The sequence below is a fragment of the Vibrio sp. YT-19(2023) genome (assembly GCF_033337395.1).
Map to the genome: position 1 here is coordinate 173,015 of NZ_JAWOQN010000004.1, position 40,432 is coordinate 213,446.

Below are 40,432 nucleotides of genomic sequence, written 5' to 3' on the forward strand. Positions count from 1 at the left end.
CCTATTTTACCCCACGCTTTATCCGCTTGTAGTGCTTCAAGGCGGTGCTCATCTTTCGGGTAAATAGCCAATTTCAGAGGGCGTTCAACGGTAATTCTGCGGTAGCCAAACGCTTTATAGTCAAAGATTTTACTAAACTCGTTTTCGGCAAACTGACCGTAAGTTTGAACAATGGTATCAATCGCTTCAGGTGTGAGTTCTTTACGCTTACTACCTAACGATTTACGCATTGCTGCATAGAATACGTGTTCATCATTACCTTCTACCTCAGTACCGCCACTGCGACCACGACCGCCTGTTTTAGCTCGTTCTTTTGAAGCATTGATAAGTTGAACCTTACCTTTGCGGTTAGCAGGCTTGTGAGATGATAGAACCCAAACATAAGTCGCAATACCTGTGTTGTAGAACATATCAGTAGGCAGAGCCACAATTGCTTCAAGCAGATCATTTTCAAGAATATACCGTCTAATTTCGCTTTCACCGCTACCAGCACCACCTGTAAAAAGTGGCGAACCATTCAAGATAATACCGATACGTGATCCGCCTTCACTGACAGGGCGCATTTTGCTTACTAGGTGCATCAAGAACAGTAGTGAACCGTCAGACACTCGTGGTAAACCAGCACCAAAACGACCTTCAAAGCCTTTCTCGTTGTGCTCATCATTGATGAACTTTTGGATCTTCTTCCAATCCACACCAAATGGAGGGTTTGACAGCATATAGTCAAACTTCTCGGTGCGAAGTTGGTCATTAGATAAGGTATTACCCAGTTTGATGTTATCTACCTTTTGCCCTTTAATCAGCATATCCGCTTTACAGATTGCGTATGACTCTGGGTTTAGTTCCTGACCAAAAGCAGAAAGAGAGGCTTTGTCGTTAAGGTTATGAACGTATTCCATACCTGACGATAAGAAACCACCCGTACCAGCCGTAGGATCGTAAATAGAACGAACCAAGCCAGAACTGGTTAACTCTTCTTCATTGGCGAATAGTAGTGATGTTGTTAGTTCAACAATGTCTCTTGGTGTGAAGTGCTCACCAGCCGTTTCATTAGAGCTTTCAGCGAAACGTCTGATCAGTTCTTCAAACACCAAGCCCATTCCGTAGTTGCTAATGGTGTTAGGGTGAAGATCTGTTGTTGCAAAGCGTTTCGCTACTTTGTAAAGCAGATCCGCTTCTTCTAGTTTGTCGATGGTGTTGAAGAAATCGAAGTGCTCAAAAATCTCACGAGCATTAGGACTAAACGATTGAATGTAGCTCTCTAAGTTGCTCGCCACGCCTGTTTCACCAAGGCGGTTTAAATCCATTTTTGAAGTGTTGTAAAAGCTTAACTGCGCTGCGTGCGTCAGTAGCTTATCTTGTGCCTCAATTGGCATTGCCTTTACTGCTTCGTATTTTGCGAGAACATCTGGTTTTGTCGCTTCAAGCACACACTCTAAGCGTCTTAGTAGAGTGAAAGGGAGAATGATACGTCCGTATTGAGATTGCTTGAAATCACCACGTAGAAGGTCAGCCACCGACCATAAAAACGCTGCTGTTGAAGAGAAATTGTTGTTAGTCATTATAATCAGCACATTGAATATGAAAAATTGCGCTGATTATATCACTAACTTAGTGGTTAGGCCGTTGTATCCCCGCTATTTTTGTGATTTACCGTACTGCTTTATCTGAAGTTGACTCACCCACACCAAGGTCATTGAGGTTTGTGGTAATTACGGTGTTGTAAATCATCTTGTAGAGTTGTTTGATCACTTTCATTCGACAAAACATCGGTATCTGACTTTATCGCATCTAAACACGCTTCACGTTCTTGATTCTGGCTTTGTAACACAGTCTCTTTTTCTTTTGAAGAGTCGTTTTTACGAGGGTTATCAAAGGTATTAGCTGAGTAAAATTGTCTCAATTCCTTCGGCTTTTTCTTCTCCAGTTCAGCACAAGTAAACCCAGCATCTAGGGCGTTAGCGTAGCCTTGACGAGCTAGGTTGTGCTTATCTCTTCTGAGTAGATAAGTGAGATCTTTTTGAACCGCAGCCACATCAGTTTTGCTTATGATCTGTTTGGATAAAGCCGTTTTTAGCTCATCTATGCTGAGTGGTGATTTTATCTCTTTCAGATCCGCATAACTGAGCTGATGGGGGGTATCTGATTGAATAAAAAACAATAGTTCAGGATCTTTGTCATACGCCGCTTCCATCATACGCTTCAAAAAATCGGGACTTGAATTGGTTAGTGTTGCCGCTTGCCAGCCATTTTCTAGTGCAACGTTGATTGACAGGGCTAGATCATAGCTGTTGGTTGATGAACCAAACCTGATTTTGCTTCTGTCGCTAGATAGTACGATGTTGTAGTTGTAAGGACGGGCAACGATGTTCTTTTTGCCGAAATAAATCAGAATGTCGCCATTAATGTTGTTCCTTTGCTGTTTGTAATAGCGGTTAATGTTCTCGATCTGAAAATCCAGCATTTTACGCTGCTGCTTGAATGTCGCTCGTAACGATGGTGGTTTTTCTAATGTGTGAATGAAGTTAGGAAAACGCTTTTTGATCTTGCCTAGCGTCATAGAGCTAGAGATCTTACCACCAGAAATCGTTTCCCCTTTGTGATGGAACACTATTCCCTTTTTCTTGCCTAATTTGGCGTGTTTGAGTATCTCTACGGTGATTTCTTGTTCATCTAACTGCTCAATAAAATCAGCTTCATCGTTAGCTGACTTGTAGAGATTAAAAATGCGCTTTTTCACGGCTTCGAGCTTTTGGTTTACCTGTGTCTTTTCCGCTAGGCTTTGCTGAACTTGTTTATAAGAGGTGTGCTCCGCCATTTCAGCTTCATTTTGATAAGGCTCTTCCATTAGCAGATCATACGATTTACGTTTGATCTTGGTGAGTGGTGTGTCTTGCTCTTTCGCTGCGCTGAGGTTTTTCTGGTGTTTATAATCCGCTTCTAATTGACGGTTTTTCATTACCTTAGACATTGGATTGTTAGCTGGACGTATCTCATCAGAGATATTGTTACCCGTCAGTGTTAGGTTGTATTTACGTTCAATCTTTTCGCACGCTACACGCATTTTTCTCTTTGAGTTTTTGACACGCTGATACTCGCCACTGCTGTTGTGCATTCCCCTGACAAAATGGAAGTGCAAACGGCCACTATCGACTTGCGGATAGATAAGGTATGGGGTGTTTTGCATATCGTAAAGGCTTGATAATAGCTCCACGCTGATTTGTGCCAGCTTATCTTGAGAAAATCGGGCGTTATCTTCATCTTCAAAGGAGATCACTTCGTGAGCGTAAAGCTTGGTTTGACGTTTGTTTGTCGATTGGCTTTTGTTGAGCTTTACCTCTTCAATAAACCCATCCATAAAACCTTGATAAGCCGCTGGATCTGATATGTCGATAATGCCAAGGTTAGATAAGGCTTGAAGCAATCGAGGGTTGTCAGGCGAGTTAAGGTACTCCTTGGCTACAGTGTTGTATCGAATAATGTTTTTAAGTTGCTTAACCGTTCCCCCTTCGTGTAAAAGTTTCGCAATTGCCATTATTTACCTCCTTCCACGATAAAGGATTTAAACACTTTGTTTTTCAGTGAAGAGATCTGCATTGCCAGTTTTTTGAGTTGAGCGGTTTCTTGGGGAGTGATGGTTTTGCTGCTGTTAGCGAGTTTCGTCACTTGATTGAGGTTGTTACCGCAGCGTTTTAACTCCGTCAGGATTTCCAGTAGGTAAGCACTGTCTTGAATGATGGTTTTAGGCGGTTCGATTTTCTTACGGTGTAATAGTTTTTGAAACATCTCAAGCCAAGTTCTAGCTTTTAGTTGGGATTTAGCCAATTTCAGGGCTGATTTTTCCTCTTCATTACATCGAATGACTATTTTTGTATTGCTGCTCCTTTGTGTCATAACTTCCTCCTTGAACAAATACAATGAGTGTTAAGACGGTTGATAGAACGCTGGGTAGGCTTTTTATCGAAGATCGCTGACTTAAATTAGCTGCAAAATATCGAATGAAATGAGATTTTTCAGGTGATTTTAGATAGTGATCAGCACTCCTTTTTAAAACGTTTTTTCTGTTTTAAAACAAGTGGTTTGGGGAACCCAAGCCTCAACTTGCCTCTTCTTTAATTGTCTTAAACTCTTATACTCAACAGAGCATATTTTTAGGCGATGTCAAATTGGGAGACCTGGGTCCCCAGTGGTCCCAGAGCTGGTAAGCCCTTGCCAAACCTGATTTTTGTGGTATTTCAAAGGTATGGCTAGGAGAAAAATAATGAGCAAAAAAGATCACGAAAAGAGGCTGGAATTGACAGCGAAAAACGAACTACAGAAAACACAAAAATTGGCTGAGTCTGACTTTGTAAAAGGTCAGTTGAAAGAGATGATGAATAACAAACTGCGAAAAGATATTGTTATTCGTGATGATTTGCTCAAGGCTGGCGCAGAGCTGTCCCAAAAACTGACGGATAGAATTGAGGGAAGACAAGAAGCCTTAGATGAACTGGTCGCAATCATCGACACGCATCAAACCCATCTTTTAAGCACTTATGACATTGCTAAAGCAGCGATTGCCGAGCTTCGAAAATACAACCCCAAAAAAGCCAACGAGCTTGAAAACTCATTGGCCTTGAAGGTGAAGCAAAGCGGTTCTCAAACGATTAAGAAAAAGCGCCTGTAATGTAGTTGTATCGGTACAATGTGGGAGGCTAGTTGTCGCTTTCCCATATTTTTTTCATAAATGGTTCGGTTTGAACCTTTTCTTTCAAGCCCTTCATCATTAACAATTCCTCGGTAGCCGCTGAAGCTGGCCACTCCTCTTTCCACGGTGTGCCTTGAGTACGGTATTCGTAGTTCTTTGTCTTGCGGGAGTAGCCTAGATACTCAAGGGTAGGGACTTTTTCATCAAACCCTTCTGTACTTAAACTATGTTCATCAACAACAATTCTAAAGCCAAGTTTGTGCATTTCTAAGTTGTAGTTTTCTGGTGATAACACCAACTCTCTAGCCTCACGAGATATCGAACCTTTAGATAAGGTTTCTAAAGACGCTTTAATTTCATTTTCTTTTTCTTCTAGTTCTTCAATTTTTTCATATTCATCTTCTATCATAGATAGGGTAGCAAACATCCTTTTACCAGCTTGGCGTTGTTGTTCTAAGAACTCTTTTAGTTCGATTAGATACTCTCGACTTTTAATGAGGTCGCTTTCGATTTTGTGAAGTTGTTGTTGTAGTTCTTTGTTGGAAGTATGAGTAGAGTACTTTCTTAGTGCATATTTTTTTACTACAGTACTCATATAGATATGAATGATGAAGTAGGGAAATGTGGTCTTTCGGTTGCACGAGCGATCTCTTTGCTTTGAGCTACAACGAACCACAGGGGCACTGTTTTTTGATTTTTGAATGGACATACCTCGGCCACAAACACCACATTTCATTAAACCAGATAGAGGCCACTTACGGTCAGGTTTTACATTCTCATATAGCCTATTTTTATGAATTGATTGGACTTCATAGAAAATAGCATCGTCAATCGCTGCTTCATAGACACGATTTCCTCGCCAAAATCCTCTAGTTATATCAGCCTGAATCCAGCGCATAACTGTAGATGGGTTAATTTTTTGGATTGCGGTGTCTGGGTATTTTTCTCGAAGAGCGACAACAATTCTTTGTTGGCCCATCCCGTTTCTATACCAATGGAACATATCTTTGATGGCTTGGTGTAAATGATTAAGGGTTCCGTCATCATTAATCCAAAAGGGTTTTCTGATACGGGGAACAATACCTTGCTCACGAGCCTGTTTTTCTCGGCGACTATAGCTAGCTTTTACTTTTTCAGATCGCCACTGCGATTCTGAAAATGCTTGTTGAATCTCTACAAGAAGTCGAACCTGCTTATTCATATCGTTCGCAGCTTCGGGAGGGTACTCCGCTTTGTCTCGGACAGTAACTACAGTAATACCAGCTTCCCATAAGCGATCCATAAGATTACGTGCTTGTTTGAAGTTTTGACGAGTTAATCGTGAAAAATGTTCAACTAACACTAATGTGCCAGGTTGGATTATGCCTTCTTCGGCAGCTTGCAACAGCTTACCTAAAGAGCCTTTTTCTATGTGTTTGCCACTCCACGCCGACATTGCTTGGTCAACAAAACTATCTATGACAACTACATCAGGGTTTGCCTTCAACCAATCTTTTTGTGAATTGGTTTGTCTATCAATAGAGCTATTACCTACTTGCCTATCGCTGCTAAATCTCTGATAAGTAACAGCATATCTTTTTTTAATTTCAGTCATAGTCTAGCCCCTGCTTAGAAATTAACCTAAGTATAACCAATCTGCACACCTATGCCTACAGCTCGCACAGTAGGTGGTCTAACAAAATGGTTTGAAGGTTCTCTGGTTTCTTTGCTTCCTCTACCCATTCATCAGGTGTACTGCATTGCAGAAATTGGTTAATGGGAGCAAGAAGATCTTGATAGGCGTCTAGATTCATCATTTTAGTTTTAGTACTTCACATTTTTATTGGGCATATCCGTTGTCTTGCGGATAGAAAAAAGGCTGCAATTGCAGCCTTTCTTGACCTGAAGTGAATGTTACCACTTTTTCTTCTCGCCGAAGAGTGCTTCCATGTCATTGTCACGCTCTTTGTCAGCAATCTGCTGCATTTCGGCATCGCTTTTATCTTGGCGCTTTTTATCTAAGTCACCCAACATCTCTTCAAGCTTTTGTTTCGCTTGAATAGAATAAGGATCGCTCTTAGTGCTCAAAGCATCGATACCTTTACGCAGCAGTTGAAGCGCGGTGCCTGGTTGGCCACGAGCGATAGAGTCGTTTGCTCTTTTGATGACATTTTCAATGTTGATGCGAATTTGCATCGTTTCCAAGCGCGCATTTTCGGTGACGTAAGTCTGGGTATCCAATCGGCCTTTGTTGTGCTCGTTACGGATAGTGTCGCGAAGTCGTTTAACCAGCTTAAGCATGACGATAGCTTGTTTATCACTACTCGGCATCTTGAAAGTGGTACTCTCGCCAGTAGGGCCATTCTCTTTTAGCTGCGTAATCTGCTGCTTCATATTTTCGATACGTTGAGCAAGTTGCTTGTTCTTCGGGTCCAGCTCATGCATGCTCTCTAGCGCGTCAAGAATACGATTGTTTAGACACAGCAACAGCTCTTTACTAAAAGGGATATGGTGCGCATGACCAATCAACTCTTCAGTACCATCTATCAAGGCTACATATCGCGCTGATTCCTGCCTTTTTGCGGTTTCAACTTTAACCTTATATTGCAACATAATGTTATAGCCTAGGATTAACACCAGTAGGATGGCTACCAAAGCGATTATTAAACCAATATTCATATCTTTGCGTCTGCTTTACTTTTCTGCGGCTAGCGTTAAAGAATACATGAATCTTATCTTACTCGGCACCTTATTTGTTTGATTATTTTGTCTCTCCCACGTTTTAGTTACTGATAGAAGTCACATCATAGAACTTCGGTCATTTATTGGCTCAACTTTGTGCATATTGTTTCTTGCTTGAAGATTATTAGTATGTGATTGAGGTATAAGTTAGAAATTGCTGTTCATTTCGATTTGAACGCGTTATAACTAATTATTATATCGCTCGCTTGAGTGGCCAATAAACTCTCTCATGAATAAGTAAGGGATTACGATGAAACTGCAGCAGCTGAAGTATATTGTTGAGGTTGTAAACCATAATCTGAATGTATCTGCAACGGCGGAAAGCTTATATACCTCTCAGCCAGGTATCAGTAAACAGGTTCGGTTGCTGGAAGACGAGTTAGGCATTCAGATTTTTGAACGTAGCGGTAAGCACTTAACGCAAGTGACGCCAGCTGGAGAAGAAATTGTACGTATCTCTCAAGAAATTCTCGCTCGTGTAGAAAGTATCAAAGCGGTGGCTGGAGAGCACACCCATCCAGAAATGGGGACGCTGAATATCACCACGACACATACGCAGGCTCGTTATGCACTGCCAGATGTCATCAAAGGTTTTACTTCTCGTTATCCAAAAGTGTCGTTACACATGCACCAAGGTACACCGTCACAAATGTCTGAGGCGATAGCTAAAGGCACAGCGAATTTTGCGATTGCGACAGAAGCGCTTCACTTATATCAAGATGCCATCATGTTGCCTTGTTATCACTGGAATCGTTCAATAGTTGTGCCTAAAGACCACCCACTAGCGAAGAAAGACAAAGTAACGATCAGTGATCTTGCCGCTTACGCATTAGTCACTTACGTGTTCGGTTTTACTGGCCGTTCAGAGCTGGATACAGCATTCAACCGCGAAGGTTTAACCCCGCGAGTGGTGTTCACTGCAACTGATGCAGACGTCATTAAAACTTACGTTCGTATGGGTATTGGTGTGGGTGTGATTGCAAGCATGGCTGTGGATGAAGAGCAGGACGGTGACTTGATTGCAATAGATGCGAGCCATTTGTTTGGCGCGAGCACCACGAGCATCGGCTTCCGCCGTGGTACATTCTTACGCTCTTACATGTTCGATTTTATGGAGCGTTTTGCACCGCACTTGACGCGTCCAGTGGTTGAGCAGGCGATTTCGTTGAAGTCTAATGCAGAAATCGAAGAGATGTTTAAAGACATCGATCTTCCGGTCAGATAACACTTCATTGATGTTTCGATTCCCTCTACAATGCGCTCGTTGTAGGGGGAGCTATGAAAACGCAATTTCAATTTATTAATGACTGCTTAATCGAAAACCAATCTTTGTGGCGATTCGAGCCTTTTAAAAGCAGCATTCACACATCATTACCTTGGCAGGAGCAACATCCTCGACTGTGCCAATGGCTAGCGTCTCTTACTCCCTCTCAAATCGAAGAATACAAAGCAGCACCAGAACTCGCGTTAAAAGCACTTAGTCCGTTTTTGGCTGAGCTTGAACAACTCGCAGAACTGACTCACTTAGAGCTTTTGTCGTTGAACGGCTTGGAACTCGCTCGTGGTTTAGATAACGGTATTCCGGGACGTAAGTTGGAGCAAATTAGCTCGATGGGTGAAGCTGCAATTCAACAACACTGTGGCGAAGAATGGCTAGAATGGTGCTCAGGTAAAGGTTACTTGGGGCGAATCCTGACCACGCAAACCGATCAGCCTGTAACCAGCTTTGAATACCAACAAGCACTGTGCGATTCGGGGCAACAAGCAGCCAATGAACATCATTGGAAGATGACGTTTATTCAAGGCGACGCGTTTGATAGCAAAGCGAAAGCCGTGTTTAAGCCAACGCAACACGCAGTAGCACTGCATGCATGCGGTGACCTTCACGTTCGTCTAATGCAGTACGGCAGTGAAAATGGGATTGCTGCGATGACCATATCACCTTGTTGTTACCACTTGATTCAGTCGGAACAATACCAGCCGATGTCGGAATCGGGCAGGGCTTCTTCTCTCTCATTGTCTAAGCAAGAACTGCGTATCCCATTACAACAAACGGTGACGGGAGGAGAGCGCGTGCGTCGTCATCGTCAGCAGGAAATGATGTTTCGTCTTGGGTTTGATTTGATCACGCGACAAGCTTTGGGAATGGCAGAGTATCAGCCTGTGCCGAGTATCCGTAAGTCGCAATTAAGTGATGGTTTTGAAGCCTTATGTCGCTGGGCAGCGGAGCAAAAAGGCATTGTTCTTCCTCAAGAAATCGATTTCTCTCATTTTGAAAAGTTAAGCGAACAACGCTTCTGGCAAATGGAGAGAATGAGCTTAGTGCAACTTGTTTTTCAACGTCCGTTGGAGATCTGGCTCGCATTAGACAAAGTGCTTTATCTTGAAGAACGTGGTTACCGTGTTAGATTGTCAGAGTTTTGCCCTAAATCGGTCACGCCTAGAAATATTTTAATTTGTGCATATAAGATTTAGTTATTCTTTATAGCCAAACGCTCTATATGAAAAAGCCCACTTATGAGTGGGCTTTTGTAAACAAAACGTGACAAGTTATGTTTTATTTTGTCATTAATTAAACATAGCGATAGCTTGAGTTGGTTCAACGTATTCCAAGTCAAAGCTTTCTGCTACTTCTTTACACGTTACTTTTCCGTGAATAACGTTTAGACCTTCAAGGAAGCCTTTATCTTCTAGAAGTGCTTCGCGGTAGCCTTTATTTGCTAACTTCACGATGTATGGAAGTGTAGCGTTGTTGAGTGCAAATGTTGAAGTGCGAGCAACTGCGCCAGGCATATTTGCTACACAGTAGTGAACCACTTCATCAACGATGTAAGTTGGATCTGCGTGAGTTGTCGCGTGTGAAGTTTCGAAACAACCGCCTTGGTCAATTGCCACGTCAACCACTGCTGCACCAGGCTTCATCTTAGCAATGTGCTCTTTAGTGACCAGTTTAGGTGCTGCTGCGCCAGGAATTAGAACGGCACCGATAACCAGGTCCGCTTCTAGAACATGCTTCTCGATAGCGTCTTCAGTAGAATAAACCACTTTTGCGCGACCTTGGAATTCTTCGTCAAGCTTACGAAGTGTGTCTACGTTACGGTCTAGAATAGTGACGTCAGCGCGAAGGCCAACCGCCATACGAGCAGCGTTTGCACCAACAACGCCACCACCAACGATAACGACTTTTGCAGGTTCAACACCAGGTACGCCGCCTAGGAGTAGACCACGACCGCCGTGCGATTTTTCCAACGTTTGCGCGCCAGCTTGGATAGACATCCGACCTGCCACTTCTGACATTGGTGCTAACAGTGGCAAACGACCCATATTATCTGTTACAGTCTCATAGGCTATACAGACAGCTTTGCTCTTGATTAGCTCATCAGTTTGTGGAAAATCTGGTGCTAGGTGTAAATAAGTAAATAAAATTTGCCCTTCGCGGAGCATTGCTCTCTCTACTGCTTGGGGTTCTTTTACTTTTACAATCATGTCTGCTTGCGCAAATACGTCAGCAGCATGAGGGAGAATGGATGCGCCGACAGCGATGTAATCATCGTCTGAAAAACCAATGCCGGCACCTGCATTGGTCTCAACTAAAACTTGGTGACCATGTGAGATGAGTTCTCTCACGCTAGCTGGGATCATACCAACACGATATTCGTGATTCTTGATTTCCTTAGGTACGCCAATGATCATCCTGTATCCTCTTTCTATAATGGTTGTATTAACTGTTAGTAGGGTGTTATTGTCGAATTAATAACTAGTATAGTTATAGATTTGTAAAATTTGGCACCAAATATTAAAAAGTTGTAGTATATTTTTTTGCAAGGAAGTAATAAGGTGGAATAAAAAATGGCAGACAACTATAAAAAGCCGTCCAAGGAACTAGACCGTATCGACCGCAACATTCTTAATGAGCTGCAGAAAGACGGTCGTATTTCAAACGTTGAGCTTTCAAAACGTGTGGGACTTTCTCCAACGCCATGTTTGGAGCGTGTACGTCGCTTAGAGCGTCAGGGTTATATCACAGGGTATACTGCATTATTGAATCCGCAGTTCCTGGATGCATCACTATTAGTATTCGTTGAGATTACGCTAAACCGTGGTGCGCCGGATGTGTTTGAGCAGTTTAACTCAGCTGTTCAAAAGCTAGACGACATACAAGAGTGTCATCTTGTTTCAGGTGACTTTGACTATCTTCTTAAAACCCGTGTATCAGATATGGGTGCTTACCGCCGACTATTGGGCGATACGTTACTACGTCTACCTGGCGTAAATGACACTCGCACATACGTTGTTATGGAAGAAGTGAAACAATCTAACCAGCTTGTGATCAAAACTCGTTAATTTCTTGCAAAGAAAGCGGTATATGCTTCCGCTTTCGCCAGAGAGTAATTGGGTTTTTCTCCTTGATATGGTTAAATCAATTTACCGAGCGGCTTGATGCCGCTCGGAATGTTTTGCAATTTCCTATTTCATTTCCATATTCAAGTTGATTTATGTTCAAAGAGAACGCAAAGAAAGTCGAAACCATTATCAAAACCAGTGAAGAGCCCCAGTCTTCACGCTTAAATGGCTTCCAACGCTTAAAAGAGTGCTGCTTTATCGTTGGCGTTCTTAGCTCGGTATTGCTTGCGGTTGCACTATTTACCTTCAGTCCGGCCGATCCTTCTTGGTCCCAAACCGCATGGGGAGGGGATATCGATAATGCTGGTGGCCTTTTCGGCGCTTGGCTAGCCGATACTCTATTCTTCACATTTGGCTCTCTCGCTTACCCAATCCCTTTCTTGCTAGCGGCGGCTGCATGGGTGATTTGCCGTAAACGAGGAGAAGATGAGCCAATTGATTTCATGCTATGGGGTACAAGGCTGCTCGGTCTGGTCGTCCTTATTATGACCAGTTGCGGTCTTGCCGATATTAATTTTGATGACATTTGGTATTTTTCATCCGGAGGTGTGGTCGGGGATGTGTTGTCTAGCCTCGCTTTACCTACATTGAATGTACTCGGTACCACATTGGTATTGCTGTTCTTGTGGGGAGCGGGCTTTACGCTCTTCACTGGCATCTCATGGCTTAACATCGTGGAATGGCTTGGTGATCGTGCGTTAGCACTAATTGCCGCGCTTGCAAATAAGGCAAGAGGTTCAGAGCAGGAAGTTTTAGAACCTCAGCTTGATGAGTTTGTAGAAGACAAAGTCTCTACGCCTAAACATAATGTAGACCATGAAATTGATGATGAGCCGCTTCCTCATTTAACGGCGTACGATGTCGATGAACCGAAAGAGTCGGCGCCAGCGCATGAGTATCCTATTTATATGCCGCAAGCTAAACCTGATAAGCCTGCGGAACAGGCGATGGTAGAACCGACTCCACCACAACGCAAGGCTACGGTTAATGCAGCGCCAGTTTATTCTGAACCTGAGCCTCAAATACAACCTATCCATACGGTTAACACTGATAACGTTGATCCGCTCTTGGAACGCACCAAGCAACTGAATGTTACGATAGAAGAGCTTGAAGCAGCGGCGCAACAAGCAGATGACTGGGGAACTGAAGAACAGGCTGCCCCATCATTTGCAGACACTTATTCTTCCTATGTCGAGCAACATACAGCTACAGAAGAACCGATAAGTGTTGAACCAGATTATGCGGAGTACGAACAATTTGAAGCAGAGCAAGTACAGCAGCCAAGTATTGAGCATCCTGTACATGAAGAGCCTGCAATTGATTCTGCTGTATTAGATAGCATCACGGCGCAAACGGAATCGAGCCAACATATTGAGCCTACGATCTCTGACTTTGATGTGTTAGATGATGAAGACGAAGTGGAGTCTCAGCCTGCGCAGCAAGTACAGCCAACAACGCCTCATCAGCAAGTTGCAACACCTTCAACAACATTTGAACCTGCACCTCAAAAAGTGGAGGTAGAAGAGGTCCAAGACAACGACCAAGACGTTACCGCATTCCAAGATATGGTTTCCAATGCGCAAGCCAAAGTCGCTGCAACACAGAACCCATTTTTGGTACAGAAAGAAGAAAACTTGCCAGTTCCGGAAGAGCCACTCCCAACGCTCGAGTTGCTTTATCATCCAGAAAAACGTGAAAACTTTATCGATCGTGATGCGTTAGAGCAGGTCGCTCGATTGGTAGAGAGCAAACTCGCTGACTACAAAATCAAAGCCGATGTGGTTGGTATTTATCCTGGTCCAGTGATCACTCGTTTTGAGCTTGATTTGGCGCCGGGGGTGAAAGTAAGTCGTATTTCTGGTCTTTCAACTGACTTAGCGCGTGCATTGTCTGCGATGGCGGTACGTGTCGTGGAAGTAATCCCTGGCAAGCCTTACATCGGTTTGGAACTGCCAAACATGAGTCGTCAGACGGTCTATTTATCTGATGTCATCAGTAGCCCTCAGTTTGAGCAAGCAACGTCACCAACAACGGTTGTGTTAGGTCAAGACATTGCGGGCGAAGCTGTGGTGGCCGATCTTGCGAAGATGCCTCACGTGTTAGTAGCAGGTACAACAGGTTCTGGTAAGTCGGTGGGTGTGAACGTGATGATTTTGAGCATGCTGTATAAAGCAGGTCCAGAAGATGTACGCTTCATCATGATTGACCCGAAAATGCTAGAGCTTTCTATTTATGAAGGTATCCCTCATCTTCTTTCTGAAGTTGTGACTGATATGAAAGACGCATCAAACGCTCTACGTTGGTGTGTGGGCGAGATGGAACGTCGTTACAAATTGATGTCGGCATTAGGTGTACGTAATGTGAAGGGCTTCAACGAAAAATTGAAGATGGCAGCAGAAGCGGGCCACCCAATCCATGACCCGTTCTGGCAGGAAGGCGACAGCATGGATACTGAACCGCCATTGCTAGAAAAGCTGCCTTACATCGTCGTTGTTGTTGACGAATTTGCTGACCTGATGATGGTGGTAGGTAAGAAAGTTGAAGAACTGATTGCTCGCTTGGCGCAAAAAGCGCGCGCGGCAGGTATTCACTTAATTCTTGCGACTCAGCGTCCATCGGTTGATGTTATTACCGGTCTAATTAAAGCGAACATTCCAACTCGTGTTGCGTTTACGGTATCGACTAAAACGGACTCTCGTACAATCCTAGATCAAGGCGGCGCAGAATCACTACTTGGTATGGGTGATATGTTGTATCTACCGCCGGGATCAAGTCATACAACTCGTGTTCACGGTGCATTTGCATCAGATGATGATGTTCATGCTGTTGTAAACAACTGGAAAGCGCGTGGTAAACCGAACTACATTGAAGAGATCATCAGTGGAGATCAAACTCCAGAAAGTCTATTGCCAGGTGAGCAAATGGAAGCGGATGAAGATGTAGACCCGCTCTTCGATCAAGTTGTTGAGCACGTGGTTCAATCACGTCGAGGTTCGGTTTCCGGTGTTCAGCGCCGATTTAAGATAGGTTACAACCGTGCCGCCCGTATTGTAGAGCAGCTTGAAGCGCAGGGCATCGTAAGTGCTCCGGGTCATAACGGTAACCGTGAAGTACTGGCACCTGCGCCACCAAAAGATTAATGAACTTGTGTTACTCACCTCAGTCCAACTGAGGTGAGTGGTTCTAATAATAGGTATCTGAATGAAAAAACTATTTTCAGCGAAACTTTTCTCTGCGCTTGTTTTAAGCTTTTCCCTCTTTTCTACTGCACACGCAGCATCTCCTAAAGATGAATTAAACAAACGCCTTTCTATGAATGATGGCTTTAGTGCGGATTTCTCTCAGCAGGTTATCAGCCCTGAAGGCGAAACGGTTATGGAAGGAGAAGGTACGGTTGAAATCGCTCGCCCAAGCCTGTTCCGTTGGAGTACAACATTCCCTGATGAGAACCTATTGGTCTCTGACGGTAAGACATTGTGGTACTACAGCCCATTCATCGAGCAAGTGAGCATCTACTGGCAAGAGCAAGCAACAGAGCAAACGCCATTTGTTTTGCTAACGCGTAACCGAGCAAGTGATTGGAATAACTACAAAATATCTCAAAAAGGTGACCAGTTCACTCTCATTCCTACCGCAGTAGACTCCACACAAGGTCAATTCCAGATTAATATTGATGCCAAAGGTGTCGTGAAAGGCTTCAACGTGGTTGAGCAAGACGGTCAAAAAGGTTTGTTCACCTTTAACAACGTGAAGCTGGGTAAACCAAAAGCAGACAGATTCACATTCACAATTCCAAAAGGTGTGGATGTGGATGACCAAAGGAATTAATTGGTAGTGAGTAATTACACATTAGATTTCTCGGGGGACGAAGATTTTCGTCCCCTTGCTGCTCGTATGAGACCGGAAACAATCGAGCAATACATTGGACAGCAGCACATTTTAGGCCCTGGTAAGCCACTGCGCCGTGCGCTAGAGGCGGGTCACATTCACTCTATGATCCTTTGGGGACCACCAGGCACAGGCAAAACGACATTAGCGGAAGTGGCTGCAAACTACGCCAATGCTGAAGTAGAGCGTGTGTCTGCCGTAACGTCTGGTGTGAAAGAAATCCGTGCTGCAATCGAGAAAGCACGTGAGAACAAAATGGCGGGTCGCCGCACCATCTTATTTGTGGATGAGGTGCATCGCTTCAACAAATCTCAACAAGACGCGTTTTTACCGCATATCGAAGATGGCACGGTTACCTTTATTGGTGCGACGACAGAAAACCCATCGTTTGAGTTAAACAACGCATTGCTGTCACGTGCACGTGTCTACAAGCTAACGTCTCTCGATAAAGATGAAATCTCACTGGCGCTGAATCAAGCGATCAGTGACAAAGAGCGTGGCTTGGGCAATACACCCGCACATTTCGCTGATAACGTATTAGACCGCCTAGCAGAACTGGTCAACGGTGATGCTCGCATGTCTCTCAATTATCTTGAGCTGCTCTACGACATGGCAGAAGATAATGCGCAAGGTGAAAAAGAGATCACGCTTAAGTTGCTGGCTGAAGTGGCAGGGGAGAAAGTCTCTCGCTTCGATAACAAAGGTGATATCTGGTATGACTTAATCTCTGCGGTCCACAAATCCATTCGTGGCTCTAACCCAGATGCGGCGCTTTACTGGGCTGCACGTATGATTGCTGCGGGTTGTGATCCTCTTTATATTGCCCGTCGATTACTTGCGATAGCATCGGAAGATGTCGGCAATGCGGACCCTAGAGCCATGCAAGTGGCACTCTCCGCGTGGGACTGTTTTACACGCGTTGGTCCAGCAGAAGGTGAACGTGCGATTGCTCAAGCTATTGTTTATCTCGCGTGCGCTCCAAAGAGTAATGCCGTTTACGTTGCTTGGAAACAAGCGCTAACGGACGCTCATAACTTACCTGAATATGAAGTGCCGCATCACCTTCGAAATGCGCCAACCAGTTTGATGAAAGACATGGGTTATGGGGCTGAGTATCGTTATGCTCACGATGAGCCTGGTGCTTACGCAGCAGGTGAGCAATATTTGCCGCCTGAAATGGGCGATCGTAGGTACTATCAGCCGACAAATCGTGGTCTGGAGACCAAAATCGGCGAAAAGTTAGATTACTTGGCTACTTTAGACGCAAATAGCCCACAAAAGCGCTATGAAAAGTAGGCGTTTTTGGATACATTTGTTTAGTAAATTTTTTTAACGCGTACGCTTGGAAAGTGCGCGTGATTTCACAACAAAAAGCATAGGATTAACAATGCTGGATTCTAAATTACTTCGTACAGAGCTGGATGAAACAGCTGCTAAACTGGCGCGTCGTGGCTTTAAGCTAGACGTAGATACTATTCGTAAACTTGAAGAACAACGTAAGTCCATTCAAGTAGAAGTAGAAAATTTACAATCCACGCGTAACTCCATCTCCAAGCAAATCGGCCAAAAAATGGCGGCTGGCGACAAAGAAGGCGCAGAAGAGATCAAGAAACAAATCGGTACGCTAGGTAGCGATCTTGATGCGAAGAAAGTTGAACTTGAGCAAGTAATGGCTCAACTAGACGAATTCACGCGTTCTGTACCAAACATCCCAGCAGATGAAGTGCCAGATGGCAAAGATGAAAACGACAACGTTGAAATCTCTCGTTGGGGTGAGCCAAAGTCTTACGACTTCGAACTGAAAGATCACGTTGACCTAGGCGAAATGGGCGACGGTCTAGACTTCGCAAGTGCAGTTAAGATCACTGGCGCACGTTTCATCGTGATGAAAGGCCAATTTGCTCGTCTACACCGTGCAATCGCTCAGTTCATGCTGGATCTTCACACTGAAGAGCACGGCTACACAGAAATGTACGTACCTTACCTAGTAAACTCTGACAGCCTATTCGGTACTGGTCAGCTTCCTAAGTTTGGTAAAGATCTTTTCCACACTGAGCCGCTAGTAGAAAAAGTAAACGACGAAGAGCCACGTAAACTGTCTCTAATCCCTACTGCAGAAGTACCTGTAACGAACCTAGTTCGTGACACGATTTCTGACGAAGCGGATCTACCAATTAAGATGACAGCTCACACGCCATGTTTCCGTTCAGAAGCAGGTTCTTACGGTCGTGATACTCGTGGTTTGATTCGTATGCACCAGTTCGACAAAGTTGAGCTAGTACAAATCACTAAGCCAGAAGATTCAATGAACGCACTAGAAGAGCTAACAGGTCACGCTGAGAAAGTTCTACAACTTCTTGAGCTTCCTTACCGTAAAGTGGTTCTATGTACAGGTGACATGGGCTTCGGCGCTCGTAAGACTTACGACCTAGAAGTTTGGGTTCCTGCTCAAGAAACTTACCGTGAAATCTCTTCATGTTCTAACATGTGGGACTTCCAAGCTCGTCGTATGCAAGCGCGTTTCCGTCGTAAAGGCGAGAAGAAACCTGAGCTTGTACACACGCTAAACGGTTCTGGTCTAGCTGTAGGTCGTACAATGGTTGCTATCCTAGAAAACAACCAAGAAGCAGACGGCCGTATTGCAATCCCTACAGTACTTCAGAAGTACATGGCGGGCGCAACGCACATCGGTTAATTCATTAACCACTAGAACACCAAAACCCAGCCTTAGTGCTGGGTTTTTTGTTATCTGCGTCGAGTGAAAATTGATTATTACTAAGCTGCAATAGTGTTTTCGAATTTACCCTAATTATCTTGTTATTTGTAATCGATATAATCATCCACCTTACCACGGTAAGTAGATTTTCTCATTCAAGTAACGAGGAGGGCTTATGGCCGTAGGGTGGGCCAATGACGATAGCGTCAGCCAACAAATTCAAAACACAATAGACGACGAGATTTCCCGTGTTCGTGGCAGTATCGCAAGGGGTGAAAGCGCCCATTATTGCGATGAGTGTGGTGATGAGATCCCAGAAGCACGTCGTTTTGCTATGAAAGGCGTTCGTTTGTGTATCGAATGTCAGTCAACAATCGAATTGGTGTCTCAACGCCAAGCATTGTTCAATAGACGAGCGAGTAAAGACAGTCAACTCCGATAACTTTACTGCTCTAATAAATAACGAGACGGTTTGAGTCTCATACTCAAACCGTTTTCATGTTCAATTGAACTATGAAGCGAAGCAGTCTTTACGTTGTAACGCAGCATCAATCGCATTCACTAACTTTTCAATATCTTCTGGCTTGCTGATGAACGGCGGCATCATATAAATCAGTTTGCCAAATGGACGAATCCACACTCCGTGTTCAACAAACAAGGCTTGGATGGTTTCCATATTCACAGGGCGATACGTCTCCACTACGCCAATGGCACCTAACCAACGGGTGTTTTTTACCAACTCGTGTTCTTCAAGTTTTGGCAGTAACTCAGAAAACAACGCTTCGATTTGTTGGGTTTGCTGTTGCCAGTTACCTTGTTCAATCAATTCCAAGCTTGCAGTGGCAACAGCGCAGGCAAGTGGGTTACCCATAAAGGTTGGGCCGTGCATAAAACAGCCTGCATCACCACCACAAACGGTGTCTGCTACGTGTTTGCTCGCCAGGGTCGCAGAGAGGGTCATGTAGCCGCCAGTGAGTGCTTTCCCGACACACAGAATGTCTGGTTGAATGTCTGCATGTTCGCAGGCAAACAACTTACCGGTACGACCAAATCCGGTAGCGATCTCATCTGCAATCAATAACAAGCCGTATTTGTCGCAAAGCCTACGCACGCCTTTGAGAAATTCTGGATGGTAGATGCGCATGCCGCCTGCGCCTTGAACAATAGGTTCTAGGATCACCGCAGCAAGTTCTTGATGGTGCGTATCAATCTTATGCTCGAAGTCAGTAAGAGCTTCTGGATCCCATTCATCCCAATAACCACAAGTTGGGGACTCCGCAAAGATATGTTCAGGTAAAAAGCCTTTGTAGAGAGAGTGCATTGAGTTGTCAGGATCGGTAACCGACATCGCCGCAAACGTATCGCCGTGATAACCGTGTCGCAAAGTAAGAAACTTCGGTCGGCGTTCGCCTTTTGCATGCCAATATTGCAGTGCCATTTTTAAGCTGACTTCTACGGCAACGGAGCCTGAATCGGCAAGGAATACATGTTCAAGATTACTTGGGGCTAGGGATAGCAACTTCTTACACAAACTGATTGCTGGCTGGTGGGTAATCCCGCCAAACATCACGTGAGAGACCTGATCGATTTGCTGGTGAGCGGCTTGATTTAAGTGCGGATGGTTATAGCCGTGGATCGTCGACCACCAAGAAGACATTCCATCGACCAGCTCTGTACCGTCTTCCAGTTTAATGTGAACACCATTTGCCGATGCCACTGGGTAGCAGGTCAGAGGTGTCAATGTCGAAGTGTAAGGATGCCAGATATGCTGGCGGTCGAAGGCGAGATCCATGTGCGATTCCAATAACAATTAAGATTAAAAAATAAACAGATGTAAACTTTGTTCCTTTGTGTTGTGTTGACAGTTTATCGAGACTCAGTAGACTGTCAACACAACAACAAAAGTGACTAAAGGAATACACGTGGAAGTTCGTCATAACTGGACGCATGCTGAAGTGCGCGATCTCATGGAAAAACCATTCATGGATCTCCTATTCGAAGCGCAGCTTGTACATCGTCAATATCAACAAACCAACCATGTTCAAGTAAGCACGCTTCTGTCGATTAAGACAGGTGCTTGTCCAGAAGATTGTAAGTACTGTCCTCAGAGTGCTCGTTACACCACAGACATCGAGAAAGAGCGTCTGATGGAAGTAGAACGCGTACTCGATGCTGCGCAAAAAGCCAAAAATGCTGGTTCTACTCGATTCTGTATGGGCGCAGCATGGAAAAATCCAAAAGAGCGTGACATGCCGCATTTGACCGACATGATCAAAGGCGTGAAGGGCATGGGTTTAGAAACGTGTATGACATTAGGCATGTTGACGCCAGATCAAGCAAAGCAATTGGCAACCGCAGGTCTGGATTACTACAACCACAACCTAGATACCTCACCTGAATTTTACGGCAATATCATTACCACACGTACTTACCAAGACCGTTTAGATACTTTGTCTCACGTACGTGACGCTGGCATGAAGATCTGTTCCGGTGGCATCATCGGTATGGGTGAAAGTGCTAACGACCGAGCAGGTTTGTTGGTTGAATTGGCTAACTTACCGGTACACCCTGAAAGCGTTCCAATCAATATGCTTGTGAAGGTGAAGGGCACACCACTGGAAGAAGTGGATGATGTTGAGCCATTCGATTTCATTCGCCTGATTGCGATTGCACGAATTATGATGCCTCAATCAGCCGTTCGTTTATCCGCTGGCCGTGAAAACATGAACGAACAAATGCAAACGCTGTGTTTTATGGCGGGTGCAAACTCCGTTTTCTACGGCTGCAAACTTCTGACCACGCCAAACCCTTCCGAAGACAAAGACATGATGCTGTTCAATAAGCTCGGCATTAACAGCCAAGAGGTGTCCCAAAAACCTGATGAAATCGAAGAAAACGAGCTACTCGATCGCGTGGTAGAGCGTGTTGCTGCTCGCCCGACAAAAGACGACCTTTTCTACGATGCCAGCGTTTAAATCTCGTATCGAGTCCGCCCTTGCTGAGCGTAAAACGCAAGGGTTGAATCGTTCTATGAATGTGGTGTTTGCCGGTAACCAGTCCGTTTTGGAACACGAAGGTAGACGCTACATTAATTTCTCAAGTAATGATTATTTGGGATTGGCTAATGACCAAGCGCTTGTTCGGGCTTGGCAGCAAGGTTTAAGCGTATATGGTAGTGGCAGTGGAGCATCACCGATGGTGACTGGCTTTAGTGCCGCGCACAGCAATTTAGAAGCCGCACTGACCGAATGGTTGGGTTACGACAGAGCAATTCTGTTTGGTTCTGGATTCAGTGCTAATCAAGCCTTGTTGTTCACCTTGTTGGAAAAATCAGACGTATTGATCCAAGACCGTTTGAACCATGCCTCACTGATGGAAGCGGGGGCGTTGTCACCAGCTAAGATGAAGCGCTTCAAACACAATGACATCGAGCACCTAAAGTCGCTGATTAATAGCGAAGACAACCATCTAGTTGTGACTGAAGGGGTATTCAGCATGGACGGCGACTGTGCGCCGCTTAGCGATATAGCTGAAGTCACTCGTAGTCATGATGCTTGGTTTGCTGTCGATGACGCTCATGGTATTGGCGTTCTTGGTCAATCCGGTGGTGGTTCTTGCGAGTTGGCAACGGTTAAACCCGAGATACTGATCGTTACTTTCGGCAAAGCGTTTGGTATGTCTGGCGCGGCTATTTTATGTGACCACGCAACGGGAGACTTTTTGACTCAGTTTGCTCGTCACCATGTGTATTCCACAGCGATGCCTCCGGCACAAGCCTACGCGCTCACGCATGCGGTTTCTATGGTTCAAGAGCAGTCTTGGCGACGTGAAAAGCTCTCTGAGCTTAGTGAAGTGTATCGAGATAGCCTTAGCGACCTTGAGGGGTTTGTTGAGACTCAAACTTCGATTAAGCCCTTTTTGATTGGTGAATCTGAATTGGCTTTGCGAGTAGCAGGTGCTTGTCGCCAAAACGGTATTTGGGTGACTGCTATTCGCCCTCCGACGGTGCCTAAAGGAACGTCTCGTCTTCGAATCACACTCACTGCCAATCACACTAATGAACAAGTTAAAACGCTTTCAATCGCATTGAAGCAAGCATTAGGAGCGCTGTAATGGATAATGCAACTACCGCATTAGCGCAAACGCTCGCGTTAGAGAGTTTCCATCAAGATAAAGACGCGATTGCCTCTTCGTTTGGTAAAGCAGCAGAAACATACGATAAACATGCGGCTTTTCAACGTGATGTCGGGCATCAGCTGCTTGATAAACTTCCTGAAAACTTGACGGGAAAACGTGTATTGGATTTAGGTTGTGGCACGGGTTATTTCTCCCAACTACTTCAACAACGCGGTGCGGAAGTAGTCTGCGGCGATATCTCTCAAGCCATGTTAGATAAAGCAGAGCAGCGTTGTGGTGCAGTACGAATGCACTACCAAGTTGCTGATGCTGAAAACTTACCATTTGACGATGATAGCTTCGATTATGTGTTTTCAAGTTTAGCGCTGCAATGGTGTACAGATTTAAGTTACCCACTAAAAGAAGTGCGCCGCGTGCTAAAAAATGGTGGGAAAGCGTGGTTCTCTACACTGGTTGATGGATCACTGTATGAGCTGCGTGCATCATGGGAAAAAATTGATGCATATCAACACGTCAATAACTTTCTAACGCTCAATCAGGTAAAAATTGCGTTAGCGCAATCTCGATGTGACAGCCATCAACTAGACTTGACCACCATCACAGTTTGGTACGACTCTGCATTTTCAGTTATGCGTGACCTCAAAGGTATAGGTGCAAATCACGTAAGCGGGCGCTCACACGGTTTAACTAGTCGCGAGACTTTGTTAAAAGTTGAGCATGCGTACCAAGCGTTTAAAAACGATCAAGGTCTTCTACCTGCAAGTTATCAGGTTTGTTTTGGAGTAATACATCTATGATTGATGCTTTTTTTATTGCTGGTACGGATACTGATGTTGGAAAGACGGTAGCGTCTAAAGCCATTTTGCAAGCGATCGCCGCAAAAGGACTAAACACTATTGGTTATAAGCCAGTGGCAGCAGGGAGTGACAAGACTGAAGCCGGATGGCGTAACTCTGATGCTTTACACTTACAAGACGCCGCAACACTCGATGTGGCCTATGATGATGTGAACCCATACGCTTTAGAGTTGCCTGCTTCTCCCCACATTGCAGCGAAGCATGAACATGTCGAAATAAGTTACGATGTTCTGAGTCAAAAACTGGCTCAACATAAGCAGCAAGCCGATGTTGTTCTCGTTGAAGGTGCTGGAGGCTGGCGTGTGCCAGTATCCGATACGGACTGTTTATCTACATGGGTAAAAGAAGAGCAGTTACCTGTTGTACTGGTGGTTGGCATTAAATTAGGCTGTTTGAGCCACGCTTTACTCACAGCAGAGAGTATTAAAGCGGATGGTTTGAATCTTGTTGGCTGGGTGGCAAACCGCGTCAACCCAGGCACAGAGCACTACGCTGACATTATCGAGATGCTAGAAGCACGTATCGATGCACCTAAGCTTGGGGAAATTCCATATATTCCAAGTGCTAAACGTAAAGAGCTAGGCAAGTACATTAATGTAGAGCCGTTGCTAAACACTGACTAATGGTGTTTAGGGTAAAAGACTAAAAAACCAAAGGGCTGCGCAATGCAGCCCTTTCTTGTTGGTGTAACCTAAAAAGTCAGATTACTTATCTTGGCTGAGCCCCATCAATGCTTGTTGTGTTTCTGCAACACGCTGAGACATATGATGATCGGTTGAAATACCAAGTTGTTGCTTTGCCTCGTCCTCTGAGATGCCTAGGTGACAACGCAGTAAATCAATAGCCATTTGATAGTCGTTAGTTTCTACCATGGTTTTTCCCTCAATACATGGAGTTTTTGAGCTCACCCAATGCACTTTTTGCAATGTACTTAGAGTGGCTCTGTTTTGTTCATCTCATTCGAATTTAGCATGTCCATGTAGCCGCACAATAAGACCAAAGTCTATAGCAGAGCTAACGTACTGTTTTTGGTCTATTAAAAAATTTCTAGCTAAGTTGCTAAGAGGTGATAGATTTAACACCAAGATCATCTATCAATAGATGATGGGTAGCTCAGAGCTTATTTTATCATTTTGATAAATGTATATGAACGGAGGTTCCGGCTCCTACCAAAGCATGTTTTGAAATCGCTTGAATCAAATATTTCAGTCCCGAAAACAAATGTTGCAATTTATTGCTTAACCTTGTTTTTATCGCGGATAGACTATATCTATAACGCACGGAACATGAAAATCAACGGAATTGGCTTTTATAGCGATTACCATTTGTTCCTTATAACAATCCGTTTTAAAAAAACGATAAGCTTCCTCGGAGAAAAGTAATGAAGCGAATTATGTTATTCCTAGCAACTAACCTAGCTGTCGTGCTAGTGCTTAGTGTTGTTCTGAATATTGTTTACGCTGTAACTGGAATGCAACCAGGCAGTCTGTCAGGTTTACTTGTAATGGCTGCTGTATTTGGTTTTGGTGGCGCATTTATTTCGTTGATGATGTCAAAGGGTATGGCGCTACGCTCGGTTGGTGGTATGGTCATTGAAAGCCCGCGCAACGAAACGGAGCATTGGTTAGTCGAAACTGTGGGTCGTCAAGCTCAACAAGTGGGTATTGGTATGCCAACGGTGGCTATTTATGATTCACCAGATATCAATGCATTTGCGACAGGTGCAAAACGAGATGACTCTCTTGTCGCCGTTTCTACTGGTCTTTTACACAATATGACTCGTGATGAGGCAGAGGCAGTACTTGCACACGAAGTGAGCCATATTGCAAATGGTGATATGGTCACGATGACGTTGATGCAAGGTGTCGTGAACACGTTTGTTATCTTCCTATCACGCTTTATTGCCAATATCGTGGCATCGAACGATGATGAAGAAGGCCAAGGTACAAATATGATGGTTTACTTTGGCGTATCCATGGTGCTTGAACTGGTATTTGGTTTCCTAGCTAGCTTCTTGACTATGTGGTACAGCCGTCATCGCGAATTCCACGCGGACGCAGGTGCTGCGCGCCTCGTTGGCAAAGAAAAAATGATTGCGGCTCTAGAGCGTTTGAAGGTGAGTCATGAATCTCAACTGGATGGCACCATGATGGCGTTTGGTATCAATGGCAAGCAGTCGCTGACTGAGCTATTAATGAGCCACCCTCCGCTAGATAAACGTATTGCAGCGTTGCGAGGCCAGCAATACTAATTGTTCCTACTTAAATAATTGTTAATCTGCTGAAAAGGCTTGGTTTTGACCAAGCCTTTTTTTTCGCCGATTGATCGCGTGCGAACTTCATCACGTACTACTTACAGAAATAAAGTTATACAAAATTATTTTTGTACAACTTTGGTGGAATGAACTATCTTGTACATATAATAATTTTGTACAACTTAATGGGCGTGTAGGAGTAAAAAATGGACATACAGTCTGTTGGCAATATCTATCAAAAGCTCAACAAAGCGAACTTACATCTGCTTAAGGATATATATCACCAAGATGTAGTATTTGAGGACGCAGCGCATCGTTTAGAAGGATGGCCAGCACTTTCGGATTATTTCACCTCATTATATGCCAACGTCATCAGTTGTGATTTTGTAATCCATGAGCATCAACAAGTCGGAGATACAGGCTTCCTAACTTGGACAATGGACCTTCAGCATCCCAAACTTCAGAAGGGTGCGCCTATTCTCGTCAATGGTGTTTCGCACCTCAAATTTAGCGAAGGTCAGGTCATTTATCACCGAGACTATTTTGATCTCGGAGAGATGCTCTATGAGCATTTACCGTTACTTGGTTCAGTCGTTAAAACCATCAAGCAGAGGTTAGGACAATGAACAACACCATCTTAATCACAGGCGCCACCTCCGGAATAGGAAGGCAGCTTGCCCTAGATTACGCGAACTCAGAATGGAATGTGATTGCTTGTGGTCGGAATCAAGATGTTCTTGCAGAACTGGAGGCAGTTTCCTCCAAAATTCATACATTGCAGTTTGATGTGACAAATTATGAGGAAACTCAGCAGGCGCTCTCTAATTTGCCATTTACGCCAAACACATGGGTTTTTAACGCAGGCGATTGTGAGTACATGGATGAGGGAGTGGTCGACGCGAAACTCATGGCGCGTGTGATGAACGTAAATGTTGTCGGTGTTGCCAACTGCGTTGAAGGCTGCCAAGTGCATTTAGAGAGAGGGCACCGCATTGTTATTGTTGGCTCTATCGCATCAGAAGTGGCATTGCCTCGTGCTGAAGCTTACGGCGCATCCAAAGCGGCAGTCAGTTATTTTGCACGCACGCTCGCCGTCGACTTGAAAAAGAAAGGGATCAAAGTGGTAACGGTGTTTCCTGGTTTTGTTGAAACGCCGTTGACTGACAAAAACGACTTCGAAATGCCAATGATCATTTCTACTCAGCAAGCGTCGGACTCTATCAGGAAGCAGTTAGCCGCCAACAAGACCTATATCTATTTCCCGGCGAGATTTACCAGTATTTTACGTTTTATCTCGTTACTTCCATACAGTTGGCAAGCTCGCCTAACTGCTAAACTCGTATCATAAGAAGGAATAAAAATGAAAACAGCAGGAAGAAAGAAGATAGCGATTGTGGGAACGGGAATCTCTGGCCTTACTTGTGGTTATTACTTGCATAAAGAACATGATGTAACGCTGTTTGAAGCGAACGATTACATCGGTGGCCATACTGCAACCGTTGATGTGAGCCTTGATGGTAAAGAATACGCGATAGATACTGGGTTCATCGTCTATAACGACCGTACGTACCCTAATTTCATTAAAATGATGAGCGAGATTGGCGTTGAAGGTCTGCCGACTCAAATGAGCTTCAGTGTCAGAAATGATGGGAACGGACTAGAGTACAACGGCCACACAGTGTCGACATTGTTTGCTCAAAAACGTAACTGGGCAAACCCTAAATTTTATCGATTTATCTTCGAGATACTTCGTTTCAATAAACTTGCCAAGCGCTTCGCTAGCGAGCAGTCCACGCACTCTCAGACGTTAGGTGAGTTCCTTGACGAACACAAATTCAGTGCTTTCTTTACCGATAACTACATATTACCGATGGGCGCTGCGATTTGGTCGTCGACTTTGGCTGACATGCGCGCATTCCCTCTTATGTTCTTCTTACGTTTCTTCCTCAACCACGGTCTGCTAGATGTGACTAACCGACCACAATGGTATGTGATTAAAGGTGGTTCACGTTCATACATTCCACCATTGACTAAAGGCTTTGTCGAGAATATTCGTCTTAATAGTCCTGTCGAAAAAGTGGTTCGCAACGAAAAAGGGGTTGGCGTTCAAGTTCGCGGAGAAACACATTGGTTTGATGACGTTATCTTTGCTTGTCACAGTGATCAAGCAATGAGAACGCTAGAGGATATCAGCCCAATTGAGCAGGAAATCTTGGGGGATATGACATACCAAGCAAATGAAGTTGTTCTTCATACCGACTCTGCCGTACTACCAAAACGTAAGGCAGCATGGGCATCATGGAACTACCTATTGGAAGGAAGTGAAGAGGAACAGCAACGCCTCCCTTCGCTCACTTATAACATGAATATTCTTCAGCATATTCAATCAGAACACACGTTTTGTGTAACGTTGAACAGTACTGAGCAAATTAACTCAAATAAAGTCTTGCGTTCGTTCACTTATCATCATCCAGTATTCACCACTGAGTCTATTGCAGCGCAGCAGCGCAAAGATGAGATACAGGGCAAACAAAGTACCTGGTTCTGCGGGGCTTATTGGTACAACGGTTTTCATGAAGATGGCGTGCGTAGCGCGCTTGATGTTGTGAAAGAACTAGAAGAAAAGTACCGCGAACAAAATGTGGTTCCTTTCGAAAAAGGCGCAGCGTGATATGGATAGCCAAATGAACAGCCGATTGTTTATAGGCAACGTTCGTCACCGTCGATTCACGCCGGTGAATCATGAGTTGAACTACTCTTTATTTATGCCCGCCATTGATGTAGACGAGATCGATGCTTTAGAGAAAAAAGTATGGGGTTTTGGTTCGCGTTGGTGGCATTGGGCTCGCTTCAAGCGCAGTGATTACATTGGTGAAGGTAGCGTCAAGTCGGCAGTGCACAGCAAAATTGAAGAACTGACAGGTGTTCGCTGTACCGGCAAGGTAATCGCAGTCTGTCACTTGCGTTATCTAGGACTTTATTTCAGTCCCGTTAATTTCTACTACGTTTATAACGCGGAAGGAGAATGGAAGTATCTCCTCGCAGAGGTGAGTAACACTCCTTGGAATGAACGACATTACTACGTGGTGTCAGCAGATAAAGAAGAAGAAAAGTTTGGTTGGGAACAAGTTAAAGCATTCCATGTTTCACCATTCAACCCGATTGACCAACTCTACCGCTGGAGAATTAAACCTTTGACAGACAAGTTGAATATTCATCTTGAATGTCACAAAGGAGAGAAACACTTTGATGCCACCATGGTTATGAAAGCCAAGCCACTTTCAAGCAAAACCTTATTGAGGTGTTTGATCGTTACACCAATACAAACGGTAAAAGTAATGGTTGGTATTTATTGGCACGCATTAAAACTTTGGGTGAAAGGCGCACCTTTTTATTCTCATCCTAAATATTCAACGCATGAAGAAATAGAAGCCGATACTGAAAAAACAGACAAAAAAAATAAAAAGCACAAGGAGAATTCTGCATGTTAAATACTAGTTCTATGACATTGCCGCGTAAATTGACGACAACGCAAAAAGCGGCTCGCGGAGTTATTTTTCAATGTCTGCAAAAAATGGAAATCGGCTGCTTAACAGTTATTGAAAGTTTTAAGACGGAAACGACAGAGCGAAGCGAGCGTTTTAGTGCGCCAAATGGGGAGTACAGTGGTCAACCTGTTGTCGCTACTATAGAGGTAAAACATCCAGGCTTTTATTCACGGATCTTGCAGGGCGGCAGTATTGCTGCTGGTGAGGCTTATATGGATGGGTGGTGGGATAGCCCCGATTTAACCTCATTAATGAAACTGATGGCCCTTAACATGCGTGCTCTAGATAAACTCGAAGAGCAAGGCAGTTGGTTGACTAAAATACTGTACAAGTTCAGCCATTGGTCAAACAGAAACTCTGAAGAGAACTCACGTAAAAATATCCATGCGCATTACGACTTGGGTAACAACCTATACGAAGCGTTCCTTGACACCAATATGCTGTACTCGTCGGCGCTTTACAATCATGCGGACGACTCTCTAGAGCAGGCTCAAATCAACAAAATGGATCGTCTATGTCAGCAACTTGAGCTGAAATCTACCGATCATGTTGTTGAAATTGGCACTGGGTGGGGCGCTATGGCGATTTACATGGCTGAACAATACGGTTGTCAGGTCACCACAACAACGATATCTGAAGAGCAACACGCGTACGCGGAGCAAAAAATCAAAGAGCGTGGCTTAGAAGACAAAATCACTCTACTCAAAGAAGATTACCGAAACCTAACCGGCACTTATGACAAGCTCGTTTCTATTGAAATGATTGAAGCTGTGGGCAAACAATTCCTGCCTTCGTACATTAAGGTCTGTGAGTCTTTATTGAAGTCTGGTGGCTTGATGGCGATTCAAGCGATTACGATTGCCGATCAGCGTTACGATTACTACAGTAACAACGTCGACTTTATCCAAAAGTACATTTTCCCGGGTGGTTTTTTACCGTCGGTAACCTCACTAACCCAAGCAACAACAAAGTACAGTGACTTAGTGACGCGAGACTTGTTCGATATTGGTTTGGACTACGCCAAGACGCTGAACGAATGGCACCTTCGTTTTAATCGAGCAGAGAATGAAGTGCGCTCATTTGGCTACGACGACCGCTTTGTGCGTATGTGGCGCTACTATTTGAGCTACTGTGAAGGTGGCTTTTTGGCTCGCACGATCAGTGCAGTTCACATGACGTTTCAACGCCCGTAGTTCGTTATGAAGGTATTTCTTGCTTCGACATGGTTCCAACTCTGCTGGTTTGCAGCGGTGCTTGGAACCTATCAATGGCAATGGGTGACGTTATTCCTTACTTTGGCAACCCTACTATACTGTCTGAAAAGCGATGCATCTTCGCTCAAAAGTATTGGTGTGATCGTCACGAGCGGGCTCGTGCTTGATACGCTCAATCAACAACTATCGGTCTTTGTCTTTCCAACCCCATGGCTGCCAGTCTGGTTATTATGCTTGTGGGTTTTGTTTTCTTGGTATGCCTATCAACTTAAGTCAATTTTGTACCGTTTCCCAAAAACCTACGTATCAATAATAGGCGGACTCGGAGGAACAGCGAGCTACTTTGCTGGCTATAAGCTCCAAGCCGTTGAATTTGGATTCAGCACTGGCGCTACACTGGCAATGTTGTTTGTCGAATGGTGCGTCATGATGCTCTTGATACTCAAGGTGTACGGAAATGAAAAGCTTGAAGAGAGACTTAACTCAGAGACTGACTAGGCTGCTTGCGTTGGTAATAGTAACTGGCTCTTTTGCTCTGCAAGCTCAACCTGTTGGAAACAGCGAAGCCGCAAGCAACATTGCGAATTGGAAGGGATGGAAAACTGTTGGAGAAGCCCAACTTACTTGGTTCATCTTCGATATTTATCACTCAAGATTAAAAGCGCCTGATGGAAAGTTTATCGTAAGCGATGACGTATCGCCACATCCCCTTGCGTTGGAAATTAATTACAAGAGAGACATCAGTAAGCAACAGCTGCTTGATGTGACGGATGAGCAGTGGGCGAAATTGGGTTTTACGGACTCATATCGAAAAGCTTGGATCAGCGAGCTCGATCGTATGTTTCCTGATATTCAAAAAGGTGACGAGCTTACTTATCTAACAGATGGAAAATCTGGTCAGCTTTTTTATAAGCAGGTTGGGGACGTGCAAGTAAAGAACGTTGGCATCATTGAAGACGAACGAATGAACGATGCATTTTTGGCTATATGGTTATCACCCAACACAGAATTTCCGAAACTCCGAAAACAATTGATAGGGCAGGTTAGATAGTGTTTAAACGAATTTTTAAAGCAGCGACTTTAGTGGCAGCTGTTTTTCTTTCGGCATGTTCCGCAGACATTGATAATTACCGCTCTTCTACACCGACTTTTGACGTATTCGGTTATTTCGAAGGCGACATAAAGGCGTGGGGGATGGTGCAAGATTATACCGGACAGCAAACGCGTCGCTTTGAGGTCGATATAGTGGGTACTGTAGCGGGTGATACGCTGACGCTGGTGGAAGACTTCGTGTTTGATGACGGAGAGGTGGACCAGCGAATTTGGGTTATCACTAGATTAGAAGACGGTCGTTATGAAGGTAAGGCAGACGATATTATAGGTGTAGCAACAGGGGAAGAGCAGGGCAATGCGCTACAGTGGCAATATGACTTTGAGCTACAAATGGAGGATTCATCAGTGACGGTTGCTTTTGATGATTGGCTTTATCGTCAGGATGACAGACACGTTTTCAATCTAACGAAAATAAAAAAGTTTGGTGTGGAAGTAGGAACAATAACCTTGTTCTTCCAAAAGCAGGCATAACAAATGGGGCTGATCTTCAATTAATAATCCATTCCATATAACTAAAATTATTTTCTCCCGACCTAACTCTCCTAACTAAAAAAGGTTGACGCTTTCGCGTCAACCTTTTAAGTATCTGGTCGTTACAGGAGTATTACAGCTTATCTGTCAGCTCGATTGCTTGACCGATATAGTTCGCTGGCGTCATCTCTTTCAGACGTGCTTTCTCGTGCTCAGGAAGCTCAAGACCGTCGATGAAGTTACGCATTGCTTCGCCGTCTACACGCTTACCACGAGTTAGCTCTTTCAGCTTCTCGTATGGCTTCTCGATGCCGTAACGACGCATAACGGTTTGTACTGGCTCAGCTAGTACTTCCCAGTTCTTGTCTAGTTCAGCAAGAAGGGCTTCACGGTTTACTTCTAGCTTGCTGATGCCTTTAAGTGTCGAAGTGTAAGCGATGATAGCGTAGCCAACACCAACACCAAGGTTACGTAGAACCGTTGAGTCAGTTAGGTCACGTTGCCAACGAGAGATAGGCAGTTTCTGTGCTAGGTGGCCGAATACAGCGTTCGCAAGACCTAGGTTACCTTCTGAGTTTTCAAAGTCGATTGGGTTAACTTTGTGAGGCATTGTTGAAGAACCGATCTCACCAGCAATAGTTTTTTGCTTGAAGTGGCCTAGTGCAATGTAACCCCAAACGTCACGGTCGAAGTCAATCAGGATAGTGTTGAAACGAGCGATAGCGTCGAACAGCTCAGCGATGTAATCGTGCGGTTCGATTTGAGTTGTGTAAGGGTTCCAAGTTACGCCTAGAGACTCTGTGATGAACTCTTCAGAGAACTTGTGCCAATCTAGCTCTGGGTAAGCAGAAAGGTGTGCGTTGTAGTTACCTACTGCACCGTTGATTTTCGCTAGGATCTCAACGTTTTCGATTTGCTTGAATTGACGCTCCATACGGTACGCCACGTTTGCCATTTCTTTACCCATAGTAGATGGAGAAGCAGGCTGACCGTGTGTACGAGATAGAAGAGGAATGTCGCGGTATTCCACTGCTAGTGCTTTGATAGCGTCGATTAGGTTACGGATTTCTGGAAGAATCACGTTCTCACGCGCTTCTTTAAGCATTAGAGCGTGTGATGTGTTGTTGATGTCTTCAGAAGTACATGCGAAGTGGAAGAACTCGTTTACTGCGTGCAGTTCAGGAACGTCTGCTACTTTCTCTTTTAGGAAGTACTCAACCGCTTTTACGTCGTGGTTAGTTGTACGCTCGATCTCTTTGATACGGCGTGCATCTTCTTCAGAGAAGTTTGCAGCAAGGTCGTCTAGGAATTGGTTTGCTTCTGCGCTAAACGCTGGCACTTCTGCAATTTCAGCAGTAGCAGCAAGCTTTTGTAGCCAGCGGATTTCAACGATAGTACGGTATTTTAGTAGACCGTATTCACTGAAAATTTCGCGTAACGCAATTGTCTTGCTTCCGTAACGGCCGTCTACTGGTGAAACAGCAGTCAATGCTGACAGTTCCATGATGTTCTCCTGAATTGGGTTTCTAAATTTCGTGAGCTTTATACCAATAACTGTGGCAATTGTCACGAATATTGCGCAAACGTTTGCGCGGGATTTGTTTTAGTCGAAAAAAATGAGCTCGCGATAAACGCGAGCTGCTTATTTGATATTTTACTACAGACGAGCAAGAAGGATTTGTGCTTGCTCTACCATCTTCTTGCGCCCGAAGATTAGGTGGCGACGCTTACCACCAACTTGACGCCAAAGAACTGCACTACGAATGCCAGATAACAACAGCGCACGAACTTTGTGTTGGCTTGCCGTCTGCTGCAGTACAGATGGCGTGCCCGTTACTTGAATGCGTGGGCCAATAGGGCTAACGACATCCAGATAGATGCTCGCTAAATTGCTGATCATTTGATCGTCTAGTAGCTCAAAGTGCTCTGACTGACGCTTGGCCATTTGAATACGATCACCAAGCTGAGACATAGCATCGTTACGAGAGCTTAACTTACGCTCTAACGCCATTAAACTAATAATGTAACGAGTAATTTCACTGCCTGATGGTGTGCTATCAATCCCCTTAACCAAGCACTCTAGGCCGAGCTTTAGATCGGCTTCGCGACCGAATACGCCAACTGTGTTAGCAGGGTTCGTGCTCAAAATAGCGTTGATTGATGTTTCAAAAGCATCTTGATCACAATGTCCGTTTCTCGCTACCTGTTGAACTAAAGCAACAGCTTGGCAAATCCCAGCGAAAGCGATAGTACGGTCATAAAGTGTATTCGCCACGTAACGACTCCTAAGCTTGAGAATATTTAATGCGTTGCTCGATGATGCCGCCACCTAGGCACACGTCACCTTTGTAGAACACTGCTGATTGACCTGGAGTTACAGCAATTTGTGGCTCGTCAAAGATAACTTTAATGTTTTCATCATCGATAGGGATGATTGTACAAGGAATATCTTCCTGACGGTAACGAGTTTTCACTGTGCACTTCATAACATCGCGAATTGGCTCACGATCTACCCAGTGAAGTTGTGATGCAAGTAGACCTTCTGATTTTAACATTGGATGGTCTTTACCTTGAACGGCAATCAAAACGTTACGTTCTAGATCTTTCTCACCAACGAACCATGGGTCCTCGTTACCACCGCCGCCTTTACGGCCACCGATGTGTAGACCTTTACGCTGACCAAGCGTGTGGTACATCAGGCCTTGATGTTGACCAATCACTTCGCCTTCAGGTGTTTCGATGTTGCCTGGTTGAGCTGGAAGGTAGCGACCTAGGAATTCAGTAAACTTGCGTTCGCCGATGAAACAAATACCCGTAGAGTCTTTCTTCTTCGCCGTGATTAGATCTTGCTCTTCCGCGATGCGGCGTACTTCTGGCTTCTCTAGGTCACCAACAGGGAATAGGCTACGTGCGATTTGCTCGTTGCTTAATGTGTACAGGAAGTAGCTTTGATCTTTGTTGCCATCTAGACCACGTAACATTTGTGGTTTTTCACCGTTTTCTGGGAAAGAGCGACGCACATAGTGGCCCATTGCAATGTAATCAGCATCAAGTACTTCATCAGCGAATTCTAGGAATGCTTTGAACTTGATTTCTTTGTTACAAAGAATGTCAGGGTTCGGAGTACGGCCCGCTTTGTATTCAGCAAGGAAGTACTCAAATACGTTATCCCAGTATTCGGCAGCAAAGTTGATAGTGTGTAGGTGGATGCCTAGCTTGTCACATACTGCCTGAGCGTCAGCAAGATCTTCTGCCGCTGTACAATATTCTTCGTTGTCATCTTCTTCCCAGTTCTTCATGAAAAGGCCTTCTACTTGGTAGCCTTGCTGCTTTAGAAGATACGCGGAAACAGATGAATCAACGCCGCCGGACATACCGACGATGACTTTCTTTTGGCTGTTATCAGACATTACTAAACACCACTTAAATAAACGGGATGCAGATTCTATCAGAATCCACAGACCGGTGACAGATCCGAGATCGAAATCACAATTCGTTTCGCTGGATTTTTCTTCAACAAAGATTCGAACGAGTAATTTCGCAAGTATAGAAGAGGTATATATGGCATAGTTGGCCAAAATCCAAGAGGAAACATCAAATGACAGAAGAAAACCAATTTATGCAAGAAAGTGAGTTGATTGAAATTGTTGAAAATCAGCTCGAAGATGGTAACCCGCTTAAAGTAAAAGAAACCCTTATGCGTTTAATGATGACTGGCACACCACGTGAAGATGCGGTTGCGATGATGGCATGTGCGATGTCAATTGAGGTTTTTGATGTAATGAAGAATGAGGGTGAGTTCAACCTAAAGCGTTATAGCGAGCACCTTGAGCAACTACCAGATCTCAGCTTTATGGAAGGTGAATAAGCCACCTAAAAGAAAAAAGCTGTCAGCAAACGTTTGCTATAATTGCTTTTATTGCCGCTTTATTATTAGCGGTATAGAATCCGTTCTCCTTTTCATCCCCTTACTCAGACTGACAATATGAAATTTCCTGGACAACGCAAATCGAAGCACTATTTTCCTGTTCATGCTCGTGACCCGCTGGTGAGCCAAGCACAAGAAAGCAAGAAGATGACGCGCACTCACATCATTGGTATTGACCAAACTTTGGTTGATATTGAAGCTAAAGTTACAACGGATGTGATTGAAAAGTACGGTCTGAGTAAAGGTCACTCTTTGGTTATTGATGACGAAAGAGCAGAAGAGTTGTACCAGCAACTTAAAGAAGAGAACTTAATTACCAATGAGTATGCGGGTGGCACAATTGGTAACACGCTACACAACTACTCTGTGCTAGCAGATGATCGCTCTACGCTGCTTGGAGTGATGAGCCAGGATATCAAAATTGGCAGCTATGGCTACCGTTACCTTTGTAATACATCAAGCCGCATGGACTTGAACTATCTACAAGGTGTTGATGGCGCTATCGGTCGTTGTTTCGCTCTTATTACAGAAGATGGTGAACGTACTTTTGCGATCAGTGAAGGGCAAATGAACCAACTGCATCCTGATAGCATTCCAGAAAAAATCTTTAAAAATGCATCGGCGCTTGTACTAACGTCATATTTAGTACGTTGTAAAGAAGGCGACCCAATGCCTGAAGCAACAATGAAAGCGATTGAGTACGCGAAAAAGAATGATGTACCTGTTGTTCTGACTCTTGGGACGAAGTTCGTTATTCAAGATGACCCGAAATATTGGCAAGAATTCATTCGAGATAACGTTTCAGTCGTTGCGATGAATGAAGATGAAGCAGAAGCTCTGACGGGTGAGTCAGACCCACTTGCTGCATCTGATAAAACACTGGAGTGGGCAGATCTAGTATTGTGCACCGCGGGGCCTGTAGGCCTATTTATGGCGGGTTATACGGAAGATAGCGCGAAGCGCGAAACTTCTTTGCCATTACTTCCAGGGTCAATTGCTGAATTTAATCGTTATGAATTCAGTCGTCCGGCGAAAAAAGACTCATGCGAGACGCCAATAAAAGTGTACTCGCATATCTCGCCATATATGGGTGGCCCAGAAAAAATTAAGAATACAAATGGCGCAGGTGATGCTGCGTTATCTGCTGTTCTTCATGATATGGCAGCAAATAAATACCATAAAGAAAATGTGCCTAATTCAAGCAAGCACAGTAACGAGTATTTAACTTACTCTTCTTTTTCTCAAGTCTGCAAATACGCAAACCGTGCTAGCTACGAAGTTCTCGTGCAACATTCACCACGATTGTCGCGCGGACTTCCTGAGCGAGAAGATAGCCTAGAAGAAGCATACTGGGAACGTTAATACGAAGCGATTTAATTAACTATTCTGTAACTAAAGTAAAAGGCACATTAAGAAACGTGCCTTTTTTATTTGTAATGGTTTAAATAAAAAAGGCTCCCTATGGGAGCCTTTTAAAAATAGCACGGATCTAGATTAGGAACTCATCCAGAGATTTACCTGCATCAAGTTGCTCTTGAATCGCCGAAGGTGTACGACCTTGGCCAGTCCAAGTTTTCTCATTACCGTTTGAATCTGTGTATTTGTATTTAGCAGGGCGAGGTGCGCGCTTCGCTTTGCCTTTCGTCTTAGTTTCGCCAGATAGCGCAGTAATAAGTGCTTCTACGTCAATACCGTCTTGAGCGATTTTCTCAGCAATCTCTGCAAGCTTAGCTTCTTGCTCTGCTTGTGCTGCGCGTTCTGCTTCTTCTGCTTCACGACGCTCATCTACGACAGTAGTGAGTTTATCTAGAGCTTCTTCCAATTGTTCTAGAGTCAGCTCACGAGAAAATGCACGAAGGCTACGGATATTTAGAAGGGTTTTAGTCAGCTCTGACATAACGATTCCTATTAAAAGGTTAATGTGTTGGGCACTTTTTATCGTTACGATTAAATAATGCCAATCTATAAATAAACAAAGAGTCCTTATATTTAACTTTATCTTTTCCTTATGTGCAAATGCTAAATCAAGATTTTGTTTAAATTTGACTATTTTTTAAAGCAATTAATATTATTACACTCGAAATAAATCATTATTAGATGAGAACTAAAATCAACAATCATTATTGTATAGAGAGAGTGACAGCTTGGTTTTTTATAAAAAAATTTGAGTTATTACTTAAAAATATGAAGCATCCATCTTTAATGCTGTGTCATATATCCTTAATTTATTGATATAAGATAAACCATGATATTTCTAAGGTAGTAATAATGTTTCATAAATAACATGATTGATGTGATTTCAGTTGCACAAAACTTATGGAAGTAGGCAAGGTTTATAAATTATCTCAGTCATTATTTATTTGTTTAATTTAGTTTGATGTGTTGCATTGACTCTCATCATAAGTACAATGGCTGCCACCTGATGCAATATTGCAGACAATTTGTTTTTAATTTGTACAGTTAGTGGTTAATTGTTTGTTGTTGCCGTAGAGGCGCGGTCTCGAAGAGTAGCTATTATTGGGGTGATGCCAATGAATAATAGTGGAAGGCGAAGATTGCCGAAGTAAGTAACTCATCAAAGTTACTTGCTGGGGTTGTATCTGAAAGGAACAACACTGCCATAGTATATATTCACATTAAACTATGGAGCGCTACTGTAGGGTTGGGTGGAGTGTTCGCTTCCCTGTCGCTAAGTTCAACATGAGCACGTATCGTATGCTACGTGACTTGTCTGCAGTAGATCTCTAGCCAAACTTTGGTTTTTGAAGATCATGAATTTAATAGATTTTTCTAGTTCTCCTGTTTCATTATTGCCACCTATTGTCGCTTTGACTTTGGCGATTTTGACTCGACGTGTATTAGTTTCCTTGGGTGTAGGTATCGTGCTAGGTGCGGTGCTACTTAATAGCTGGTCTATCAGCGACACCGCAGGTTACGTCAGTTCTCAAGTTTCTTCTGTCTTTATTGAAGATGGCGGAATTAACACTTGGAACATGAGCATTGTTGGTTTCCTAATCTTATTAGGTATGACAACAGCTTTATTAACGCTATCTGGCGGTACTCGTGCTTTTGCTGAATGGGCACAATCTCGAGTGAAGAGTAAACGCGGCTCCAAACTTCTTGCCGCCTTTTTAGGCGTATTCATTTTTGTCGATGATTACTTTAATAGCCTTGCTGTTGGTGCGATCTCTCGCCCAGTAACCGATCGCTTTTATGTGTCTCGCGCTAAGCTTGCGTACATTCTAGACTCAACCGCTGCTCCAATGTGTGTAATTATGCCTGCTTCTAGCTGGGGTGCTTACATTATTACTATTATTGGCGGGATCTTAGTCTCACATGGGATCACAGAGTATTCGGCTCTTGGCGCATATGTTCGTCTTATCCCAATGAACTTCTACGCCGTTTTTGCGCTGCTAATGGTGTTCGCTGTTGCGTGGTTTGGTCTTGATATTGGTAAAATGCGTGAGCATGAGATCTCTGCATCGCAAGGTCGTGGCTTTGATAAAGACAAAGAAAATGACTCGCAAGAAGCGCATGACCTAAACGAAGAGCTAGATATCCGTGAAAGTGAAAAGGGTAAAGTGTCAGATTTGATACTTCCTATCGTGACGCTGATTATCGCGACTATCGCTTCAATGCTTTACACGGGTGGCCAAGCATTGGCTGCTGATGGTAAGGAGTTTGCGCTTCTTGGTGCTTTTGAAAATACAGATGTAGGTACATCACTAATCTACGGTAGCTTGCTTGGCTTAGCAGTTGCACTGTTTACTGTTGTGAAGCAAGGTCTACCAATGGCTGAGATCGCACGTACACTTTGGATTGGTGCTAAGTCTATGTTTGGTGCGATTCTAATCTTAGTATTTGCCTGGACCATTGGTTCTGTTATCGGTGATATGAAGACTGGTACTTACCTTTCGACAATGGCGCAGGGCAATATCAACCCTCATTGGCTCCCAGTTATCCTATTCTTGTTGTCTGGCCTGATGGCGTTCTCAACAGGTACTTCATGGGGTACGTTCGGCATCATGCTTCCAATCGCTGGAGACATGGCTGGCGCAACAGACGTAGCGCTAATGCTACCGATGCTGAGTGCGGTTTTAGCTGGTGCGGTATTCGGTGACCATTGTTCACCAATCTCAGATACGACTATCTTGTCATCGACGGGTGCACGTTGTAACCACATTGATCACGTATCAACACAGCTACCTTATGCATTATCAGTCGCGCTTGTTTCATGCGTCGGCTTTATTGCCCTTGGTATGACTGCTTCAATAGCGTTCTCGTTCATTGCAGCGTCGATAACATTCATTATCGTTTGCGCTATTTTGTCATGGCTTTCAAAGTCTAAAATAGCGTCTTGCCAGAGTGCGTAATTCACTGATTTAAAAAGTAAATTTATAGGAGGCTTCGGCCTCCTTTTTTATTTTCAGCCCTAAACCACCTACTTCAGTAGGTGGTTATCATCCGCTTCGGCTTTGCCTGTAAAACTACTCA

General features: G+C 44.1%; 37 protein-coding genes, 1 pseudogene and 1 riboswitch (1 of these 39 only partly in view). Of the genes and pseudogenes, 25 read left to right on the plus strand and 13 right to left on the minus strand.

The features are described from left to right. The 3 genes from R7E78_RS04945 to mobC form a co-directional block, all read right to left on the minus strand. Nucleotides 1-1,562, minus strand: the 5' portion of a protein-coding gene (locus R7E78_RS04945; RefSeq protein WP_318057713.1) for a class I SAM-dependent DNA methyltransferase. The gene continues 478 nt to the left of window position 1, outside the view; only the first 1,562 of its 2,040 coding nucleotides appear in the window; its start codon is at nt 1,560-1,562; the stop codon falls past the left edge of the window. Between the two features lie 131 nt (nt 1,563-1,693). Continuing rightward, entirely contained in the window at nt 1,694-3,535 is a 1,842-nt protein-coding gene (locus tag R7E78_RS04950; protein WP_318057714.1) for a relaxase/mobilization nuclease domain-containing protein, read from the minus strand. After that, entirely contained in the window at nt 3,535-3,894 is a 360-nt protein-coding gene (mobC, locus tag R7E78_RS04955; protein WP_318057715.1) for a plasmid mobilization relaxosome protein MobC, read from the minus strand. Before mobC ends, R7E78_RS04950 begins: the two co-directional genes overlap by 1 nt. A 367-nt stretch (nt 3,895-4,261) precedes the next feature. On the opposite strand from mobC, the gene R7E78_RS04960 reads away from it, so the two are divergent. Further along, nucleotides 4,262-4,666 carry a hypothetical protein gene (locus tag R7E78_RS04960; protein ID WP_318057716.1) on the plus strand — a complete coding sequence of 135 codons (405 nt, stop codon included), beginning with the start codon at nt 4,262-4,264 and terminating at the stop codon, nt 4,664-4,666. Between the two features lie 28 nt (nt 4,667-4,694). Here the strand turns inward: R7E78_RS04960 and R7E78_RS04965 are convergent, their stop codons facing one another. From R7E78_RS04965 to R7E78_RS04975, 3 genes and pseudogenes are all read right to left on the minus strand, one after another. Beyond that, nucleotides 4,695-6,281 (minus strand): recombinase family protein, encoded by a 1,587-nt coding sequence (locus tag R7E78_RS04965; protein WP_318057717.1) that lies wholly within the window; start codon nt 6,279-6,281, stop codon nt 4,695-4,697. Nucleotides 6,282-6,339: 58 nt separating this feature from the next. Beyond that, nucleotides 6,340-6,483: pseudogene (gene miaE, locus R7E78_RS04970) on the minus strand (tRNA isopentenyl-2-thiomethyl-A-37 hydroxylase MiaE); the annotation flags it as partial. A 97-nt stretch (nt 6,484-6,580) separates the two neighbouring features. Beyond that, on the minus strand, nt 6,581-7,345 hold the full coding sequence (locus R7E78_RS04975) for a hypothetical protein (RefSeq protein WP_005378247.1): 765 nt from the start codon (nt 7,343-7,345) through the stop codon (nt 6,581-6,583). Between the two features lie 313 nt (nt 7,346-7,658). Between R7E78_RS04975 and cysB the strand changes: the two genes are divergently transcribed. Both cysB and R7E78_RS04985 read left to right on the plus strand, forming a co-directional pair. Further along, on the plus strand, nt 7,659-8,633 hold the full coding sequence (gene cysB / locus R7E78_RS04980) for an HTH-type transcriptional regulator CysB (RefSeq protein ID WP_318057718.1): 975 nt from the start codon (nt 7,659-7,661) through the stop codon (nt 8,631-8,633). A 53-nt stretch (nt 8,634-8,686) separates the two neighbouring features. Continuing rightward, nucleotides 8,687-9,883 (plus strand): methyltransferase, encoded by a 1,197-nt coding sequence (locus tag R7E78_RS04985; protein WP_213866923.1) that lies wholly within the window; start codon nt 8,687-8,689, stop codon nt 9,881-9,883. 93 nt (nt 9,884-9,976) lie between these two features. Here R7E78_RS04985 and ald read toward each other — a convergent pair whose 3' ends face one another. Continuing rightward, on the minus strand, nt 9,977-11,101 hold the full coding sequence (ald, locus tag R7E78_RS04990) for an alanine dehydrogenase (protein WP_005378241.1): 1,125 nt from the start codon (nt 11,099-11,101) through the stop codon (nt 9,977-9,979). A 156-nt stretch (nt 11,102-11,257) separates the two neighbouring features. On the opposite strand from ald, the gene lrp reads away from it, so the two are divergent. The 6 genes from lrp to R7E78_RS05020 all read left to right on the plus strand — a co-directional run bounded on the left by lrp (nt 11,258) and on the right by R7E78_RS05020 (nt 18,858). Next, the gene (lrp, locus tag R7E78_RS04995) at nt 11,258-11,752 is read left to right on the plus strand and encodes a leucine-responsive transcriptional regulator Lrp (protein WP_005378234.1); all 495 of its coding nucleotides are present in this window, start codon (nt 11,258-11,260) and stop codon (nt 11,750-11,752) included. A 152-nt stretch (nt 11,753-11,904) separates the two neighbouring features. Then, nucleotides 11,905-14,952, plus strand: coding sequence for a DNA translocase FtsK 4TM domain-containing protein (locus R7E78_RS05000; RefSeq protein ID WP_318057719.1), 3,048 nt, complete (start codon nt 11,905-11,907; stop codon nt 14,950-14,952). A gap of 61 nt (nt 14,953-15,013) precedes the next feature. Next, the gene (gene lolA, locus R7E78_RS05005; RefSeq protein WP_017634949.1) at nt 15,014-15,640 is read left to right on the plus strand and encodes an outer membrane lipoprotein chaperone LolA; all 627 of its coding nucleotides are present in this window, start codon (nt 15,014-15,016) and stop codon (nt 15,638-15,640) included. Continuing rightward, nucleotides 15,641-16,996: a replication-associated recombination protein A gene (locus tag R7E78_RS05010; protein WP_038889531.1), complete on the plus strand. Its 1,356-nt coding sequence runs from the start codon at nt 15,641-15,643 to the stop codon at nt 16,994-16,996. Between the two features lie 91 nt (nt 16,997-17,087). After that, nucleotides 17,088-18,395, plus strand: coding sequence for a serine--tRNA ligase (gene serS, locus R7E78_RS05015; RefSeq protein ID WP_170890556.1), 1,308 nt, complete (start codon nt 17,088-17,090; stop codon nt 18,393-18,395). A gap of 196 nt (nt 18,396-18,591) precedes the next feature. Continuing rightward, complete coding sequence (locus tag R7E78_RS05020) at nt 18,592-18,858, plus strand: DksA/TraR family C4-type zinc finger protein (protein ID WP_017634396.1); 267 nt, start codon at nt 18,592-18,594, stop codon at nt 18,856-18,858. A gap of 69 nt (nt 18,859-18,927) precedes the next feature. Here R7E78_RS05020 and bioA read toward each other — a convergent pair whose 3' ends face one another. Then, complete coding sequence (gene bioA / locus R7E78_RS05025; protein WP_054575124.1) at nt 18,928-20,208, minus strand: adenosylmethionine--8-amino-7-oxononanoate transaminase; 1,281 nt, start codon at nt 20,206-20,208, stop codon at nt 18,928-18,930. A 130-nt stretch (nt 20,209-20,338) separates the two neighbouring features. Between bioA and bioB the strand changes: the two genes are divergently transcribed. From bioB to bioD, 4 genes are read left to right on the plus strand one after another with little or no spacing between them, the layout of a single operon-like run. Then, on the plus strand, nt 20,339-21,391 hold the full coding sequence (gene bioB / locus R7E78_RS05030) for a biotin synthase BioB (protein ID WP_199454365.1): 1,053 nt from the start codon (nt 20,339-20,341) through the stop codon (nt 21,389-21,391). Beyond that, on the plus strand, nt 21,378-22,529 hold the full coding sequence (bioF, locus tag R7E78_RS05035; protein WP_017821706.1) for an 8-amino-7-oxononanoate synthase: 1,152 nt from the start codon (nt 21,378-21,380) through the stop codon (nt 22,527-22,529). Before bioB ends, bioF begins: the two co-directional genes overlap by 14 nt. After that, complete coding sequence (bioC, locus tag R7E78_RS05040) at nt 22,529-23,350, plus strand: malonyl-ACP O-methyltransferase BioC (protein ID WP_005388087.1); 822 nt, start codon at nt 22,529-22,531, stop codon at nt 23,348-23,350. Before bioF ends, bioC begins: the two co-directional genes overlap by 1 nt. Further along, nucleotides 23,347-24,033, plus strand: a complete 687-nt coding sequence (gene bioD / locus R7E78_RS05045; RefSeq protein ID WP_005378217.1) for a dethiobiotin synthase — start codon at nt 23,347-23,349, stop codon at nt 24,031-24,033. Before bioC ends, bioD begins: the two co-directional genes overlap by 4 nt. 81 nt (nt 24,034-24,114) lie before the next feature. Here bioD and R7E78_RS05050 read toward each other — a convergent pair whose 3' ends face one another. Beyond that, nucleotides 24,115-24,282, minus strand: coding sequence for a hypothetical protein (locus R7E78_RS05050; protein ID WP_005378215.1), 168 nt, complete (start codon nt 24,280-24,282; stop codon nt 24,115-24,117). 509 nt (nt 24,283-24,791) lie between these two features. On the opposite strand from R7E78_RS05050, the gene htpX reads away from it, so the two are divergent. The 9 genes from htpX to R7E78_RS05095 all read left to right on the plus strand — a co-directional run bounded on the left by htpX (nt 24,792) and on the right by R7E78_RS05095 (nt 32,010). Continuing rightward, nucleotides 24,792-25,661 (plus strand): protease HtpX, encoded by an 870-nt coding sequence (htpX, locus tag R7E78_RS05055; RefSeq protein ID WP_005388085.1) that lies wholly within the window; start codon nt 24,792-24,794, stop codon nt 25,659-25,661. A gap of 209 nt (nt 25,662-25,870) precedes the next feature. Next, nucleotides 25,871-26,290 carry a nuclear transport factor 2 family protein gene (locus tag R7E78_RS05060; protein WP_005378211.1) on the plus strand — a complete coding sequence of 140 codons (420 nt, stop codon included), beginning with the start codon at nt 25,871-25,873 and terminating at the stop codon, nt 26,288-26,290. Then, the gene (locus R7E78_RS05065; RefSeq protein ID WP_047100788.1) at nt 26,287-27,012 is read left to right on the plus strand and encodes an SDR family oxidoreductase; all 726 of its coding nucleotides are present in this window, start codon (nt 26,287-26,289) and stop codon (nt 27,010-27,012) included. Before R7E78_RS05060 ends, R7E78_RS05065 begins: the two co-directional genes overlap by 4 nt. 12 nt (nt 27,013-27,024) lie before the next feature. Then, the gene (locus tag R7E78_RS05070; RefSeq protein WP_025766885.1) at nt 27,025-28,335 is read left to right on the plus strand and encodes an NAD(P)/FAD-dependent oxidoreductase; all 1,311 of its coding nucleotides are present in this window, start codon (nt 27,025-27,027) and stop codon (nt 28,333-28,335) included. A 1-nt stretch (nt 28,336) separates the two neighbouring features. Then, complete coding sequence (locus R7E78_RS05075; RefSeq protein WP_025766884.1) at nt 28,337-29,155, plus strand: DUF1365 domain-containing protein; 819 nt, start codon at nt 28,337-28,339, stop codon at nt 29,153-29,155. Then, nucleotides 29,149-30,405 (plus strand): SAM-dependent methyltransferase, encoded by a 1,257-nt coding sequence (locus R7E78_RS05080; protein ID WP_025766883.1) that lies wholly within the window; start codon nt 29,149-29,151, stop codon nt 30,403-30,405. Before R7E78_RS05075 ends, R7E78_RS05080 begins: the two co-directional genes overlap by 7 nt. A gap of 6 nt (nt 30,406-30,411) precedes the next feature. Further along, nucleotides 30,412-30,924, plus strand: coding sequence for a DUF2878 domain-containing protein (locus R7E78_RS05085; protein WP_005378203.1), 513 nt, complete (start codon nt 30,412-30,414; stop codon nt 30,922-30,924). After that, a complete protein-coding gene (locus R7E78_RS05090) occupies nt 30,884-31,477 on the plus strand; it encodes a chalcone isomerase family protein (protein ID WP_017821712.1) in 594 nt (197 codons plus the stop codon). The genes R7E78_RS05085 and R7E78_RS05090 overlap by 41 nt, the downstream gene beginning before the upstream one ends. Next, on the plus strand, nt 31,477-32,010 hold the full coding sequence (locus R7E78_RS05095; RefSeq protein ID WP_155489421.1) for a DUF3833 domain-containing protein: 534 nt from the start codon (nt 31,477-31,479) through the stop codon (nt 32,008-32,010). The genes R7E78_RS05090 and R7E78_RS05095 overlap by 1 nt, the downstream gene beginning before the upstream one ends. A gap of 133 nt (nt 32,011-32,143) precedes the next feature. Here the strand turns inward: R7E78_RS05095 and purB are convergent, their stop codons facing one another. From purB to mnmA, 3 genes are all read right to left on the minus strand, one after another. Beyond that, nucleotides 32,144-33,514 carry an adenylosuccinate lyase gene (purB, locus tag R7E78_RS05100; protein ID WP_005378198.1) on the minus strand — a complete coding sequence of 457 codons (1,371 nt, stop codon included), beginning with the start codon at nt 33,512-33,514 and terminating at the stop codon, nt 32,144-32,146. A gap of 153 nt (nt 33,515-33,667) precedes the next feature. Continuing rightward, nucleotides 33,668-34,285 carry a high frequency lysogenization protein HflD gene (gene hflD / locus R7E78_RS05105; RefSeq protein WP_005378194.1) on the minus strand — a complete coding sequence of 206 codons (618 nt, stop codon included), beginning with the start codon at nt 34,283-34,285 and terminating at the stop codon, nt 33,668-33,670. 10 nt (nt 34,286-34,295) lie between these two features. After that, the gene (mnmA, locus tag R7E78_RS05110; RefSeq protein WP_005378192.1) at nt 34,296-35,420 is read right to left on the minus strand and encodes a tRNA 2-thiouridine(34) synthase MnmA; all 1,125 of its coding nucleotides are present in this window, start codon (nt 35,418-35,420) and stop codon (nt 34,296-34,298) included. A 188-nt stretch (nt 35,421-35,608) separates the two neighbouring features. Between mnmA and R7E78_RS05115 the strand changes: the two genes are divergently transcribed. Together R7E78_RS05115 and R7E78_RS05120 are read left to right on the plus strand one after the other, a co-directional pair. Continuing rightward, nucleotides 35,609-35,878, plus strand: a complete 270-nt coding sequence (locus tag R7E78_RS05115) for a hypothetical protein (protein WP_237305987.1) — start codon at nt 35,609-35,611, stop codon at nt 35,876-35,878. Nucleotides 35,879-35,995: 117 nt separating this feature from the next. Then, the gene (locus R7E78_RS05120; protein ID WP_025766879.1) at nt 35,996-37,300 is read left to right on the plus strand and encodes an inosine/guanosine kinase; all 1,305 of its coding nucleotides are present in this window, start codon (nt 35,996-35,998) and stop codon (nt 37,298-37,300) included. A 127-nt stretch (nt 37,301-37,427) separates the two neighbouring features. Here the strand turns inward: R7E78_RS05120 and R7E78_RS05125 are convergent, their stop codons facing one another. Continuing rightward, nucleotides 37,428-37,835: an H-NS family nucleoid-associated regulatory protein gene (locus R7E78_RS05125; RefSeq protein ID WP_005378185.1), complete on the minus strand. Its 408-nt coding sequence runs from the start codon at nt 37,833-37,835 to the stop codon at nt 37,428-37,430. Nucleotides 37,836-38,417: 582 nt separating this feature from the next. Then, nucleotides 38,418-38,600: riboswitch (Lysine riboswitch) on the plus strand. A gap of 109 nt (nt 38,601-38,709) precedes the next feature. Here R7E78_RS05125 and tet(35) point away from each other — a divergent pair. Beyond that, nucleotides 38,710-40,311 carry a tetracycline efflux Na+/H+ antiporter family transporter Tet(35) gene (gene tet(35) / locus R7E78_RS05130; RefSeq protein WP_017634691.1) on the plus strand — a complete coding sequence of 534 codons (1,602 nt, stop codon included), beginning with the start codon at nt 38,710-38,712 and terminating at the stop codon, nt 40,309-40,311. Nucleotides 40,312-40,432 lie beyond the last annotated feature (121 nt).

What these genes read in the sequence shown, in the direction of transcription:
- R7E78_RS04950 (WP_318057714.1), bottom strand. Translation starts at nt 3,535, where the DNA reads ATGGCAATTGCGAAACTTTTACACGAAGGGGGAACGGTTAAGCAACTT.
- mobC (WP_318057715.1), bottom strand. Translation starts at nt 3,894, where the DNA reads ATGACACAAAGGAGCAGCAATACAAAAATAGTCATTCGATGTAATGAA.
- R7E78_RS04960 (WP_318057716.1), top strand. Translation starts at nt 4,262, where the DNA reads ATGAGCAAAAAAGATCACGAAAAGAGGCTGGAATTGACAGCGAAAAAC.
- R7E78_RS04965 (WP_318057717.1), bottom strand. Translation starts at nt 6,281, where the DNA reads ATGACTGAAATTAAAAAAAGATATGCTGTTACTTATCAGAGATTTAGC.
- R7E78_RS04975 (WP_005378247.1), bottom strand. Translation starts at nt 7,345, where the DNA reads ATGAATATTGGTTTAATAATCGCTTTGGTAGCCATCCTACTGGTGTTA.
- cysB (WP_318057718.1), top strand. Translation starts at nt 7,659, where the DNA reads ATGAAACTGCAGCAGCTGAAGTATATTGTTGAGGTTGTAAACCATAAT.
- R7E78_RS04985 (WP_213866923.1), top strand. Translation starts at nt 8,687, where the DNA reads ATGAAAACGCAATTTCAATTTATTAATGACTGCTTAATCGAAAACCAA.
- ald (WP_005378241.1), bottom strand. Translation starts at nt 11,101, where the DNA reads ATGATCATTGGCGTACCTAAGGAAATCAAGAATCACGAATATCGTGTT.
- lrp (WP_005378234.1), top strand. Translation starts at nt 11,258, where the DNA reads ATGGCAGACAACTATAAAAAGCCGTCCAAGGAACTAGACCGTATCGAC.
- R7E78_RS05000 (WP_318057719.1), top strand. Translation starts at nt 11,905, where the DNA reads ATGTTCAAAGAGAACGCAAAGAAAGTCGAAACCATTATCAAAACCAGT.
- lolA (WP_017634949.1), top strand. Translation starts at nt 15,014, where the DNA reads ATGAAAAAACTATTTTCAGCGAAACTTTTCTCTGCGCTTGTTTTAAGC.
- serS (WP_170890556.1), top strand. Translation starts at nt 17,088, where the DNA reads ATGCTGGATTCTAAATTACTTCGTACAGAGCTGGATGAAACAGCTGCT.
- R7E78_RS05020 (WP_017634396.1), top strand. Translation starts at nt 18,592, where the DNA reads ATGGCCGTAGGGTGGGCCAATGACGATAGCGTCAGCCAACAAATTCAA.
- bioA (WP_054575124.1), bottom strand. Translation starts at nt 20,208, where the DNA reads ATGGATCTCGCCTTCGACCGCCAGCATATCTGGCATCCTTACACTTCG.
- bioF (WP_017821706.1), top strand. Translation starts at nt 21,378, where the DNA reads ATGCCAGCGTTTAAATCTCGTATCGAGTCCGCCCTTGCTGAGCGTAAA.
- bioC (WP_005388087.1), top strand. Translation starts at nt 22,529, where the DNA reads ATGGATAATGCAACTACCGCATTAGCGCAAACGCTCGCGTTAGAGAGT.
- bioD (WP_005378217.1), top strand. Translation starts at nt 23,347, where the DNA reads ATGATTGATGCTTTTTTTATTGCTGGTACGGATACTGATGTTGGAAAG.
- R7E78_RS05050 (WP_005378215.1), bottom strand. Translation starts at nt 24,282, where the DNA reads ATGGTAGAAACTAACGACTATCAAATGGCTATTGATTTACTGCGTTGT.
- htpX (WP_005388085.1), top strand. Translation starts at nt 24,792, where the DNA reads ATGAAGCGAATTATGTTATTCCTAGCAACTAACCTAGCTGTCGTGCTA.
- R7E78_RS05060 (WP_005378211.1), top strand. Translation starts at nt 25,871, where the DNA reads ATGGACATACAGTCTGTTGGCAATATCTATCAAAAGCTCAACAAAGCG.
- R7E78_RS05065 (WP_047100788.1), top strand. Translation starts at nt 26,287, where the DNA reads ATGAACAACACCATCTTAATCACAGGCGCCACCTCCGGAATAGGAAGG.
- R7E78_RS05070 (WP_025766885.1), top strand. Translation starts at nt 27,025, where the DNA reads ATGAAAACAGCAGGAAGAAAGAAGATAGCGATTGTGGGAACGGGAATC.
- R7E78_RS05075 (WP_025766884.1), top strand. Translation starts at nt 28,337, where the DNA reads ATGGATAGCCAAATGAACAGCCGATTGTTTATAGGCAACGTTCGTCAC.
- R7E78_RS05080 (WP_025766883.1), top strand. Translation starts at nt 29,149, where the DNA reads ATGTTAAATACTAGTTCTATGACATTGCCGCGTAAATTGACGACAACG.
- R7E78_RS05085 (WP_005378203.1), top strand. Translation starts at nt 30,412, where the DNA reads ATGAAGGTATTTCTTGCTTCGACATGGTTCCAACTCTGCTGGTTTGCA.
- R7E78_RS05090 (WP_017821712.1), top strand. Translation starts at nt 30,884, where the DNA reads ATGAAAAGCTTGAAGAGAGACTTAACTCAGAGACTGACTAGGCTGCTT.
- purB (WP_005378198.1), bottom strand. Translation starts at nt 33,514, where the DNA reads ATGGAACTGTCAGCATTGACTGCTGTTTCACCAGTAGACGGCCGTTAC.
- mnmA (WP_005378192.1), bottom strand. Translation starts at nt 35,420, where the DNA reads ATGTCTGATAACAGCCAAAAGAAAGTCATCGTCGGTATGTCCGGCGGC.
- R7E78_RS05115 (WP_237305987.1), top strand. Translation starts at nt 35,609, where the DNA reads ATGACAGAAGAAAACCAATTTATGCAAGAAAGTGAGTTGATTGAAATT.
- R7E78_RS05120 (WP_025766879.1), top strand. Translation starts at nt 35,996, where the DNA reads ATGAAATTTCCTGGACAACGCAAATCGAAGCACTATTTTCCTGTTCAT.
- R7E78_RS05125 (WP_005378185.1), bottom strand. Translation starts at nt 37,835, where the DNA reads ATGTCAGAGCTGACTAAAACCCTTCTAAATATCCGTAGCCTTCGTGCA.